47 protein-coding genes, 1 tRNA gene and 1 pseudogene (1 of these 49 only partly in view) are annotated in these 57,671 nt (G+C 67.8%); 24 read left to right on the top strand and 25 right to left on the bottom strand.

Annotated elements, in window-relative coordinates; genetic code table 11:
* Positions 1 to 260 carry the 3' end of a DUF47 family protein gene (locus tag BLS81_RS03505; RefSeq protein WP_256326077.1) on the top strand. It extends 859 nt beyond the left edge of the window, so only the last 260 of its 1,119 coding nucleotides appear in the window; its start codon lies beyond the left edge, outside the window; its stop codon occupies positions 258 to 260.
* Positions 260 to 1,273 carry an inorganic phosphate transporter gene (locus BLS81_RS03500; protein WP_093220752.1) on the top strand — a complete coding sequence of 338 codons (1,014 nt, stop codon included), beginning with the start codon at positions 260 to 262 and terminating at the stop codon, positions 1,271 to 1,273. Before BLS81_RS03505 ends, BLS81_RS03500 begins: the two co-directional genes overlap by 1 nt.
* 6 nt (positions 1,274 to 1,279) lie before the next feature.
* Here the strand turns inward: BLS81_RS03500 and BLS81_RS03495 are convergent, their stop codons facing one another.
* Entirely contained in the window at positions 1,280 to 2,905 is a 1,626-nt protein-coding gene (locus tag BLS81_RS03495; protein ID WP_093220750.1) for a pectate lyase, read from the bottom strand.
* A 159-nt stretch (positions 2,906 to 3,064) separates the two neighbouring features.
* Between BLS81_RS03495 and yghU the strand changes: the two genes are divergently transcribed.
* Together yghU and BLS81_RS03485 are read left to right on the top strand one after the other, a co-directional pair.
* The gene (yghU, locus tag BLS81_RS03490; protein ID WP_093220747.1) at positions 3,065 to 3,934 is read left to right on the top strand and encodes a glutathione-dependent disulfide-bond oxidoreductase; all 870 of its coding nucleotides are present in this window, start codon (positions 3,065 to 3,067) and stop codon (positions 3,932 to 3,934) included.
* 123 nt (positions 3,935 to 4,057) lie between these two features.
* On the top strand, positions 4,058 to 5,863 hold the full coding sequence (locus BLS81_RS03485) for a putative bifunctional diguanylate cyclase/phosphodiesterase (RefSeq protein ID WP_093220744.1): 1,806 nt from the start codon (positions 4,058 to 4,060) through the stop codon (positions 5,861 to 5,863).
* A 111-nt stretch (positions 5,864 to 5,974) separates the two neighbouring features.
* On the opposite strand, the gene BLS81_RS03480 is transcribed toward BLS81_RS03485, so the two are convergent.
* The 4 genes from BLS81_RS03480 to BLS81_RS03465 all read right to left on the bottom strand — a co-directional run bounded on the left by BLS81_RS03480 (position 5,975) and on the right by BLS81_RS03465 (position 14,284).
* Complete coding sequence (locus BLS81_RS03480; protein WP_143023291.1) at positions 5,975 to 8,833, bottom strand: YadA family autotransporter adhesin; 2,859 nt, start codon at positions 8,831 to 8,833, stop codon at positions 5,975 to 5,977.
* A gap of 370 nt (positions 8,834 to 9,203) precedes the next feature.
* Positions 9,204 to 10,418: an SGNH/GDSL hydrolase family protein gene (locus BLS81_RS03475; RefSeq protein WP_093220739.1), complete on the bottom strand. Its 1,215-nt coding sequence runs from the start codon at positions 10,416 to 10,418 to the stop codon at positions 9,204 to 9,206.
* A gap of 28 nt (positions 10,419 to 10,446) precedes the next feature.
* On the bottom strand, positions 10,447 to 11,589 hold the full coding sequence (locus BLS81_RS03470; protein WP_093220737.1) for an SGNH/GDSL hydrolase family protein: 1,143 nt from the start codon (positions 11,587 to 11,589) through the stop codon (positions 10,447 to 10,449).
* A 22-nt stretch (positions 11,590 to 11,611) separates the two neighbouring features.
* Complete coding sequence (locus BLS81_RS03465; protein WP_093220734.1) at positions 11,612 to 14,284, bottom strand: TonB-dependent receptor; 2,673 nt, start codon at positions 14,282 to 14,284, stop codon at positions 11,612 to 11,614.
* Between the two features lie 411 nt (positions 14,285 to 14,695).
* Here BLS81_RS03465 and BLS81_RS03460 point away from each other — a divergent pair, with 411 nt between their 5' ends.
* The 3 genes from BLS81_RS03460 to BLS81_RS03450 all read left to right on the top strand — a co-directional run bounded on the left by BLS81_RS03460 (position 14,696) and on the right by BLS81_RS03450 (position 17,380).
* Entirely contained in the window at positions 14,696 to 15,280 is a 585-nt protein-coding gene (locus tag BLS81_RS03460) for an SRPBCC family protein (protein WP_093220732.1), read from the top strand.
* A complete protein-coding gene (locus BLS81_RS03455; RefSeq protein ID WP_093220729.1) occupies positions 15,280 to 16,464 on the top strand; it encodes a zinc-dependent alcohol dehydrogenase in 1,185 nt (394 codons plus the stop codon). The genes BLS81_RS03460 and BLS81_RS03455 overlap by 1 nt, the downstream gene beginning before the upstream one ends.
* Before the next feature lie 127 nt (positions 16,465 to 16,591).
* Positions 16,592 to 17,380, top strand: coding sequence for an SDR family NAD(P)-dependent oxidoreductase (locus BLS81_RS03450; protein WP_093220727.1), 789 nt, complete (start codon positions 16,592 to 16,594; stop codon positions 17,378 to 17,380).
* A gap of 46 nt (positions 17,381 to 17,426) precedes the next feature.
* On the opposite strand, the gene BLS81_RS03445 is transcribed toward BLS81_RS03450, so the two are convergent.
* The gene (locus BLS81_RS03445) at positions 17,427 to 18,359 is read right to left on the bottom strand and encodes an SDR family NAD(P)-dependent oxidoreductase (protein ID WP_371128245.1); all 933 of its coding nucleotides are present in this window, start codon (positions 18,357 to 18,359) and stop codon (positions 17,427 to 17,429) included.
* An 11-nt stretch (positions 18,360 to 18,370) separates the two neighbouring features.
* Here BLS81_RS03445 and BLS81_RS21255 point away from each other — a divergent pair.
* Positions 18,371 to 18,424, top strand: a pseudogene (locus BLS81_RS21255) (hypothetical protein); the annotation flags it as partial.
* 94 nt (positions 18,425 to 18,518) lie between these two features.
* Positions 18,519 to 19,112, top strand: a complete 594-nt coding sequence (locus BLS81_RS03440; protein ID WP_256326046.1) for a TetR/AcrR family transcriptional regulator — start codon at positions 18,519 to 18,521, stop codon at positions 19,110 to 19,112.
* On the opposite strand, the gene dinB is transcribed toward BLS81_RS03440, so the two are convergent.
* Entirely contained in the window at positions 19,109 to 20,206 is a 1,098-nt protein-coding gene (gene dinB, locus BLS81_RS03435; RefSeq protein WP_093220719.1) for a DNA polymerase IV, read from the bottom strand. The two genes, BLS81_RS03440 and dinB, sit on opposite strands and share 4 nt — an antisense overlap.
* A gap of 58 nt (positions 20,207 to 20,264) precedes the next feature.
* The gene (locus tag BLS81_RS03430) at positions 20,265 to 21,515 is read right to left on the bottom strand and encodes an aminotransferase class V-fold PLP-dependent enzyme (RefSeq protein ID WP_093220717.1); all 1,251 of its coding nucleotides are present in this window, start codon (positions 21,513 to 21,515) and stop codon (positions 20,265 to 20,267) included.
* Positions 21,516 to 21,692: 177 nt separating this feature from the next.
* On the opposite strand from BLS81_RS03430, the gene BLS81_RS03425 reads away from it, so the two are divergent.
* Positions 21,693 to 22,352: a peptidylprolyl isomerase gene (locus BLS81_RS03425; protein ID WP_093220714.1), complete on the top strand. Its 660-nt coding sequence runs from the start codon at positions 21,693 to 21,695 to the stop codon at positions 22,350 to 22,352.
* 81 nt (positions 22,353 to 22,433) lie between these two features.
* On the opposite strand, the gene BLS81_RS03420 is transcribed toward BLS81_RS03425, so the two are convergent.
* Both BLS81_RS03420 and BLS81_RS03415 read right to left on the bottom strand, forming a co-directional pair.
* Positions 22,434 to 23,582 (bottom strand): aminotransferase class I/II-fold pyridoxal phosphate-dependent enzyme, encoded by a 1,149-nt coding sequence (locus tag BLS81_RS03420; protein ID WP_093220712.1) that lies wholly within the window; start codon positions 23,580 to 23,582, stop codon positions 22,434 to 22,436.
* Positions 23,583 to 23,680: 98 nt separating this feature from the next.
* The gene (locus tag BLS81_RS03415; protein ID WP_093220710.1) at positions 23,681 to 24,991 is read right to left on the bottom strand and encodes a replication-associated recombination protein A; all 1,311 of its coding nucleotides are present in this window, start codon (positions 24,989 to 24,991) and stop codon (positions 23,681 to 23,683) included.
* 165 nt (positions 24,992 to 25,156) lie between these two features.
* On the opposite strand from BLS81_RS03415, the gene BLS81_RS03410 reads away from it, so the two are divergent.
* From BLS81_RS03410 to msrB, 3 genes are all read left to right on the top strand, one after another.
* Positions 25,157 to 25,690, top strand: coding sequence for a PadR family transcriptional regulator (locus BLS81_RS03410; protein WP_176787009.1), 534 nt, complete (start codon positions 25,157 to 25,159; stop codon positions 25,688 to 25,690).
* Between the two features lie 82 nt (positions 25,691 to 25,772).
* Complete coding sequence (locus BLS81_RS03405) at positions 25,773 to 26,093, top strand: DUF2218 domain-containing protein (protein ID WP_093221773.1); 321 nt, start codon at positions 25,773 to 25,775, stop codon at positions 26,091 to 26,093.
* 36 nt (positions 26,094 to 26,129) lie between these two features.
* The gene (gene msrB, locus BLS81_RS03400) at positions 26,130 to 26,579 is read left to right on the top strand and encodes a peptide-methionine (R)-S-oxide reductase MsrB (protein ID WP_093220708.1); all 450 of its coding nucleotides are present in this window, start codon (positions 26,130 to 26,132) and stop codon (positions 26,577 to 26,579) included.
* Between the two features lie 161 nt (positions 26,580 to 26,740).
* Here msrB and BLS81_RS03395 read toward each other — a convergent pair whose 3' ends face one another.
* The 4 genes from BLS81_RS03395 to BLS81_RS03380 are packed head-to-tail and all read right to left on the bottom strand — an operon-like array spanning position 26,741 to position 34,347.
* Entirely contained in the window at positions 26,741 to 27,394 is a 654-nt protein-coding gene (locus tag BLS81_RS03395) for a 4'-phosphopantetheinyl transferase family protein (RefSeq protein ID WP_176787008.1), read from the bottom strand.
* A gap of 4 nt (positions 27,395 to 27,398) precedes the next feature.
* A complete protein-coding gene (locus BLS81_RS03390; protein WP_176787007.1) occupies positions 27,399 to 31,388 on the bottom strand; it encodes a non-ribosomal peptide synthetase in 3,990 nt (1,329 codons plus the stop codon).
* The gene (locus BLS81_RS03385; RefSeq protein ID WP_093220700.1) at positions 31,385 to 32,605 is read right to left on the bottom strand and encodes a cytochrome P450; all 1,221 of its coding nucleotides are present in this window, start codon (positions 32,603 to 32,605) and stop codon (positions 31,385 to 31,387) included. Before BLS81_RS03385 ends, BLS81_RS03390 begins: the two co-directional genes overlap by 4 nt.
* Positions 32,605 to 34,347, bottom strand: coding sequence for a non-ribosomal peptide synthetase (locus tag BLS81_RS03380; RefSeq protein ID WP_093220697.1), 1,743 nt, complete (start codon positions 34,345 to 34,347; stop codon positions 32,605 to 32,607). The genes BLS81_RS03385 and BLS81_RS03380 overlap by 1 nt, the downstream gene beginning before the upstream one ends.
* A gap of 241 nt (positions 34,348 to 34,588) precedes the next feature.
* On the opposite strand from BLS81_RS03380, the gene BLS81_RS03375 reads away from it, so the two are divergent.
* The gene (locus BLS81_RS03375; protein WP_256326045.1) at positions 34,589 to 35,050 is read left to right on the top strand and encodes a DUF2141 domain-containing protein; all 462 of its coding nucleotides are present in this window, start codon (positions 34,589 to 34,591) and stop codon (positions 35,048 to 35,050) included.
* Positions 35,047 to 37,644, top strand: coding sequence for a hopanoid transporter HpnN (locus BLS81_RS03370; protein WP_093220695.1), 2,598 nt, complete (start codon positions 35,047 to 35,049; stop codon positions 37,642 to 37,644). The genes BLS81_RS03375 and BLS81_RS03370 overlap by 4 nt, the downstream gene beginning before the upstream one ends.
* A gap of 41 nt (positions 37,645 to 37,685) precedes the next feature.
* Here BLS81_RS03370 and BLS81_RS03365 read toward each other — a convergent pair whose 3' ends face one another.
* Together BLS81_RS03365 and BLS81_RS03360 are read right to left on the bottom strand one after the other, a co-directional pair.
* The gene (locus BLS81_RS03365; protein ID WP_093220691.1) at positions 37,686 to 38,735 is read right to left on the bottom strand and encodes an MlaA family lipoprotein; all 1,050 of its coding nucleotides are present in this window, start codon (positions 38,733 to 38,735) and stop codon (positions 37,686 to 37,688) included.
* A gap of 5 nt (positions 38,736 to 38,740) precedes the next feature.
* On the bottom strand, positions 38,741 to 39,340 hold the full coding sequence (locus BLS81_RS03360; RefSeq protein ID WP_256326044.1) for an ABC transporter substrate-binding protein: 600 nt from the start codon (positions 39,338 to 39,340) through the stop codon (positions 38,741 to 38,743).
* Positions 39,341 to 39,559: 219 nt separating this feature from the next.
* Here BLS81_RS03360 and ispH point away from each other — a divergent pair, with 219 nt between their 5' ends.
* Both ispH and hpnH read left to right on the top strand, forming a co-directional pair.
* Positions 39,560 to 40,552 (top strand): 4-hydroxy-3-methylbut-2-enyl diphosphate reductase, encoded by a 993-nt coding sequence (gene ispH / locus BLS81_RS03355; protein WP_176787006.1) that lies wholly within the window; start codon positions 39,560 to 39,562, stop codon positions 40,550 to 40,552.
* Positions 40,553 to 40,564: 12 nt separating this feature from the next.
* Positions 40,565 to 41,710, top strand: coding sequence for an adenosyl-hopene transferase HpnH (gene hpnH / locus BLS81_RS03350; protein ID WP_093220686.1), 1,146 nt, complete (start codon positions 40,565 to 40,567; stop codon positions 41,708 to 41,710).
* A gap of 12 nt (positions 41,711 to 41,722) precedes the next feature.
* Here the strand turns inward: hpnH and BLS81_RS03345 are convergent, their stop codons facing one another.
* Genes BLS81_RS03345 through hpnA form a run of 7 tightly spaced genes read right to left on the bottom strand, consistent with a single transcriptional unit; the run spans position 41,723 to position 49,498 of the window.
* The gene (locus tag BLS81_RS03345; protein ID WP_093220683.1) at positions 41,723 to 42,394 is read right to left on the bottom strand and encodes a phosphorylase family protein; all 672 of its coding nucleotides are present in this window, start codon (positions 42,392 to 42,394) and stop codon (positions 41,723 to 41,725) included.
* Complete coding sequence (gene shc, locus BLS81_RS03340; RefSeq protein WP_093220681.1) at positions 42,391 to 44,337, bottom strand: squalene--hopene cyclase; 1,947 nt, start codon at positions 44,335 to 44,337, stop codon at positions 42,391 to 42,393. The genes BLS81_RS03345 and shc overlap by 4 nt, the downstream gene beginning before the upstream one ends.
* An 8-nt stretch (positions 44,338 to 44,345) precedes the next feature.
* Complete coding sequence (gene hpnE, locus BLS81_RS03335; RefSeq protein WP_256326043.1) at positions 44,346 to 45,599, bottom strand: hydroxysqualene dehydroxylase HpnE; 1,254 nt, start codon at positions 45,597 to 45,599, stop codon at positions 44,346 to 44,348.
* Positions 45,596 to 46,435 carry a presqualene diphosphate synthase HpnD gene (hpnD, locus tag BLS81_RS03330; protein ID WP_093220678.1) on the bottom strand — a complete coding sequence of 280 codons (840 nt, stop codon included), beginning with the start codon at positions 46,433 to 46,435 and terminating at the stop codon, positions 45,596 to 45,598. The genes hpnE and hpnD overlap by 4 nt, the downstream gene beginning before the upstream one ends.
* The gene (gene hpnC / locus BLS81_RS03325) at positions 46,432 to 47,268 is read right to left on the bottom strand and encodes a squalene synthase HpnC (RefSeq protein ID WP_093220674.1); all 837 of its coding nucleotides are present in this window, start codon (positions 47,266 to 47,268) and stop codon (positions 46,432 to 46,434) included. Before hpnC ends, hpnD begins: the two co-directional genes overlap by 4 nt.
* Positions 47,265 to 48,533: a glycosyltransferase gene (locus BLS81_RS03320; RefSeq protein ID WP_371128238.1), complete on the bottom strand. Its 1,269-nt coding sequence runs from the start codon at positions 48,531 to 48,533 to the stop codon at positions 47,265 to 47,267. The genes hpnC and BLS81_RS03320 overlap by 4 nt, the downstream gene beginning before the upstream one ends.
* On the bottom strand, positions 48,503 to 49,498 hold the full coding sequence (gene hpnA / locus BLS81_RS03315; RefSeq protein WP_093220671.1) for a hopanoid-associated sugar epimerase: 996 nt from the start codon (positions 49,496 to 49,498) through the stop codon (positions 48,503 to 48,505). Before hpnA ends, BLS81_RS03320 begins: the two co-directional genes overlap by 31 nt.
* Before the next feature lie 129 nt (positions 49,499 to 49,627).
* Here hpnA and hpnI point away from each other — a divergent pair, with 129 nt between their 5' ends.
* From hpnI to BLS81_RS03280, 7 genes are read left to right on the top strand one after another with little or no spacing between them, the layout of a single operon-like run.
* Positions 49,628 to 50,860 (top strand): bacteriohopanetetrol glucosamine biosynthesis glycosyltransferase HpnI, encoded by a 1,233-nt coding sequence (gene hpnI / locus BLS81_RS03310; RefSeq protein ID WP_093220669.1) that lies wholly within the window; start codon positions 49,628 to 49,630, stop codon positions 50,858 to 50,860.
* Positions 50,857 to 52,302, top strand: a complete 1,446-nt coding sequence (gene hpnJ, locus BLS81_RS03305) for a hopanoid biosynthesis associated radical SAM protein HpnJ (RefSeq protein WP_093220666.1) — start codon at positions 50,857 to 50,859, stop codon at positions 52,300 to 52,302. The genes hpnI and hpnJ overlap by 4 nt, the downstream gene beginning before the upstream one ends.
* A 23-nt stretch (positions 52,303 to 52,325) precedes the next feature.
* Positions 52,326 to 52,523, top strand: a complete 198-nt coding sequence (locus tag BLS81_RS03300) for a hypothetical protein (protein WP_093220664.1) — start codon at positions 52,326 to 52,328, stop codon at positions 52,521 to 52,523.
* Between the two features lie 9 nt (positions 52,524 to 52,532).
* A complete protein-coding gene (gene hpnK / locus BLS81_RS03295; protein ID WP_093220661.1) occupies positions 52,533 to 53,357 on the top strand; it encodes a hopanoid biosynthesis-associated protein HpnK in 825 nt (274 codons plus the stop codon).
* Positions 53,358 to 53,370: 13 nt separating this feature from the next.
* A complete protein-coding gene (locus BLS81_RS03290; protein ID WP_093220659.1) occupies positions 53,371 to 54,267 on the top strand; it encodes an aminomethyltransferase in 897 nt (298 codons plus the stop codon).
* Positions 54,264 to 55,256, top strand: coding sequence for a lysylphosphatidylglycerol synthase domain-containing protein (locus BLS81_RS03285; protein WP_093220656.1), 993 nt, complete (start codon positions 54,264 to 54,266; stop codon positions 55,254 to 55,256). The genes BLS81_RS03290 and BLS81_RS03285 overlap by 4 nt, the downstream gene beginning before the upstream one ends.
* Before the next feature lie 35 nt (positions 55,257 to 55,291).
* A complete protein-coding gene (locus tag BLS81_RS03280) occupies positions 55,292 to 56,599 on the top strand; it encodes a hypothetical protein (protein WP_256326040.1) in 1,308 nt (435 codons plus the stop codon).
* Positions 56,600 to 56,606: 7 nt separating this feature from the next.
* On the opposite strand, the gene BLS81_RS03275 is transcribed toward BLS81_RS03280, so the two are convergent.
* Positions 56,607 to 57,437: an MOSC domain-containing protein gene (locus BLS81_RS03275; RefSeq protein ID WP_093220654.1), complete on the bottom strand. Its 831-nt coding sequence runs from the start codon at positions 57,435 to 57,437 to the stop codon at positions 56,607 to 56,609.
* A gap of 102 nt (positions 57,438 to 57,539) precedes the next feature.
* Positions 57,540 to 57,613, bottom strand: a tRNA-Cys gene (locus tag BLS81_RS03270).
* Positions 57,614 to 57,671: the final 58 nt, after the last annotated feature.

Below are 57,671 nucleotides of genomic sequence, written 5' to 3'. Positions count from 1 at the left end.
CGGAGGCGATGCCGCTGCTGCGCGACGTCGCGCGCAACGGGGTGCGGCTCCACGAACTGACCGAGCGGCTGGTGCGGATGGAGAGCCACGGCGACGACATCCATACCGCCGGGCTGAAGCGCGCGTTCAAGGAACTGGGGCCGATCGACGCGCTGCGTTTCTCGGTTCAGCGCGAGGTCTATAAGCATCTCGAACGGATCATCGACGCGTTCGAGCATGTCGCGATCGAGATCGACGGCCTGGTCATCGACCACGCCTGATGTACGAGCTCGCGTTTCCGCTGCTCGTCGGACTGGTTCTGGTCGCGCTGGCGTTCGATTTCCTCAACGGGCTGCACGATGCCGCCAATGCGATCGCCACCGTAGTCGCGACGCGTTTGCTCAAGCCGGTGCATGCGGTGCTGTTCGCGGCGGCCTTCAACGGCGCCGCCTATTTCCTGACGATCACCTTCCCGGCCCTGCACAAGGTTGCCGACACGATCGGGCAGGGGTTGATCGAGAAGGATCTGATCACGCCGGGCGTGGTGTTCGGCGCGCTGGTCGGGGCGATGTTCTGGAACGTGGTGACGTGGATCAAGGGCATCCCCTCATCGAGCAGCCACGCGCTGGTCGGCGGCATGATCGGCGCCGGCGTCGCCCATGCCGGCGTCGGCGGGGTGCAGTGGATCGGCCTCAACAAGACGCTCATCGCGATCGTGCTGTCGCCGACGCTCGGCATGATCCTCGCGATGCTGGTGATGCTGGTCACGAGCTGGCTGTTCCGGCGCGCGAGCGCGACCGGCGCGGAGCGCAGCTTCCGCATCCTGCACCTGATCTCCTCGGGCGCCTATTCACTCTCGCACGGGCTCAACGACGCGCAGAAGACGATGGGGATCATCACCGTGCTGTTGTATTCGACCGGCTATCTGCACGGCCGCTTCGCGGTGCCGCATTGGGTGGCGGTGAGCTGCTATATCGCGATCGCGCTGGGGACGCTGAGCGGCGGCTGGAAGATCATCGAGACGATGGGGTCGCGGATCACCAAATTGTCGCAGCATCAGGGGTTCAGCGCGTCGCTGAGCGGTTCGATCATCCTGTTCAGCGCCTCGTGGCTCGGCATCCCGGTATCGACCACGCACACCATCACCGGCGCGGTGATCGGCGCGGGAACGGCGCGGCGCGCCTCGGCGGTGCGCTGGGGGATCGCGGGCAACGTCATGATCGCATGGGTCATCACCATTCCCGCCTCGGCGGCGGTCGGCGCGCTCTTCTACCTGCTGACGACGCTGTTCTAAGCGCGATCAGGCCGTGGCCCGCGCACGGATCAGCACGCCCATGTTCTTTGCGAAGACGGCGGTGCTGATTCCGGGCACAGGGCGCGGATCGGGGAAGGGCGAGGTGTCGGTATCGTCGCCGACATAGGTGTGCGAAAAGTCTCCCGGCACCGGCGTCGCATAGCCGTCGCGGGTATAGGCGTGGCTGGTGGTATGCAGCGGCGTGACCCAGCGATGCTCGGCATCGAGCGCGGCCAGGATCGCGGCGGCCTCGCCCGGTGCGCTCGGCGCAATGGTGTGGGTGGCGGTGGTCTTGAGATCGCCGATCGCGATATCGCCCAGCGTGAAATAGCGCGGCAGCGGCCGGCGGCCCCCCTTCAGCGCGGAGCCGGCGGTGACCTCGGCGACCGGGCGCGCGGACAGCGCGGAAAGGCGCGCGCGCAGAGCGGCGACATCGGGCGAGCGGAACGAGCTGTAATGCGCGATCGTGTTGTGCGGATCGCCGTCATGATAATATTCGCCGTTGACGACATCCGAACCGCGCCGGTGGATGTACATCGGCGTGTTGGCGCCGACCTTGATGAAGGTCGGATAGCGGCGCTGCGGGTCAATCGTGGCGGGCAGGCGGATCGAATCGAGCCAGTCGAGCGCCTCGGGCAGACGATCGAGGAACTTCCGCTCGCCGGTCAGTTCATAGAAATCCATCATCAACGCGACGTTCGTCGCGGTGGTGTGCGAGACGAGCGCCTCGGGTTCGTAGGTGCGCGCGCTCGCCGGCTTGAGATCGGCGACGCTGTGTTGGAGGCCCCAGCCGGGTTGCGGCTGCGGTTGCTGCGCGCGCACGAAGCAGTCCATCGCCCGTGCGATCGGATCGAGCACGCGCGCGTCACCGAGCGTCTGCCAGACCATCAGCAGGAAGACGATGTTCTCCGCCGCGACATCGTCGTTGAAGGTGATGAACGACGTGTAATCGGGCAGGCCGTGATCGTGGAACTCGTCCCGCAGCGGAAAGCGCTGCGGCCAGCCGCCGACCGGATATTGGCTCGCCAGCACGAAGCCCAGCACCTTGTCGAGCGCGGCGCGATAGCGCGGCTCGCGCTTTTCCAGATACATGCGCAGCATGAACTTGGCGCAATCGGCGGTGCAACTGTCGTCGTAGGTCGCGTTGCCGTAATAATGCTGGAATTCCTCCAGCCGCCAGCCGTTCTTGCCAATCGTGTCGTACCAGCGGCGGATCGATCGTTCGCCGGCGAGATCGAAGTGATAGTTCCAGCCGCCGCTTTCGTGCTGGCCGCGGATCAGCACGTCGGCCGCCTTGGCCGCCGCCTGGTAGAAATAGGCGTCGCCGGTGGCGTGATAGGCATCGAGGAAGACCTGGCCCATCAGCGGCGTGCCGGGGTTCTGAATCCACACGCTCGTCGGATATGCCTGCATCTCGCCCCATTCGCGCGAGCGATCGAGCAGCACCTGCCAGACGTAACCGCCCTGATGGCTGACCTTTTCGACCATGTACCGGGCCGCGCCGAGCATCGCGGCGTCGATCGCGGCGGACGCCGGCGCCGCTTGCGCCGCGCGCGGCGCGATGGCTGCGGTGACGCCGAGCGCGGCGGTTCCCGCGAGCAGATCGCGGCGGGTGAGGGCGGCGTCTTGCATCCAAGTCTCTCCTGGTCGGGCCGGATGAACTCCGGCTTTGGTTACCGGTGTCAATCATAGGGTTTCGGCGCCGCATCGCAACTATGAGAATGACGCGATGGATCACGCCGCGCGCTGTGATACGGGAGAAACGACCTGGTTTGACCGTGGAGAACGCAAGTGGCCGACACCGACGAGAGCGCGAACAACCAACCCGCGGGCTATGTTCCTCCCGAGGTCTGGACCTGGGACCAGACTAATGGCGGGCAGTTCGCCAACATCAATCGCCCGATTTCCGGCGCGACGCACGAACGCGAGTTGCCGGTGGGTGAGCATCCGCTCCAGCTCTATTCGCTGGGCACGCCCAATGGCCAGAAGGTCACGATCCTGCTCGAAGAGTTGCTCGCGGCGGGCCATGCCGACGCCGAATATGACGCCTGGCTGATCGAGATCGGCAAGGGCGACCAGTTCGGCAGCGGGTTCGTCACGATCAATCCCAATTCCAAGATCCCGGCGCTGGCGGATCACACGCTCGATCCGCCGCTGCGGCTGTTCGAGAGCGGCTCGATCCTCGTCTATCTCGCCGAGAAATTCGGCGCGTTCCTGCCGACCGAGCCGCGCGCGCGGGCCGAGACGTTCAACTGGCTGATGTGGCAGATGGGATCGGCGCCGTTCGTCGGCGGCGGCTTCGGCCACTTCTACGCCTATGCGCCGTTCAAGATCCAATATGCGATCGACCGCTATGCGATGGAAACCAAGCGCCAGTTGCATGTGCTCGACACGCATCTCGCCGATCGCACCTATCTCGCCGGCGACACCTACACGATCGCCGACATCGCGGTGTGGCCGTGGTACGGCGGCATCCTGACCGGCGCCTATGGCGCGCAGACGTTCCTTTCCGTGGCGGACTATCCCAATCTCGCGCGCTGGACCGATCTGATCGGCGCACGCCCGCCGGTGAAACGCGGGCGGATCGTGAACCGCATCATGGGCGAGACGCAGTTGCGCGAGCGCCATGACGCGCACGATTTCGACGTTTTCGATCTTTGATCTGAATGGGTTTCCTTTCCCGATGATGTGGCGCATCTTCCTGATCCGCCATCAATTGTTAATGTTCCCCCGATACGGTGAAAACAGAATAGAATGAGGCGCTTAGCCGGCCGGGGTTAGAGGATGGAGCGACTGGAGGCGCACGATGACTGGAAGCGGGAGGGGCTCGGCGAGGGGCTCCTCGAACGTTCGGAATCCCGCGTGAACCAGCCGGGCGACGCCGACCACGACCGCGCGCTCTGGCTGGAGCAGACCTCGCGCGAATTGGAGCAGCGGTACCAGTACACGATCGCGCTCAGCCCGCTCGTCGTCTGGACCGCCTGGCCGAACGGCGACATCCTCGACATCGACGAGGCCGGGCTGGCGCGGACCGGGCTGAGCATGGGCGAAGTGCGCGGTCAGGGCTTCTTCGCGGCGGTGCATCCCGATGACCGGCAGAGCGTCGCGACGATGTGGCGCCGCAACGCATCGCTGGGTCACCCGATCGACAACGAGGTGCGCATGCGGATGCGCGACGGCAGCTATCGCTGGCATCGCTCGCGCGCGGCGCCGCTGAAAGACGCATCGGGCAAGATCCTGCGCTGGTACGGCACGATCGAGGACATCCACGACCGCAAGCTGGCCGCCGACGCGGTCCGCTGGGCGGCCGATCACGATAGCCTGACCGGCATCTGGGCGCGCGCCGCGTTCCTCACCGGTCTGGAACGCGCGGTCGAGCGCGCCGCCGAGGCCGGTTCGGTGGTGGCGCTGATGCTGTTCGATCTCGACAATTTCAAACAGGTCAACGATCGGTTCGGCCACGACACGGGTGACGCGTTGCTCAAGGATGTCGCCGTGCGCCTGAGCGGCGCGGCGGAGGAACCGGCGATGGTCGGCCGGCTCGGCGGCGACGAATTCGCCCTGTTCCTCGCGCGGCCCGATTCGGCGCGGCTCGCCGCCGCGATCGACCGCGCGGTCGCCGCGCTCGACACGCCGTTCCGCTATGGGGCGATTACCTATCATTGCCGCAGCAGCATCGGCGTCGCCTTCTACCCCGCCGATGGCGCCGATGGCGACACGCTGCGCAAGAACGCCGATCTCGCGCTATACGACGCCAAGGCCGAGGGCGGAGGGACGCTGTGCTATTTTCGCGGGGAACTGCGCCTGCAAATGCAGCAGCGGCTCTCCATGCTGTCGATCGCCCGCGATGCGCTCGATCGCGATCTGATCCTGCCGTACTACCAGCCGAAGATCGAACTGGGTACCGGGCGGATCGCGGGGTTCGAAGCCCTGTTGCGCTGGAGCCATCCCGGACGCGGCGTGCAACTGCCCGCGACGATCGCGGTCGCGTTCGACGACCCGGAACTGGCGATCGCGCTGGGCGAGCGGATGCAGGAGAAGGTGTTCGCCGACATTCGCGGCTGGCGCGAGCGCGGTTTGGACACCGGTCGCATCGCGATCAACGCGTCGGCGATGGAATTTCGCGGTGCCGATTTCGCCGCCAAGCTGATCGCGCGGCTCGCCGCCTTCGACGTGCCGGCGACCTGCATCGAGCTCGAGATCACCGAGGGCGTGTTTTTCGACAATAGCGACGCGCATGTGCGGCGTACCATTTCGACGCTGCACGACGCGGGTATCACCATCGCGCTCGACGATTTCGGAACCGGTTATGCGTCGCTGGCGCATCTCCGGCAGTTCCCGGTCGATGTCCTCAAGATCGACCGGTCGTTCGTGCAGGCGCCAACCGCCTGCGACTGGACGATCGTTCGGGCGATCATCGGGCTCGGCAAGGGCCTCGGCATCAAGACGGTGGCCGAGGGGGTCGAGACGAACGAGCGGCGCGACGCGCTTCTGAACGACGGCTGCGATTTCGCGCAGGGCTATCTGTTCAGCCCGCCGGTGGCGAGCACGGGTGTGGTGGGCCTGCTCGAAGCCGAACGCGCGCGATAGCCGTTCAACGCGCGCGAAAAAGCGGGGCCGATCGGCCCCGCTTTCGTGTCGATATTGGGTGGATCGACGGTGGTGCTCCGGCCCGCCGGGTGCGGCGGGCCGGGCTTCGCATCAGAACTGATAGCCGATGCCGGTGCTGGCGCCCGCGCGGCTGCGCGAGTCCCAGGTGCCGCCCATCTTCACCACGGTATGCCCATCGCCGAACGCCTTGGAGAAGCCGACCGCGACCGCGGTCTCGCTTTGATAAACGCCCATCGACACCGCGATCATGCCCTTGCCGGCCTCATAGGCTTGCGGCAGCCCCGCCGCCGCCAGTGCGCCGGCCGTGCCCGCCGCCGCATCGCGCCGGGTGTTGCGCAGATCGAAGTTGAGCGACGAGATCCGCGCGTCGGTATATTGGTTGGCGGCGTTGATCGCGGTGTTGATGCCGTTGTTCAACTGCGCGACGTTGACCGCGTCGGTCGGGCTGGTGCCGGCGGCGACATTGTGGATCGCCGTCGCCGCGCCGCCCGCGTTGAGCGTCACGCTCGTGCGGGTCTCGTCATATTGCACCGAGTTCTGGCCGAGCGTCAGCGCGGTGTTGGCGGTGGTCGTCACCGCGGCGACGTTCTGGTTGGTGGCATAGAGCTGGCTGCCGTTGACCGCGTCGTTCGAGGTGGCGGCGACCGCGCCCGCCGCCACGTTCGACACCGTCACCGGCGCGGCGGCGTTGCCGCCCACCAGCGCGACCGTGTTGGTGCGGTTGCCCTGCGCATCGGTGGTATAGGTGACGGCATTGGCGACCGTGGTGGTGAGGCCGTAGATCTGGCCGCCGTTGACCGCATCGGTCGATCCCGCCGCGATCGCGCCGTCGCCGACATTGTGCAGCGCCACCGCGCCGGGCGCCGCGCCGACCAAGGTGAGATCGTTGGTGCGCACGCCGCCGTTCGGCGTGGTCGGCGTGTCGGGGTTCGAATATTGCACCGGCCCGATCGCGCCGTTGGCGACCTGATCGCCGAGGTTGGTGACGCTGTTCGAGATGGTGTTCACCACGCCCGTGAGATTGTTGATCGCGGTGGTGTTGTTGGCGACATTGACGTTGGTCGCGTTCAATTGCGCGCCGTTGACCGCGTCGGTCGAGGTGGCGCTGATTTCACCCGCCGCGACGTTGGTGAGGGTGGTGCCGTTCGCGCCGCCGAACGTGACGCGGTCGCGCGCGGCAGTGTCATATTGCACGGCATTGGCGCCGACCGCGGTGATCTGGTCTTGCAGGGCGGCGACCTGGCCGCCGTTGACCGCGTCGGTCGATCCGGCAGCGATGCTGCCGGCGGCGACGTTGTGGAGCCCGACCGGGCCGGCGGCGGCGCCGGTCAGCGTCACGTCGTTGGTCGGCACGCCGCCGTTGGGGACGGTCGGGGTGCCCGCGTTCGAATAGCGCACCGGGCCGACGCCGCCATTGTTCACGTTGGTGGTGAGATTGGTGATGAGCGTCGTGTTGTTCGCGACGTTCTGATTGGTCGCGTAGAGCTGGCTGCCGTTGACCGCCTCGGTCGAGGTGTCGGTGAGCAGGCCCGGGCGGAGGTTCGCGATGGTCGTGCCGCCGGCGCCGCCCAGCGTGATGCGGTCGCGTGTGGCGGTATCATATCGCACCGCATCGGCGTCGAGCGCGGCGAGCTGATCCTGCAACGTGGAGACCTGCCCGCCGTTGACCGCGTCGGTCGATCCGGCGGCGATCGTGCCGTCGGCGACGTTGTGCAGACCGACCGGGCCGGCGGCCGCGCCGGCGAGCGTCACGTCATTGGTGGGCACCCCGCCGTTGGGGACGGTCGGCGTGCCGGCGTTCGAATAGCGCACCGGGCCGACCGCGCCGTTGTTGATGTTGTTGGTGAGGTTCGTGACGAGCGTCGTGTTGTTCGCGACATTCTGGTTGGTGGCGTAAAGCTGACTGCCGTTGACCGCGTCGGTCGAGGTGTCGGTGAGCGCGCCGGGCGCGAGGTTGGCGATCGTGGTGCCGCCCGCGCCGGCGAGCGTGACGCGGTCGCGCGTCGTCGTGTCATACTGCACGGCAGCGCCGGCGAGCGCATCGACGGCGGCGGCGACACCCGCGACCTGCCCGGTGTTGGCGGCGTCGGTGGGCGCGGTGCCGGCGGCGACGTTGGTCAACTGACGCGGCGCGCCGGGGGCGCCGATCGAGACTTCGCCGGCCGAATTCTGCAAGCCGGAGAGGCCGACCGCGGTATAGCCGGCCAGAGCCCCGCGCGTCGCCGTGCTGCCCGCGCCGAGCGCGACGCTGTTCGCGGCGGTGACGGTGGCCCCCGAGCCGAGCGCGACCGAGCCGCCCGCGCCCGCGAGCACCGCGGCGTTCGGGCCGATCGCGATCGCGCGGTCGGCGGTGGCGTCGGTCGTCGCGAGATTGCCGAACGCGACCGAATTGAGTTCGCCCGCCGATGCCTCGAGGCCGTTCGCGCCGAGGCCGGTGATGCGATTGCCGCCGATCGAGATGCCCCGTGGGTTGGCGAGCGTGAACGAATCCGCCTGCGTGTCGCAGCGATCGTCCGGGCCGACCACGGTGCCGTTGAGGTTGACCGCCTGTAGGGAAATCGGCTGTCCGGCGGCGGCGTCGGCGAGCAATCCGGCGGCGTCGATGCCGAGCGGCGGCACGAGCGGAATGACCGCGCCGACCACGCCGAGGATCGGGTTGACGGTGTTCTGCACGGGCGTGACGATGCCGTTCACCACCGGGGTCAGAATGCCCGTCACCACCGAGCGGGGCAGGCTGACGCCCGAGCACGCGCTGACGAGATTGGGCGGCGGCGCGGCCTGCGCCTGAGCTTGCGAGGTCGCCGCGAACCCCGCTCCAGCGAGCGCGACGATCGATATGCCGGCGCGTAGCGCGCGTCTGGATGCGAAAGTTGCCGGGCAAGACTTCGACCCGGTCTCGTCGGCCCGATAGGGGTCCGACATCTGATTTGGGGTATGAGGATCGATCACGTCAAACACCTCCCTGAATGGTTCCCCCCACTCTGGTTGGCAATTTGTCTCAGCCGTCGTTCCCGTTGATGCGAATCAAGGGATAGACTTGAGAGGTTTGGAGAATTGGCATGGTTTTATTGGCGTAAGAACAGGAATATAGCCGATTAGACCAAAGTCTAATGCCATGTGCGCGACGCGGCGCCGCACATCTCGAGATCAGCGGCCCATCTTTTCAAGCATCGGACACAGGCGTGGTGTTGCCGGCCCGGTTCGTGACCATCGACCGGCTGCGAACGGTGGCGACACGACTATGGAAAGGGGCGGCGGCACTTGGCCGCATGCACCGTTTGTTAACCGAATATGCTTTCGTTGCGCGGCGGCGCGAGCGTCATGCGCCGGGGCAGGGATCCCGCGCCAGCGCGGCGGCGGCCGCCTTCGCCATGATGGCATAGCCGGCGTCGCGGGGATGCAGATTGTCGGTGGAGTCGGCGGCTGGCGCCATGTGCGCGGGGTGCGCGGGATCGCGCATCGCCGCGTCGAAGTCGATCACCGCGTCGAACGCGCCCGGGCTTCGAATCCAGGCGTTGACCGCTTGGCGCTTCGCCTCGCCCTCGGCGGTGAAATAGACCGCGCCCTTGAACGGAAGCAGCGTGCCGCCGATCACGCGGATATGGTGCGCCCGCGCCCGCGCGACGATCTCGCGATAGGCCTGGATGATGGCCTCGGCGCCGACCGCCTGATCGCGATGTTCGGCTTGCGCGCTCGCGCCGATATCGTTGATGCCTTCGAGCAGCACCAGCGTGCGGACGCCCGGCACCGCGAGTACATCGCGGTCGAAGCGGGCCACCGCGTTGGGGCCGCGCCCGTCGTGCAGCAGGCGGTTGCCGCTGACCCCGGCGTTGACCACCGACCAGCACCGCCCCCGCCGGTCGGTGGCGAGCAGCCGGGCAAGCTGGTCGGGCCAGCTCTGGTAGGCGCCCGGTGTCGAGGCGGCGCCTTCGGTGATCGAATCGCCGAATGCCAGTAGGACGCGCGCGTCGCGGCGCGCCGCCACGTCGATGCGCGACACGATCGCGGGAACGCGCTTGCGAACGCTGCCGCTCAGCGTGGCGCGGGCGGTCTGATCGCCCGGCGCGACATCCGCCATCTGCGCGTGCGCGGGCGGTGTGCTGGTCTCGGGGAAGTAGATGGAGACCGCGTAATCGGTGCCGGGCGTGACCGGCGCGGCGAGCGCATCGGCGAGCACGGGCGCGCCGGCGGGAATGACCGTACCCGGCGCGCCGTTGAAGGTCAGCGGGCGGATCGAGGCGGGGATCGCCGTGCCCGAGGCGTCGAGCCGCGCGAAGGTCGCCGCGCCGATGCGCAGCGGGGTGGCGCCGAGTTCGTTGGTGAGGCGGATCCGCAAACGGTCGCTCGCCGCCCCCACGCGCACGACCTGCCGCACCGTCTGATCGCGCAGCGGCCCGCCGAGCGCGTCGCGGATCGCCGGTTCGTAACCGATCGGCGCGTTGCCATAGGCGCCGATCCACGCCGGCGGCGCGGCGGCCGCCGCCACGGCCAACCCGGCGGCGCCGAGCGCCAGCAGCGACTTGATACGGTTCATGCGTCCAGACCTTGTTCTGCGGATTGCGTCATAGCGTGGCGGGATCGATCGCTGCCGCCATCGCGGCATAGCCTGCGTCGCTCGGGTGAAGATGGTCGCCCGAATCCTTGGCGGGATCGAGCCGCGAGGGGTCTGCGGGGTCGGCCATCGCCCGGTCGAAATCGACGACCGCGTCGAACGCGCCGGCGCCGCGAACCCATTGGTTGACCGCCTGGCGAACCGCCTCGCCGGCGGGGGTGTGATAGATCGAGCCGCGAAACGGCGGCAGCGTGGCGCCGATGACTCGCAGGCCGGCAGCGTGTGCGCGGGCGATGATCTGGCGATACGCCGCGATCACGTCCTCGGCGCGTACGGGTCCGTCGCTGGCGGGTTTGGCATTGCCCCAGCCGATGTCGTTGATGCCTTCGAGCAGCAGCACGTCGGTAACGCCGGCAACGGCGAGCACATCGCGGTCGAAGCGCGCGAGCGCATTTGGGCCGGCGCCGTCGCGCAGCAGCCGGTTGCCGTGGATGCCGGCGTTGACGACGCTCCAGTCGCGATGGCGCGGCAGCGCCGCCAGCCGGGCGGCGAGCATCTCGGGCCAGCCGGTGAAGCTCTGCGGCGCGGCGCGGGCACCTTCTGTGACCGAATCGCCCAGCGCGACGAGAACGCGGCCCGTTCCCCGCCGATCGACCTCAATGCAGGCGGCGAGCGCGGGTCCGCGCCCGGTGCGGCGATGGCCGTCGGGATAGCGCACCGTGACCGTCAACAGATGTGCGGCGGGTCTGGCGTCCGGCCCATAGCTGACGGTCACCGCGATCCGCTGGAAGCGGCGGACCGGAGCGCGAACCGGATTGCTCGCCAGCGACGCGCCGGCGGGCAGGGCCGCGCCGGCGTGGCCACCGAAGGAGAGCGGAAGGCTGCGGCCGTCGATCTCCACCGTCGCCGCTTCGAACGCGAGCGGCGCGGTGCCGAGCGCGTTGGTCATCCGCACGCGCAGGCGCGCGCCGGCGGCATCGACGGTCATCTCCTGCCGCACGGTGGCGCCGCCGTAATCACGCACGTCCCGATCGGTGAGGACGGGCGTGGCGGGAAAGGCGGCGGCGGTCCAGCCCGCCACCCACGCCGCCGCGGCGGGCGCGGGGGCGAGCAGTACGACCGCGGAGCAGAGCGCGAGGGGCCACCGCCACATGCCCCTTACGCCCCGCACCCGATCAGAACTTCACGCGGACGCCGGCCATGAACTGGCGATCGTCGATCGTATATTGTCCGGGCCGGGTCGCGACCTGGTAATATTGCTGGATCTGGGTGCGCAGCAGGTTCTGCCCGTCGATCGTCAGCGTGACGTGCTTGCCGATATCGTAGCTGAGCGACGCGTCGAGCCAGCCATAGCCCTTGGTCATCACCGGGAAGACATAGGAGGTCGTCGTGCCGCCCGGCGGGGTATAGGCGCCGGCGAGGATCGAGGACAGGAAGCTCGACCGGTAATTGTACGCGACGCGGGCGGAAATGCCGTATTTCTCGTAGATGCCGGCGATGTTGTAGCTGTACTTCGAAAGCTGCGGCAGCGGCGCGGTGAACCCGACCAGCGAGGTCGGCGCGGCGCTTTCGGTATAGGTGCCATTGGCCTGAATGCCGAGGCCGGAGAGCGCGCCGGGCAGGAAATCGAAGAACTGCTGATAGCCGACCTCGGCGCCCTTGACGGTGCCCGTGCCCGAATTGAGCGGCTGCGACAGCGTGTAGCCATCGACCCCGCCGATCGTCACGCCCGGCGTGGAGCGGGTGAAGATGAAGCCTTTGACCCGCTTGTAGAAGCCCGCGACATAGAGCGAGGTCGATTTGTTGACGTACCATTCGAGCGACACGTCGGCGTTCTTCGAGGTGATCGGCTGAAGGTTCGGGTTGCCCTGGCTCGCGGCGAGCTGGCCCGGAACGACGGTGAGCGCGGGCGACAACTGGCTGAAATCGGGACGGGTGAGCGTTTCCGAAGCGGCGAGGCGGAGCTGGAGGTTGTGCGTCAGGTGAACGCGCGCGTTCACGCTCGGCAGCCAGTTTCCGTAGCTGTTCTTGATCGAGACGGGATCGATGATCGTCGGCGTCACGGGAACGAACACGCCGTTCACCAGTGCGGTCCGGCGCTGGTTGCCAGTGATGAGATCGTCGGTTTGAACATAGCGCACGCCGATATTGCCGTCGATCGGCAGTCCAGCGACGAAATCGAACTTCGCCATCACATAGCCGGCGGTGGTCTTTTCGTCGGCGTTGAACGCCGCGAGCAGGCTGTTGACCGATGTCGTCGACGGGGCCAGCGCGCCGGTCAGCCCGAGTTGCGACAACACGCCCGAGAAATCGGAGCGCAGCCGCGAGACGTTGGCGTAGGGGAAGTTGCGCTGGAAATCGACCTTCGCACCGTTCGCCGTGTAGAAATCACCATAGCTGTTCGCCTGGAACAGGCCCGAATAGGAGGCGGGATCGGTGGAGGCCGTCTGCCCGGTGTAGCGAAGCGGATTCTGCTGTGCGATCGAACGATCCGAGAAGCGGAAGCCGCCCTGGATCGATTTCAGGAAGCTGCTGTCCTCGAATGCATATTCGAGGTCCACGCGCGCTGCCACTTCGTCGCCGACATAATGGTTCTCGTTCCGCGTCAGCCCGCCGACCCTGTAATTGGCGAGATTGGCGAGGTTGTACGAGCCGGTCGACGAGGAGGGCGGATTGGTGCCGAGATTTTGCGTGAAGCCCGGCGCGGTCGTGATGAGATCGAGCTCGGTGTAATACAGGTCGTTCCGCGATTTGGTGTAGGTCAGGTCGCCGTTGACCGTGACGCCCTTCACGTTCCACTTCGCGGCGAGGCTGATCGACTTGTTCTCGTCGAGCGTGTCGCGCGCGGTGCCGCCGGCGGTGAGGCGCTGGTTCGCGTAGCTGACCTGCGACACGTCCTGCGTGCCGGAGAAGAGCGTGGTGCTGCCGGCGACCGGGGTGGAACCCGCCGTCGCCACGAGCATGTTATATTGCTGCTGCGTCGTCTTGAAGCGCTGGTACTGACCTTCGAGCGTGAACTCGAGATCGGGCGAGGGGCGCCATTGCAGCGCGACGTTGCCGCCGATGCGCTGGCGCTCGCCGATCACCAGCACCTGATTGTTGCCGTTCGGCGCGAACACGCTCTGGCCGGGGACCAGGTCGCTGCGCGGCGTCGGCGCGCCGGTGCTGTCGATGTCCTGCCGATATTTGCGGTCCTGATACGAGAAGCTGCCAAGCAGGCCGACCTCGCCGATGCCGGTGTCCCACTTGTCCGAGGCGAACACCGATCCGCTCGGCGTCGCCTTCTTGACCGAATCCGAGTACATGCCGCGCAGCGACGCGCCGAGGGTGAAGCCCGGGAGATCGAGCGGGCGGCGCGTGCGCAGATCGACGAGGCCGCCGAGGCCGCCTTCGATCAGGTCGGCGGTGGATGCCTTGTAGACGTCGATGCGGGCGACCAGCTCGGCGGGGAAATCCTGGAGGTTGAAGGTCCGGCCACCGCCCGCGGTGAAGGTCTCGCGGCCGTTGAGCGTCGTTTCGACCTGCGGCAGACCGCGGATCGCGATCGACCCGCCCTCGCCGAGATCGCGCGACACCTGCACGCCGGTGATGCGCTGAAGCGCTTCGGTCGCGTTGTTGTCGGGGAGCTTGCCGATATCTTCGGCGACGATCGAGTCGACGATCGTGCCTGCGTTGCGCTTCACGTTCGCGGCGGACTGGAGGCTGGCGCGAACGCCGGTGACGACGATGTCCTGCTCCGCGCGCTCTACGGCCGCGTCGTCGGAGGCGGCGGCGGGCTGTTGCGCGAAGGCGGGAACGGCAACCAGCGACGCGAGCGCGGTGCTCGCCAGAAAGGTGAACGAACGCATCAAATTTCCCTCCAAATTATTTTATCGTTGTTGAAATGAACTCGAACGCACTGGCACCGTGCGGCGGGAACCGCAGGCGAAACTTCATGGAAACCGGAAAAAGGGCCGGCGGTCGATCGGATCGCGCGGGGCGGCGCGGGTACATTGGTCCGATGGTTATGCTGCACCAAAGCGCATGCAGCACGCGACGCAACCGAATCGCTCTCCTTGTTTCTTGTTGTCCATATACGAATAACTTGTCCCTCTATAAATATCAATGCGGTATTTTCGCGTTTGGCGGAGGGGCGGCGACGGCGCAGCGAACAGCGCGATCGGCTTGATCTCGATCAGTAAGGTATTTGATTTCGCTCGGGAAACGACGGGAACGGACCTGCGCGCCATGCGATCTCCCCCTGCAACACGGAGGACGCCATGGCAGAAACCGACTTTCAGACCGACGACGCGCCGCTCGCCACTTCCAAACGATCCGGCGCGGTCGACGAGGCGACGAACGCGCTGCTCGAACCCAATGGCGACAGCCTGGTCGCGCGCGCGGTGACGATCAACCGCCCCGTCGCCGAACTCTACGCCTATTGGCGCGATTTCCGGAACCTCGCGAGCTTCATGGACAATGTCGTCGCGGTCGCGCCGATCGACGACCGGCGTTCGCACTGGACGGTCAAGGCACCCGGCGGCCGCACCGTCGAATGGACCGCCATCGTCACCGAGGAACGCGAAAACGAACTGATCGCCTGGGCTTCGGAGGACGGGGCGGACGTGCCCAACAGCGGCCGCATCGACTTTCGCGATGCCGGTGCGCGCGGCACTGTCGTCACCGCGACGGTGCTGTACGACCCGCCCGGCGGCACGATCGGCAAGCTGGTCGCCAAGATGTTCCAGCGCGAACCTGCCATCCAGGCACGGCGCGACCTGCGCCGTTTCAAGCAGCTCATGGAAACGGGCGAGATCGCCACGTCGGCGCGAACCCGCGAGCAATTCGAAGAGGAGAAGGCCTGATGCGCGCACTCGCCTGGCATGGCCGTCACGACGTTCGCGTCGATACGGTCGATGATCCCGAAATCCTCAACCCGCGCGACGCGATCATCAAGGTCACCTCGACCGCGATCTGCGGCTCGGACCTGCATCTGTACGACGGCTATATCCCGACGATGCAGGCGGGCGACATCCTCGGCCACGAGTTCATGGGCGAGGTGGTGGAGATCGGCGCCAAATCGACGCTCAAGAAGGGGCAGCGCGTCGTCGTGCCGTTCACGATATCGTGCGGAAGCTGTTATCATTGCGGCAAGCACCAATATTCGGCGTGCGACAACGGCCTGCCCGCCGACAACCAGGACATCGCGCAGGAACTTTACGGCCAGCCGATGAGCGGCCTGTTCGGCTACAGCCACATGACCGGCGGCTATGCGGGTGGCCAGGCGGAATATGTCCGCGTGCCGTTCAGCGACGTCGGCCCGATCGTCATTCCCGACGGCGTCGCGGACGACAAGGTGCTGTTCCTCTCGGACATTCTGCCGACCGGCTGGATGGCGGCGGAGAATGCCGAGATCGAACCGGGCGATACCGTCGCGGTCTGGGGATGCGGGCCGGTGGGGCTGTTCGCGGTGCAATCGGCCTTCCTGATGGGGGCCGAGCGTGTGATTGCGATCGATCATTTCCCGCGCCGGCTCGAACTCGCGAAGCGATTTGGTGCCGAGACGATCAACTTCGGCGAGACCGAGACCTACGAGGCGCTGATGCAGATGACCGGCGGGATCGGCCCCGACGCGGTGATCGACAGCGTCGGGCTGGAAGCGCACGGCTTCTTCGCCGACAATGTCGTCGATCAGATCAAGGCGTCGCTGATGCTCGGCACCGACCGCCCGCACGCGATCCGACAGGCGATCCTCGCCTGCCGCAAGGGCGGCCGCGTCTCCATGCCCGGCGTCTATGGCGGGTTCGTCGACAAATTCCCGCTCGGCGCCGTGATGGAGAAGGGGCTCACGCTCAAGACCGGGCAGACCCACGTCCAGCATTATCTGCCCGGGCTGCTCAACGCGATCATGGAAGACAAGATCGATACCGAATTCCTGATCTCGCACCGGATGGCGCTCGAGGATGCGCCCAAGGGCTACAAGATGTTCCACGACGATCAGGACGTGGTGACGAAGGTCGTGCTCAAGCCCGATTTCGCCGCCGCGTGACCTTGCTCCCCTCCCTGGAAGGGAGGGGCTGGGGGAGGGTGGGCTAATGGTGGTCGCCGCGCTTCCTCGTAAACCGACCCACCCCCGACCCCTCCCTGACCAGGGAGGGGAGAAGAAGGACGAGATCATGGCTGACACATTCGCGATCATCACCGGCGCCTCGACCGGCATCGGTTTCGAACTGGCCACGCTCGCGGCGAAGGACGGGTATGACATCCTCGTCGTCGCCGACGAACCGCTGATCGAGGCGGCGGCGACCGACTTCGAGCAGTTCGGCACGCAGGTGCAATGGGTCGAGGCCGATCTCTCGACGATCGAGGGCGTCGATCAGTTGCTGGCGGCGACCGGCGGCCGGCAGATCGATCTGCTGTGCGCCAACGCCGGGCGCGGGCTGGGCCACGCGTTTCTCGATCAGGATCTTGCCGATTGGCGGCGGGTGGTCGACACCAACATCGTGGGCACCGCCTATCTGCTCCAGAAGGTGCTCAAGCCGATGGTCGCGCGCGACGCCGGCAAGGTGCTCGTCACCGGCTCGATCGCGGGGTTCATCCCCGGCGCGTTCCAGGCGGTGTACAACGGCACCAAGGCGTTCGTCGACAGCTTCACCGATGCGCTGCGCAACGAGATCAAGGAGTCGAAGGGCGTCACGCTGACCACGTTGATGCCGGGGCCGGTCGAGACCGAATTCTTCGAGCGCGGCGGCATGATGGATACGTCGGTCGGTACGAGCGACAGCAAGAGCGATCCGGCCGACGTGGCGAAGGATGGCTGGGACGCGCTGATGGCGGGCAAGGCCAGCATCGTATCGGGCTGGAAGAACAAGCTCCAGGTCGCCGCCGCGCATGTAACGCCCGCGTCGGTGCTCGCCGAGCAGCACCGCAAGATGGCCGAGCCGGGCACCGCGCCGGACGCTTGAGGCAAATGAGAGGCCGCGACCTGATGGTCGCGGCCTCTTCGGTTCGTCAGAACACTTCGCCGACCATCTCCTCGCTCTTCGCCCACAGCGCCCTGGCGTTGTCGGGGTCGAGCGCATAGGAGCGCACGCCCTCGCTCGCGACGCTGAGCGGGCCGTCGGTGACGTTGGTGGCGACGTGGCAATCCTCGCAATAGCGCCCGCCGATCTCGTCGGCCTCGCCGACGACGGCGGCCCATACCGATGTCGCCGCGCCCTGCGGGATCGTCTTCAGTTCAAAGGGGGGCTTGCCCTCGGCGGCGAGATCGGCGTTGATCTGTGCGATCATCGCCTCGATCGCGCCGTCTTCGAGGTGGCGGCTAAGTTCGGTCTGGATGCCGCCGGGATGCACCGCCGCGGCGCGTACGCCACGCGCGCGGTGGCGCCGGTCGAACTCGACCGCGAACAGGATGTTGGCGGTCTTGGAACGGCCATAGGCGACCCACGGATCATAATCGCCGCGCGTGAAATTGGGGTCGTCGAGATCGACATTGGCGAAGCGATGACCGGCCGAGGCCAGGCTCACCACCCGCCCGCCCGGCCGCAGCAGCGACGCAATGCGGTTGATGAAGACGAAATGGCCGAGGTGATTGGTGCCGAACTGGGTTTCGAAGCCATCGGTGGTGTGGCCGAACGGCGCCGCCATCACGCCGGCATTGGCGATCACCACATCGAACGGTTCGCCCTTCGCGACCAGCGCGTCGGCGGCGGCGCGCACGCTGGCCAGGCTGGCGAGATCGAGTTCGATCAACTCCAGACCGCCGCCGTTCGCGGCGGCCGCACGCACCACCTCGGTCGCGGCCTCGGCCTTGGCGAGATCGCGCGCGGCACCCACCACCTGCGCGCCATGCGCGGCGAGAGCGCGCGCGGTCTCGACACCGAGCCCGGCCGAAACACCGGTGACGAGGATGCGCCTGCCCGACAGATCGACGCCGGCGAGCACTTCGTCGGTGGTGGAGGTCGCGCCAAATTGCTGAACCATGTGCTGTTCCTTTAGAAGAAGGCTGACGACGCGATCGGCATTCCCGTGTTAGGGTGCCACAATAACGTCGCCGCTTATATGCGGAGGCATCCTCCGCTTTCAAGGGGCTGGCGTAACAGAGTGGCGGATTCGGCGAAAACTCCCGTTCGAAAACCGCGTGCCGATGCCGAGCGCAACCGGCTCAAGCTGCTCGCCACCGCCAAGAGCGTGTTCGCCAGCAAGGGAATGGACGCGGGTCTGGAAGAGATCGCGCGCGCGGCGGGGGTGGGGATCGGCACACTCTACCGCCATTTCCCAACGCGTGAGGCGCTGATCGTACAGGTCTATCGCAACGAGGCGAACCAGCTTGCCGCCGCCGCCGAGCGGCTCGCCGCCGAACGGCCGCCGATCGAGGCGCTGCGCGCGTGGATGCTGCTGTTCGTCGAGTATTTCGCGACCAAGCAGATTATCGCCGGCGCGCTCGCGACGATGGTTTGCGACAGCGCGGAAATCTATGCGGCGTCGGGCGCGCAGATGAGTGACGCGATGACGTTGCTCACCGCGCGCGCGGTCGAGAGCGGCGAGATCACCCTGACCGTACCGCCGCTCGATCTGCTTCGCGCGGTGATCGGCGTCGCCAATGTCAGCGCCGAGCCAGGCTGGGAGGCGAGCGCGCGCGCGATGGTGGATATCCTGATCGCGGGGCTGCGCGTGCCGGCGCCGGCACGCGACTAAACCCGGCCGGGCAATCCCTCGAACAGCGGCAGCGCCTCGGTATCGGCGCCGTCGAAGTTGGAGACGGTCACACCGACCAGCCGGATACCTTTGGGCGTCGGCAGCACCGAGCGGATCAGCGCCAGGCTGGCATCGTGCAGGCCGGCGCGGCTGCGGATCGGGCGGGCGGCGCTGCGGCTGCGGGTGATCTGCTGGAAATCCTGATATTTGACCTTCACCGTCACGGTGCGGCCGAACGCCTGCGCGCCTTCGCACCAGCGCCAGACGTCCTCGGCCATTTCCAGCACGCCGGCTTCGATATCGGCCGGCTCGGTGAGATCGTCGCGGAAGGTCGTTTCCGAGCCGGAGGATTTGCGGACGCGGTTGGGGTTGACCGGGCGATCGTCGATGCCGCGCGCGATGGCGAAATACCAGTCCGCCGAACTGCCGAAATGCTCGGCGAGGAACCCGCGCGACTTGGCGCGCAGGTCGGCGCCGGTCTCGATGCCGAGCGACGCCATTTTCCGCGCGGTGACGGGGCCGACGCCGTGGAAGCGCGACACCGGCAGCGTCTCGACCCAGGCCGCGCCCATTTCGGGCGTCACCGCGAACTGGCCGTTGGGTTTGCGATGATCCGAGGCGAGCTTGGCGAGGAACTTGTTGTACGAAATCCCCGCCGAGGCGGTGAGGCCGGTCTCCTCGAGGATGCGCGCGCGGATCGCCTTGGCCGTGGCCCAGGCGGTCGGCAGGTCGCGAAGGTTCGCGGTGACGTCGAGATAGGCCTCGTCGAGCGACAGCGGCTGGATGATCGGCGTGAATTCGGCGAAGATCGCGTGGATCTGACGCGAGACCGATTTGTACACGTCGAAGCGCGGCCGCACGAACACCAAGTCCGGGCACCGGCGCAGCGCCGTTACCGACGGCAAAGCGGACTTCACCCCGAACGCGCGCGACTCATAGCTCGCCGCCGCAACCACGCCGCGCGCCGACGCCGATCCGACCGCGACGGGCTTGCCCCGCAGCGTCGGATCGTCGCGCTGCTCGACCGACGCGTAGAAGGCGTCCATGTCGATATGGATGATCTTGCGCACGTCCATGCGCCGAGGATAGCGCATATCGAACGGAAGGGGAACGCGAACCGCGAAGAGGTCGCGTCCGCAGCTGCGTGGCCGGCTAAGCCGCCCGCCCGGCGATCTTCGTCAGCGCCGCTACCAGCGCGTCGAGTTCCGCCGGCGATGTATAGATTTGCGGCGTCACGCGCACGCCCTTCACCTCGCCGCGGTCGATCGCGACGGTGTAGATATTGTGGTCCTTCAGCAGCGTCTCCGCCAGCATCGCCGGGGCGAGCCCGTTCAGCCCGACGTTGGCGATCGCACAGGTCCGCGCCGGATCGCGCGGCGTGTTGAGGTACACGCCCCGGATCGCGCGCGCGCGGCTGGTCCAGCTCTGCTGGAGGAAGCGCAGCCGCGCCATCTTGCGTTCAGCACCGATCGCCTCGTGGAAGGCGATCGCACGCGGTAGCGTCAGGTCGCTGTGGACCGGGTGGGTGCCACGGTGGTTGAGCTTGCGGATATCGTCGTCGGCCATGCTGGCATCGCCGAACATCGGCCACAGCCCGGCGATGCGATCGCGCCGCACCCACAGCACGCCGAGGCCGAGCGGCGCCGACAGCCATTTGTGTAGCGACGCGCCGAAATAGTCGCAGCGCAGATCGGCGATCTTGAAATCGAGATGTGCGAAGCTGTGCGCGCCATCGACCATCACCGGCACGCCGAGGCCATGCGCCATGTCGCAGATCGCCGCGACCGGCAGCACCTGACCCGTACCGCCGACGATGTGCGACACCATCAGCAATTTGGTCCTGGGGGTGATCGCCTTGCGGTACGTTTCGACGATCTCGGCGTCGCTCGCCGGATCGAGCGGCAATCGCACGATGCGGTTGACGATGCCGTGGCGCCGCGCCTGAAGCGCGAACATATCCATCATCGAGCCATAGTCCTGCGTCGCCATCACCGCTTCGTCGCCGGCTTGCCAGGGGATGCCGTTGATGACGGTATCGAGCGATTCGGTGGTGTTGCGCGTGACCACCAGTTCCTCGACCGGCACGGCCGCCAGCGCGGCGACGGCGGTGCGTATCTTCACCACGTCGGTATCGAGGCGGGTGCGCATGTAATGCGATGCCTCGCCGTTGACCGCCCGCGCGTTGGCGACGAAGGCGTCGAACACGTCGCTGGGCTGGAAACAGTAGAAGCCGTTTTCGAGATTGATGAAGCGGTTGTCGGTCGGGAAATGGCTGCGGATCTCGGCCCAGAACGCTTCGTCCCGCGCGAGGTCTTCCGGCGCGCGCGCGGCCAGACCCGGTGTATCGAGCAAGGCGGCGAGCGACGCGGCGCCGGCGGCCTTCAGGAAATCCCGTTTGTTCATTACGACGCCCCCCGACTATGGTTTTCCCCAAGCCCTCCGCCTCTCCCCGCTGACGATGCTTCGCCCGTCTCGGCGACAGTCTTGCCTGAACCGCGCCGGTCGGCAAGACGGCTTGATCGGATCGCGCGTCCCTCAGCCAGCGTTCAGGTGTGAACGTGGAACCGGTCCTGGTCCGATATGCTGACGAAAAGGGAGACGTGCGTGCGGTTTCTGGGTCTTGCCTGTGGTGCGGCGTTGTTGATCGGGGCGGCGCCGGTCGAGCCGCCGGTGGTGCGCGTGCGGCTCGATACCTCGGCCGGGCCGATCACGCTGGCCATCGATTACCGCCACGCGCCGAAGACGGCGGTCAATTTCCTGCAATATGTCGATGACGGGCGGCTCGACGGGACGAGTTTCTACCGTGCCTCGCGTAAGGCCGGGCACCCCGACCTCGGCTTCGTACAGGGCGGGATCGGCACCGACGCGCGGCGCAAGCTCGATATGCTGCCGCTCGAGCCGACCAGCCAGACCGGGCTGCGCCATGTCAGCGGCGCGATCTCGATGGCGCGCTACGCCAACCCCGCGTCCGGTTCGGCCAATTTCTCGCTGCTGGTCGGCCCGAGCCCCAATCTCGACGCCAAGCCGGGCTCTCCCGGTTATGCGGTGTTCGGCCATGTCCTGAGCGGGATGGACGTGGTCAAGCGCATGCTGGCGATGCCGACCGCGCCGGGTGGCGACGAGGAGATGAAGGGGCAGATGCTGGTCCACCCGATCAAGATCGTCCATGCGGTGCGGCTGGACGGAACGCCGAAGCCGACCGGCCGCCCCAAGGTGTGGCTGATGTTCAAGGGGCTGTGAGACCGCACCAACCCGTTCGTGCTGAGCTTGTCGAAGCACGTGCCTCTAACGCTGAACTGCGGGACACGTCCTTCGACAAGCTCAGGACGAACGGGGTAGAAGTGACCGCCCCGCGAACCACGGCGTCATCCGCCGCAGCGCGTCCTCGATCCGATCGGTCGAGACCGCGAAGCTGAAGCGCATGAAGCGGTGCCCATCGACCGGATCGAAGTCGATTCCTGGGGCGGTCGTCACGCCGGTGTCCATCAGCAGATCCATGCAGAACGCCATGCTGTCATCGGTCAGATGGCGGATATCGGCGTAGATGTAGAACGCGCCATCGGGCGGCGCGATGCGGCGCAGGCCGAGTGCGGGGAGCGCATCGAGCAGCAGTGCGCGGTTGGTCGCATAGGTGCGGATATGCCCTTCCAGCTCCTCGCGGCAATCGAACGCGACCAGCCCGGCATGCTGCGCGAGCGAGGGCGGGGTGAGGAACAGATTGCCCATCCGCGCCCGCGCGGCGTCGATCAGCGCGGGCGGCACCACCAGCCAGCCGAGCCGCCAGCCGGCCATGCTGAAATATTTGGAGAAGCTGTTGACGATCAGCGCTTGCGGCTCGTCCTGCAACACCGATCGCGCCGCGTCGCCATAGCTGAGGCCGTGGTAGATCTCGTCCGAGATGATGCGGATGCCGCGCCGGCGGCACACCGCCACGATTGCGCTCAGCTCGTCGGGCGCGATGATCGTGCCGGTCGGGTTGGCGGGGCTGGCGAGGATCAGCCCCTGCGGCGCGGGATCGAGCGCCTCGATCGCGGCGGCGGTGATCTGGAAGCGCTCCGCCGCGCCGCAGCCGATCTCGACCGGTTCGAGGAACAGCGCCTTCACCGTGTTGCGGTAGGAGACATAGCCCGGCCGTGCGAACGCCACGCGGTCGCCGGGCGCGAACAGGCAGGAGAGCGCGAGCACGAAGGCGGGGGAGGCGCCACAGGTGAGGATCACCTGTTCGGGATCGACCGACACACCGTAGCTGTCGGCATAATGTTGCGCGATCCGGCGCTTGAGCGGGCTGCTCTCCCAATAGCCCATGCCGTCGCTGTCGAGGATGCGGTGCGCCTCGGCGATCGCCGCAGCCGGCGCCCCGGTCGAGGGCTGGCCGAACTCCATGTGGATCACCGATCGCCCCTCGGCGGCGAGTTGGTGCGCGGCGCGGCTGATGGCGATGGCGTGGAACGGGTCGATCGTCGCGGTCATCCCGCGTGCTTAGCGCGCGCCGCGCCGGAGACAAAGGCCGCTGCGAAAGGTCTTCAGGCGTCTCGGCGCCATCATGTCGGCGTGCGATCTCGCGGCGCTCACGACTTGCCCTTCAGCTCCGCCCACCACGCCATCCGCTCCGCGATGCGCTTTTCGAGGCCGCGGTCGGTCGGCGTGTAGAAGGTCTGCGGCGCCATCTCCTCGGGCCAGTAGTTCGCGCCCGAATAGCCCGCTTCGGTATCATGGTCGTAGGCGTAATCCTTGCCATAGCCGATGTCCTTCATCAGCTTGGTCGGCGCGTTGAGGATGTTCTGCGGCGGCATCAGCGAGCCGGTCTCCTTCGCGACCCGCCACGCCGCCTTTTGCGCGGTGTAGGCCGCGTTCGATTTGGGCGCGGTCGCGCAGTACAGGCACGCTTGCGCGATCGCGAGTTCGCCTTCGGGGCTGCCGAGGAACTCGTACGACTCCTTGGCCGCGAGGCACACGACCAGCGCGTTCGAATCGGCGAGGCCGATATCTTCCGACGCGAAGCGCACGATCCGCCGCAGCACGTAGAGCGGCTCCTCCCCGGCGGTGAGCATTCGCGCGAGATAATAGAGCGCGGCCTGGGGGTCGCTGCCGCGCAGCGATTTGTGGAGCGCGGAGATGAGGTTGTAGTGGCCTTCGCGATCCTTGTCATACACCGCGACGCGGCGTTGCAGGAACGCCGACAGCCCGGCGGGATCGAGCGGCTCGGGCAGCTCGACCGAAAACAACGTCTCGGCCTGGTTGAGCAGGAAGCGGCCGTCGCCGTCGGCGCTGGCGACGATCGCCTCGCGCGCCTCGGGCGTGAGGGGCAGGGGGCGGCGCTCCAGAGCTTCCCCGCGCGATAGAAGCAGTTCGAGCGCGGCGGCATCGAGCCGGCGCAGGATCAGCACCTGCGCGCGGCTGAGCAAGGCGGCGTTGAGTTCGAACGACGGATTTTCGGTGGTCGCGCCGACCAGGGTGACGGTGCCGTCCTCGACATAGGGCAGGAAGCCGTCCTGCTGCGCGCGGTTGAAGCGGTGGATCTCGTCCACGAACAGCAGCGTGCGCTTCCCGATCCGGGCATGGTCGCGCGCCTCGGCGAACGCCTTCTTGAGATCGGCCACGCCCGAGAACACCGCCGAGATCGCGACGAAGCGCAACCCGACCGCATCGGCGAGCAGTCGCGCGATCGTGGTCTTGCCGGTGCCGGGCGGCCCCCACAGGATCATCGACGAAAGCCGTCCCGCCGCGACCATTCGCCCGATCGCGCCTTCGGGGCCGGTGAGGTGATCCTGGCCGACGACGTCCGCGAGCCGCTGCGGGCGCAGCCGGTCGGCGAGCGGTGCAGTGTCGGGCACGTCGGGCGTGGCGGGGGGATCATATGCGGCGAAGAGGTCGGCCATGCGCCCAAGATAGGGTGCGCGGAAAAAAATGCACAGCCGGAGTTGCGCGAAACGACTCAAGATATATCGTAGAGGCATCGTGTTATGGAAAGGAACGATATGTTTGGTTTCAACAAACGGGCCGGTGGCTTTGGCCACGGCCATCATGGTCACCATCATCACGGCATGGGCCGGGGCGGATTCGGCGGCGGCTTCGGCGGTGGCTGGGGCGAGGGGCGTGGAATGGGCGGCGGGCGTGCGCGCCGGATGTTCGACGGCGGCGAACTGAAGCTCGTGCTCTTGAAGCTGATCGCGGACACGCCGCGCCACGGCTATGATCTGATCCGCCAGATCGAGGAACTGACCGGCGGCGCCTATGCGCCGAGCCCCGGCGTGGTCTATCCCACGCTGACCCTGCTCGACGACATGGGGCTGATCGAGGCGGGCAAGAGCGAGGGCGCGAAGAAGCTGTTCACCGCGACGGAAGCGGGCGCCGCCCATCTCGCGGAGAATGCCGAGCTGGTCGAGGCGCTGTTTGCGCGGCTGGCGGAGGTCGGCAAGCACAGCGCCCGTACCGACGGCGCGCCGATCCGCCGGGCGATGGGCAATCTGCGCATGGCGCTGCAGAACCGGCTGACGGCGGAGGACGTCGATACCGAGACGCTCCACCGTATCACCGCGCTGCTCGACGAGGCCGCGCAGAAGATCGAACGCCTCTGAGATGACGCGCTTGCAGATGCTCCGCAAGCGCCTCGCGATCGTTACGCCGGGGCCAAGCGCCCCGGCGAGAAAGGATGTGACCATGACCATCAGCGCCGCCGCCACCGTGCCGACCGACAGTGCGAGCAAATACCTCCAGCAACTGTGCAAGCACTGGCAGCAAAACCTCGCGGTTGAATTCACCCCCGATCACGGCACGATCGTTTTCCCCAAGGATGCGCGTGGGGCCGACTGGCCCGCCGACGCGCTGGTGACGTTCGACGCGCGCGATGCGGGCCTGGACGTGCGAATCGATGCCAGCTCTGACGAACAGCTCGAAGGATTGAAGGGCGCCGTCGCGCGCCACCTCGATCGCTTCGCCTTCCGCGAGGCGCCACTGGCGTTCGACTGGAAGCGGGGCTGAGCGCGCCCTATATCCGGCGGCGAACGGAGACCCATCATGGCACAGTATGAGAAGACCGACGCCGCCGTCGCGGCGCTGACCCCCGAACAATATCGCGTGACGCAGCAATCGGGCACCGAACGCCCCGGCACCGGGCCTTTGCTCTACAACAAGGAGCCGGGCATCTATGTCGATATCGTCTCGGGCGAGCCGCTGTTCGCGTCCTCGGACAAGTTCGAATCCGGCTGCGGCTGGCCGAGCTTCACCAAGCCGATCGAGCCCGCCAACGTCGCCGAGTTGCGTGATGCCTCTCACGGGATGATCCGCACCGAAGTCCGCTCAACGCATGGCGACAGCCACCTCGGCCACGTCTTCGACGATGGTCCGCGTGATCGCGGTGGCCTGCGCTACTGCATCAACTCGGCGTCGCTCCGCTTCGTCCACCGCGACGACATGGTCGCGCAAGGGTATGGCGACTATCTGCCGCAGGTCGAAGAGGTGGCGTAAGTTGCGGTTGATCCGTTCGTCCCGAGCGTAGTCGAGGGACTGGGCGGAGCGCAGGTGTCTCGACTTCGCTCGACACGAACGGTTGGTGGTGTGACCGTGCCAATCCGTTCGTGTTGAGCTCGTCGAAGCACGTGAGCCCGAGCGCGGCGCCTGTGTGACGCTCAGCGCGAGGGGTGAGAGATGATCCGGGGTGGTGCGTCGTCCTCGATCACCAGCGCGCCGGAATAGCCGTCCGCCAGCGCCACGCTGGCGATGGCCCATCCGTCGGCCCCCGAAAGCAACCGCGCCTCGGGCGTGACCGACACCGCGAACGCATCGAGGGGATACGACAGCCCGATGCCGATCGCCTTGACGAACGCTTCCTTGCGCGCCCAGCAATCGAAGAAGCCGCGCGCCGCGTCGTCCTCCGCAAGCGCGGCGAGCGCGGTGCGTTCGCCCGCGCCGAACAGTCCCGCCGCCAGATCGCGCCAGTCTATGCCGGGCTGACGATATTCCACGTCGAGGCCGAGTTCGCGATCGGATACCGCGACCGCCCATAGTTCGTGCGAGTGCGAGGCGCTGAACTTGGGTCCATCCACCAGCGCCGGCTTGCCATAGGCATTCTCGGTGTAAACGAGACGCTCCGCCGCCACCCCGGTCGCATCCGCCAGCACTGCGCGCAGCCGGGCGCGGCGCACGATGAAGCGGCGCCGGTCGCGCGCGAAAGCAAAGCGCGCCGCACGTGCCCGCTCGGCCGGATCGAGCATCGCCAGCACCCGCCCGACCTCGTCCTCCGCGACATCAAGGCTGCCGAAGTGGAGCTCTGCCGCGGCCAATCGCTCAGGCGCGACGCTGGCGCGCCGCCTCGGCGTTCGCGCGCGCCAGCCGGGCGCGCAGGAGATCGGCGAAGATATCGACATTGGGCGGTTCGAGCATCGTGCGATGGCCACCGGGAATGATGTGCGCGTCGAACTGGCCACGCACCTGCGCGCGCCAATCCTCGACGAAATCGAGCACGCCGGGATGGTCGTCGGGCTGGAACAGGATCACGTCGCCATGGTACGCGGGGGGCGTATAGTGGCTCGCGGCATAATCGAGCCGTGACTGGATCTTGGGCTGCAACACCGCCTCGCGCCCGCCCGCCAGCGCCGCCGCGTCGGAGAGGCCACGCAAGCGATCGACGAAATAATGCCAGCGCTTGCCCTTGGGTTGCGCGAAGGTCTTGTCGAGATGATATTTGAACTTGCTGAGGAAGAACCGCGCCGCGCCGATCTGTCGCGCGCGTACCGGATGGAAGGGGTGCGCGAGCATCAGCAGCCGTACCTCGTCACCCGCCGCCTCGAGTTGGGTCGCGACCGCATAGGCGAGGATGCCCGACGTACACCAGCCGCCGATCCGGTACGGCCCGTTCGGCTGGATCTGGCGCAGCGCGGCGATGATGAGATCGGCGGTCTTGCGGAAATCCCTGCTCGGCGTGCCGCCCGCCGCCTCGATGATCGCGGCGGTGGAGACGCCGTAGAACGGCTGATCCGGTCCGAGCCGCTCGGCGAGCGGGCGGAAGGTCGAACCGCCGTCCAGCCAGATGATCGGCGGTTGCGATCCGTTCGGCTGGATCGGCGCGACGGCGGGGTTCTCGATGCCTTTGCCGCCCGCGATGATCTCGGCCATGTCGGCGAGGCGCGGCGCCTGGAACAGCGCGGCCATCGGCAGCTTGACGCCGTAATCCTTGGCGATCCGCCGGATCAGCCGCGCGATCAGCAGCGAATGGCCGCCGAGATCGAAGAAATCGGCGTTGTGCGATGTCACATCCGCCTTGAGCACGTCGCGCCAGATCGCCGCGAGCTTCACCTGTTCGGGCGTCTCCAGCGGCGCATCGTCGGTGATCGAAGCCTTGCCCGGTTCGGGCAGCGCGTTGCGGTCGATCTTGCCGTTGGGAGTCTGCGGCAGCGTGTCGAGCACGACGAAGCGCGTCGGGATCATGTAATCGGGCAGGGTCGCGCCCAGCGACTCGCGCCAGTCCGCTATCTCGCCGGTGCCGACCAGATAGCCGACCAGGGCGCGCTCGCCGCTCGGATCGGGCCACGCCTTCACCACCGCCGCCGAGACGCCGGGCAGCGCCGCCAGCGCGCCTTCGACTTCCTCGATCGCGACGCGGAAGCCGCGAATCTTCTCCTCATGATCGGTACGGCCGAGGCATTCGAGCATTCCGTCGGGACGCCAGCGCGCGAGATCGCCGGTCTTGTACAGCCGCTCGCCGCCATGCTCGATGAATTTGGCCTCGGTCAGATCGGGGCGTCCGCGATAGCCGGTGGCGACACCGCGCCCGCCGATGCACAATTCGCCGACGGCGCCGACCGGACGATCATTGCCATGTTCGTCGAGGATGCGGATCGTCGTATTGGCGATGGGCCGGCCGATCGTGATCGGGCCGATCGGCTCGACCCTGGCGACGGTCGACCAGATCGTCGTCTCGGTCGGGCCGTACATATTCCACAATGCGCCGACGCGGGGCAGCAACTGGTCCGCCAGCGCACGCGGCAGTTTCTCGCCGCCGCACAGCGCGGTGAGGGCCGGCGAACCCGCCCACCCGGCCTCGATGAGTCCGCGCCACGTCGCCGGGGTCGCCTGCAGGATATCGGGCTTGAGCCGCTCGACATCCTCGGCGAGCGCGATCATGTCGGTGGCGGTCTCGCGCGTGGCGAGATGGACCTTGCCGCCCGTCACCAGCGGCAGCCAGATCTCCAGTTCGGCGATGTCGAACGACAAAGTCGTGATCGCGAGGATCGACTGGCGGGGCGCGAGGTCGAGGCTGCCCTCCATCCCGACCAGGAAGTTGACGAGCGCCGCGTGCGGGATCTCGACGCCCTTGGGCTTGCCGGTCGAACCCGATGTGTAGAGCACGTATGCGGGCGCCTCCGGGTCGATCGCCGGCGCGTTGAAGGCGCGGTGCGGCCAGTGGCGATCGAGCCGCACCAGCGGCGCGGCGCCCTGCGGCGGCGCGTGTTCAGTGGTGGGCTCGACGAGGATCAGCGCCGGGCGCGCGCTCTCGACGATCATCGCGAGCCGCGCGCGCGGGAATCCAGGGTCGAGCGGCAGATAGGCGGCGCCCGTCTTCGCCACGCCGAGCATCGCCGCGATCATATACGGCGTGCGTTCGAGCGACAGGCCGACCAACGCGCCCGGCCCGACCCCCCGCGACGCCAGCTCCGCCGCGATCGCATCGGCGGAGTGCGCGAGTTCGGCGTAGGTCCAGCCTTCGCCAGCCTGTTCTATCACGACCGTGTCCGGCTCGGCGGCGGCCTTTGCCGCCACCCAGTCGACCACGCTCGCATAGGGCAGGGCGCGCGCCGTCCGGTTCCATTCGGCGGCGAGACGATCCCGCTCGTCCGCCGCCAGCATCGGCAGCTTCGCCAGCGGCGTTCCCGGATCGGCGGCGACGCCCTCCAGCAGCCGCACCCAATGGCCGGCCATGCGGCGGATCGTGCTCGCGTCGAACAGTTCGCTCGAATAGAGGAAGCGCCCGGCCATGCCGCCCTCGGGCCGCTCGTCGAGTTCGAGGTACAGATCATATTTGGCCGCGCCGACGGTCACGTCCATCTGCGTCAGATCCCAGCCCGACGGGAACGGATCGACCGGCGGCTCGATCGAGAACAGCGTGTTGAACAAGGGGTGCGTGCCCGTGCCGCGCTTGATGTCGAGCGCACGGACCAATTTGTCGAACGGCACGTCGCTCGCCCCCAGCGCGCCGATCACGCTGCGCTTCACCTCCGCGAGATAATCGCGGAACGGCGTCGTGCCCGTCGGACGGCTGCGGATCGCCATGGTGTTGAGAAAATAGCCCATCAGCGGCTGCAACTCGGGCCGACGCCGCGTGTCGGTGACGCCACCGACGATGATGTCCTCGTCCCCGGTGTAGCGGAACAGCATCGCCTTATACCCGGCGAGCAGCACCGAATAGAGCGTCGCGTTCTCCGCGCGCGCGATCGCCTTCAGGCGCTCGACCAGCGGCGTGTCGAGGTCGAACACTTCCATCGAACCGGCATGGGTCGGCAGCGCCGCGCGCGGCCGGTCACCCACCACGTCGAGGCGCGGGATCGGTTCGGCGAGTTGCGCGCGCCAGAAATCGAGCTGGCGGCGATAGTCGTCGCCGGGGTCGCGGTCCGCCTGCCAGACCGCGTAGTCGGCATATTGCAGCACCGGCTCGGGCAGCGGCGAGGGCCTGCCCGCCTCATAGGCATCGACCAGCGCGGCCAGTTCGGGCAAGAGCGTCTTGTAGATCGAAACCCCGTCGAAGATGACGTGGTGCAGCGTCAGATACAGCCGATGCTCCCCGTCGTTCAGCTTGACGACGCGAGCACGGAACAATGGGGCTTTATCGGGCGCGATCGGCGCGCGGGCGTCTTCGGTGGCGAGGCGTACCGCCTCCGCCTCGCGCTCGGCCTCGGGCACATGGCTGATGTCTATGGTCGCCAGGACGATCGGCGTCGAGGGCGCAACCTCCATCACGTAATCGCCATCGACCTCGACGATCGCCGAACGCCAGATCGCATGGCGGCGCACCACCTCGGTCAGCGCGCGCTCCATCGCCGCGTGATCGTAGCGGCCGAGCCGATGGATCGTGATCGACTCGTTGTAGAGCGGCATTTCCGGCGCCATCTGCGCGTGCAGCCAGAGCTGGTTCTGCTCGGCGGTGAGCGGGATGACGCGCTCAGGATCACGTGGGCGGATCGGCTCGGGGGCGGACGCCACCGTCGCGGCATTGCCCGCGAGCATCCTGGCGAGCAGGTCGCGGCGCGCCTGCGCGGCGTCGATCTTGGCGGGCATGTTCATCCGAATGTCACCTGTAAAGCCTTGAGGCCGCGCAGGCCGAGGTTCTCGCGCCATTCGAACGTCTGCTCGGACAGCGAGAGATTCTTGAGCCGGTCGAGCAGCAGGCGGAACGCGATACGCCCCTCCATCCGCGCGAGCGGCGCGCCGAAGCAGAAATGCGCCGCCCAGCCGAACGCCATGTGGCGATTGTCCTTGCGCTCGAAATCGAGCGCGTCGGGATCGGCGAAGCGCTCGGGGTCGCGGTTGGCGGCGGCCATGACCGCCATCACCGGCGTGCCCTTCTTGATGAGCTTGCCGCCCATCACGGTGTCCTCGGTCGCGATCCGCGACGTGTGCTGCGACGGGCTTTCGTAGCGCAGCAGTTCCTCGATCGCGGTTTCGATGATGTCGGGCCGGTCGCGCAACTCGGCGAACTTTTCGGGCTGGCGCAACAGCGTCAGCAGCCCGCTGCCGATCAGGTTGGTGGTGGTTTCCTGTCCGCCCACCATCGTCACGATGGCATTGGCGATCACCTCTTCCTCGGTCAGTTTTTGGCCGTCGATCTCGGCTTCGACCAGCGATTTGACGAGGCCGTCCTTGAGCGAGCCGCTGTGGATAGCGTGCTGGAAATAGGCGATCATGTCGGCGGTGCTCTTCAGCACCCTCGCGATGCCGTCCGGGTTGTGCGAGAAATTGCCGAGCATCTGCGCGTAATCGGCCGACCAGGATTTGAGCTGCGCGTGATCCGCCTCTGGCACCCCCATCAGATGCGCGAAGACGATCGAGGGGAAGGGCTCGGCGAAATCGGCCATCACGTCCATCTCACCGCGCGCGAGCGCCGCGTCGATCAGCCGGTTGGCGACCGACACGACGCGATCCTCCAGCGCCTCCACGCGGCGCGGGGTGAATGCGGTCGAGCAGAGCTTGCGCAGGATCGTGTGGTTGGGCGGATCGAGGAACAGCATCTGCTTGACCATCACCGCCGCGATCGGCTCGATCGAACCGAGGCCGAGCGACCGCATCAGATCGGGCGAGGGGGTACGATCCGCCGAGAATTTGTGCAGCACCGCGTGCACGTCGCGGTAGCGTGTCACCACCCAGCTATGCAGATACGGATCCCAATAGACCGGGTCTTCGCTCCGCAGCCGCGCGTACAGCGGATAGGGATCGGCAAGGACCGTGGGGTCGAGCAGCCGGAACAGGCTGAGCGACGGATCGGAAACCGGGCGCGTCGCCATTATGCCGACAGCCTCTCGATGTCCTCGTCGCTCATCGCCGCGATCTTCGCGAAGATAAGCGTCTCGACGACGTCGGCCAGCTTGGCGACGGTCGCCGCCTCGAACAGATGGAATAGGGACAGATCGATGCCGAAGGCGTCGCGCGCGCGGATGATGACCTGCGTGCCGAGCAGCGAGTGCCCGCCGAGCAGGAAGAAGTCGTCATCGACGCCGAAGTCGCGGTGCCCGAGCACGTCGCCGACGATTTCGAACAGCCGAAGCTCGGTCGGCGTTTGGGGCGCGCGCGCGCCGGTGCTTTCGGTCAGGGCGGCGCTGGCCGGGTCCGGTAGCGCGCGCACGTCGATCTTGCCGTTCGCGGTGAGCGGCATCGTGTCGAGCCGGGCGAAATGCGTCGGCACCATATAGTCCGGCAATGCCTCGCCGAGCGCGGCGCGCAGCGCGCCCGCCGTCACCTCGCCGTTCAACGTGACATAGGCGACCAGTTCGCCGTCGCGAACGAGGACGTGGCTGGCAGCGATCTCGGGGAGGCGATGGAGGGCGGCGGCGATTTCGGCGGGTTCGATGCGGTGGCCGCGCACCTTCACCTGTCCGTCGACGCGACCGAGGAATGCGTAGTCGCCGTCCTCCAGCCGCAGCGCGAGATCGCCGGTGCGATACAGCCGGCCGTACCGCGGATGCGTGACGAAGCGCGCCGCGGTCAGTGCCGGATCGCCGCGGTAACCGCGCGCGACCTGCGCGCCGCCGATGTGGATTTCGCCGGGCGCGCCGGGCGTCACCGCGTCGCCGGCGGGATCGAGCAGATGGATCGTCGTGCCGGGGATCGCCGCGCCGATCGAGGGCAGGCCGATCCCTTCCGCCGCGACCGCGCCCGAGGTGGCGACCACGGTGCATTCGGTCGGGCCGTAATTGTTGACGAACGTGAACGGCTGGCCGGGTTTCGGCCGCACCGTCAACTTGTCCGCGCCCGTCAGTAGCACGCGAAGCGCTGCGTCCGCCGGCCAGTCCATCGTCGCGAGCGGTTCGGCGAGGGCGGTCGGCGCGAAGGCGACCTCGACACGTTCGCGCACCAGCCAGTCGAGGAGCGCGCGCGGATCGAGCCGTACCGCGTCATCGGGAAGGCAGAGCGTGCCACCCGCCGCGAGCGTCGGCCATATTTCCCACGCCGCCGCGTCGAACCCCAGCCCGGCGAGGTGCGCGCTGCGCGTGCCTGCCCCGACCGCGAAGGCTCCCAGATGCCAATCGACCAGCGCGGCGAGATTGTCGTGCCCGACCTCGACCGCCTTCGGTTCGCCGCTCGAACCCGAGGTGAAGATGACATAGGCGAGATCGCTCGCTTCAGTCGAAACGGCGTCGCCGGTATTGTCAGGCGTGACGGTGCCGATCGCGGCGCCGCGCGGCGCGATCACCGCCGCACAGCCGGCGCGCGCCACGAACGCGGCGAGCCGCGCTTCGGGCCAGGCCGGATCGAGCGGCAGATACGCGGCGCCCGCATACCACACCGCGAGCAAGGCGACGATCTGCTCGGCCGAGCGCGGCAGGCACACCGCGACGGTCGCGCCGGGCGTCACGCCGCGCGACGCGAGCGCACCGGCGAGCGCGGCGGCGCGCGCATCGAGCGCCGCATAGCTCAGCGATCCGCCCGGCGACTCGATCGCCACGGCGGCACCAGCGCCACGCGCGATCTCTCCGATTCGGAGGCGGATAGGGCGCGACAGGGTCTCCGTCGCCGGCAGGTCGAGCATTGGTATCTCCCCAAGTTGCGTCCACCCAACCAAAAAAAAGTGAGGTAACCCTTAATCCGCCGCAGCTTTTTGCTGGCCGGGGGCGTGTCGAGCGTCCGACCTTCCGCGCGAATAGCCGGTGCGTTCTCGTCAGAACGGACCGAAAATGCTGGACCTCCGCCAGCCGCGCGATACACGCCGCATTCATCGCGCGGGGGCGAAAGGCGTGCGCTTAATCGCGGACGATGGAACAGGATTGAACGTGACGTTGGGTTTCGGGAAGGTCGCTCTGGCGGCCTTGGGGATGATCGCCGCACCCGCGCTGGCGGGTGGATCGACCGGCACGGGCACATTGCATGTCGAGATCGGCAATGTCCGCTCCGCCAAGGGCCGCGTGCATATCGACGTCTGTACGCAGGCGCAGTTCCTCAAGGATTGCCCGATTTCCGCCGATGCGCCCGCGCGCGTCGGCATCACGACGGTGTCGCTCGCCGGACTGCCGCCGGGGCGTTACGCGGTGCAGGCTTTTCTGGATGAGAATGGCAACGGCAAGGTCGATCAGGCGTTGTTCGGCATCCCGAAGGAAGGCGTCGGCTTTTCGAACGATGCGCGGATCAAGCTCGGTCCGCCGAAATGGAGCGATGCGATGTTCGATACGACCGGCGGCGAGCAGACGATCAGGTTGAACCTGCGCTATTTCCTCGGCGGCGACGCGAAGCGTTGATCGCCGCCCTGATCCTGCGGCTGGTCGCGGCCAGCGTACGTCGGCCTGTGTTCGCCGCGCTGGCGTGCCTGGTGCTCGCCGGTATCGCGCTCGCTTACGCGGCGACGGGCTTCTCGATGACCACCGACACGGCGGCGCTGATCTCGCCCAAGGTGGCGTGGCGGCAGAACGAGAAGGCGGTCGAGACGGCCTTCCCGAACCTGACCGACGTGCTGCTCGTCATCGTCGATGGCAAGACGCCCGAACTCGCCGAGGCGGCCGCCGCCAAGCTGACCGACGCGCTCGCCGCCGACAGCAAGCATTTCCGCCGCGCCGAACGCCCCGACGGCGGCGCATATTTCGCCAAGCAGGGGCTGATGTTCGGCTCGCTCGCCGACGTGAAGGCCGCGACCGACGCGCTCATCAAGGCGCAGCCGTTGCTCGGGCCGCTCGCGCGCGATCCGTCCTTGCGCGGCGTCGCCGGCGCCTTCGGCACCGCGTTGACCGGGGTGGAGCAGGGCTCCGCCAAGCTCGCCGACCTCGACCGGCCGATGCGGTCGCTCGGTAATGCGCTCGACGCCACGCTCGCTGGCAGACCCGCCTTTTTCTCGTGGCAGGAACTCATGGCGTCGTCCGGCGGCGATCAGGCGCCGCCGCGCCGCCGCCTGATCCTCGCGCAGCCCCGGCTGGATTACGGCGCGCTTCAGCCGGGTGAGGACGCCGTCGCGGCGATCCAGCAGCAGGCGACGAAACTCGGGCTCGACGGGGCGCACGGCGTCTCGGTGCGGACCACAGGCGAGGTTCCGCTCGCCGACGAGGAGTTCGCCACGCTCGAAGAGAATATCGGCATCGTCGGGCTCATCATGGCGCTGGCGATGCTGGTGACGCTGTGGCTGGCGACGCGATCGGCCAAGATCGTCGCGGCAATCGTCGTCACCATCATCGCGGGCCTTGTCATCACCACCGCCGCCGGTCTGCTCGCGGTTCACACGCTCAACCTGATCTCGGTCGCGTTCATTCCGCTGTTCGTCGGGCTGGGTGTGGATTTCGGTATCCAGATCAGCGTGCGCTTCAACGCCGAGCGCCTCGACGGCCATGCCACGCCCGAGGCGCTGCGCCGTGCCGCGACCGCCTTGTCCGCGCCGCTGGCGCTCGCGGCGGGGGCGGTGTTCCTCGGGTTCGGCGCGTTCCTGCCGACCGATTACATCGGCATCTCCGAATTGGGCATCATCGCCGGCATCGGCATGGTGATCGCGCTGCTGTTGTCGATCACGCTGCTGCCGGCGCTGCTCACCTTGCTCAAGCCGGGTGCGCCGCGCCGCGAGGTGGGTTTCCGCGAGGCAGCGCCGGTCGATCGCTGGCTGCACACGCATCGCAAGGCGGTGCTCTGGGCGTTCGCGCTGTCGATGCTGGTCAGCATCGCGCTGCTGCCGTTCGTGCGCTTCGACTTCAACCCGCTGCATCTGCGCAACCCCGACGGCCCGGCGATGCGCGCGCTCGCCGATCTGATGCACGATCCGCTGCGCACACCCAACACGATCAACCTGCTCGCGCCCAACGCCGATGCCGCGAAAACACTCGCGGCGCGGTTGGCGAAACTCCCCGAGGTCGACGAGGCGGTGACGGTCGACGGTTTCGTGCCCGAGGATCAGCCGGGGAAGCTCGCGCTGCTCCAGGATGCGTCGCTGCTGCTGGACGCCACGATCAACCCGTTCGACATGGCGCCGGCGCCATCGGATGCGGAGGATGCCGCCGCGCTCAACGCGACTGCCGGGCAACTCCGCACGGTCGCCGGCGCGTCGGCGGACACGTCCGCGCAGGACGCGCGCCGGCTCGCCGGCCTGTTCGCGCGGCTCGCGTCGGCACCGCCGACGATCCGCGCCCGCGCGCGCGAGGTGCTGGTGACGCCGCTCGGCGTGATGCTCGATCAGGTCCGCGCGACGCTGCAGGCCGAGCCGGTCACACGCGCGACCCTGCCGCCCGAGATCGCGAACGACTGGGTCGCGAAGGACGGACGCGCGCTCATCCAGGTCTTCCCGCGCGGCGACAGCAACGACAATGCGGTGTTGCGCCGCTTCACCAGCGCGGTGCGCGCGGTCGCGCCCGACGCCTCCGGCCTGCCGGTGGCGACCCAGGAGGCGGCGGGAACGATCGCCTGGGCGTTCATCGAGGCGGGGGTGCTCGCGCTGGTGCTCATCAGCGGGCTGCTGTTCCTCGTGCTGCGGGATGTTCGTGAAGTCGGGTTCACGCTCGCGCCGGTCGTGCTGTCCGGGTTCCTCACGCTCGGCAGTTGCGTGCTGATCGGCCAGCCGATCAACTTCGCCAACATCATCGCGTTTCCGCTGCTGTTCGGGGTCGGCGTCGCCTTCCACATCTATTTCGTGATGGCGTGGCGCGGCGGCGCGACCGACCTGCTGCAATCCAGCCTCGCGCGCGCGGTGCTGTTCAGCGCGCTCGCCACCGGCAGCGCGTTCGGCAGCCTGTGGTTGTCGCACCACCCCGGCACCGCCAGCATGGGCAAGATCCTGATGATCTCGCTCGCGTGGACCCTGGTCTGCGCGTTGATCTTCGAGCCGGCCTTGCTCGGGCCGCCAAGGAAGGGGCGGAAGGCCTGACGGTCAGCGGAGTAATCCGCTGACCGGAGAGGGCGGTCTGCTCAGGGTTTGGCCGCTGGGTCCGCCAGCGGATCGCCGAGTTCCGGGGAGGTCGGCTTGGTGTCCGGAGCGGTCGGTGGCGCGGCGGGATCGATCAAGGGATCGCTCAACGCCGGCGAGGGTGGGGCGGTCTGCTCGCTCGGCGCGGGCTGCCCGGCGGGTGCCGCCGGATCGATGAGGGGATCGCGCAACTCCGACGACGTCACCCCGCCGCCGGCCGGATCGTTCAGCGGCTCATCGAGCGGATTGGCGTTCGTGTCACGGCCGTGGCGCAAGGCATATACCTCTGCCGCGCGCGTCTGTAAAAAGGCCGACCGCAGCGTCGCGTAGGGATCAACCGCGCCGCCGAGCAGCGCCTTGAGGTCCGCGTCCGACTCGGCGCGCAGATCGAGTCCGACCAGCGCCCCCTGCGGGGCCTGATATTCGATCCGATCGAACGGTGCGCCGATCACGAGCGGCAACATCGCGCCATCGACCGGCGCGCCGCCGAGATCGCGGAAATCGGTCGGCCCGATGAACGGCAGGAACAGATACGGCCCCGGCCCGACGCCGTAGCGCCCGAGCGTATTGCCGAAGCCGTTCCAATGGTGCGGCAGCTTGAACTTCTTGGTCTTGGCGACGTCGATCAGCCCGCCGATGCCGATCGTCGAATTGATCGCGAAGCGCGCCGCCGTTCGCACCGCGCGCTTGGGCTTCAACTGGAGCATGTCGTTCACGAACACCACCGGCTCGCCGATGTTCGAGAAGACATGGCGTATGCCGCCGCGGATCACCTTGGGAACCACCGCCTTGTACGCCATCGCGACCGGGCGGAAGAGAAGGCGGTCGAAAAACGTGTGGATCGAGAACAGCCCGCGGTTGAGGCCCTCGAGCGGATCGCCCTTGTAATGCGGCGACCGCACCGCCTTCGCCGCCGGCGACACGGCGGACGGCGAGAGCGGCTTGGGCGCCATCACCCCGGCCGGCGCGGACTGTTGCCTGGCGCTCGCCGCGAGCGGCGTCATGATCGTTACCGCGAGCGCCAGTCCGCTCGCCCCCCCGAAAAACCCCATGCGGATCAGTTCGCCGCCTTGGCGGAAAGCTGGTCGAGGTGCGTCACCAGCGCCTTCGCGCCGCCCTTGGCGAGCACGCCCGCGAAATCCGACCGGCGCGTCGCGAGCTGGCTGACCGAATTCTGGTAGAAGACGTCGATGATCTTCCACTGTCCGCCGCTCTGGCGCAGGCGATAGGCGATCGCGGTCGAATCGCCCTTCGGCGCGACCAGGGTGGTGCGGACCAGCTTGTCGGTTCCGCGCGTTTCCACCTGCGGGGCGATCTTGAAGCTCTCGCCCGACCAGCCATCGAAATTGCTGGCATATTGCGCGATCGTCAGCTTGCGGATCGCGGCGACCAGGGCGGACTGGTCGCCCGGCGCGGTCGTCGTCCACGCGGGGCCGACCGATAGCCGCGTCATCAGCGGGATGTCGAACGCGCGATCGACCACCGGCGCGATCTTCGCCGAACGGCCCGATACGCCGGCGGCCTTGCCGCCCTTCATAATCGCGAGCAGTCCGTCATTGAGCGCCTGGACCGGGGCGCCGGCGGGATCGGCGGTTTGCGCTGCGGCGGCGACCGGCGCCACGAGTAGCAGGGCGGCCAGGCCGGAAAGGCGGATCATGTAACACTCCATCACGTTGAGCCATCAGGTAGGGACGCAACGGCCCGATACCAACCGGATTCGATTAGCACAAAGCCCTGACGCGCGGCTGAACAGGACCGGCTTTCAGTACCGACCGGTATAGCTTGCCCTTTTTCCGCTTCATTTTTCGGCCAAGCCTTCGCATATGCAGCGGGACAGGGGCAGCGATGCGGGGTTTGGAACCGCCCGTCTCGCGGTATGAGAGTGGTTGAATTCGGAAAGGACGGCGCCTTGCGCGTGATCTTGGCGAACCCGCGCGGATTTTGTGCGGGTGTGGTGCGGGCGATCGAGATCGTCGAGCGGGCGATCGAGCGTTATGGCGCGCCTGTCTACGTGCGGCATGAGATCGTCCACAACAAACATGTCGTCGATACGTTGCGCCGCAAGGGCGCGGTGTTCGTGGAGGAATTGTCGGAAGTGCCCGCTGGTGCGATGACGGTGTTCAGCGCGCACGGCGTCGCGCGCACCGTGGAGGAGGAAGCGGCGGCGCGCGGCCTGCCCGTGCTCGACGCGACGTGCCCGCTCGTCACCAAGGTGCATCTGCAAGGGCGCCGCTATGCCAGCGCCGGCCGTACCCTGGTGCTGATCGGGCATGAGGGACATGCCGAGGTGGTCGGCACCGTTGGCCAGGTCGATGCGCCGGTGCATCTCGTATCCTCGGCGGCAGCGGTGGCCGATCTCGATCTGCCCGACGATGGCGAGATCGCGTACATCACCCAGACCACGCTCAGCGTCGACGATACGCGCTCGATCATCGCGGCCTTGAAGGCGCGCTTCCGCAATCTGATCGGCCCCGACGTCTCGGAAATCTGCTATGCCACGCAAAACCGCCAGACCGCGGTGCGCGATCTGTGCCGCGTCGCCGATCTGCTGCTCGTGGTCGGGGCCGCCAACAGCTCCAATTCGAGCCGGCTTCGCGATCTCGGCGCCGACGAAGGGTTGCCGAGCTATCTCGTCGCCGATGGCAGCGAGATCGATCCCGCCTGGTTCGACGGGGTCGAGACGGTCGGCCTCACCGCCGGCGCTTCCGCACCCGACGCGCTGGTCGATGACGTCATCGCCGCGCTGCGCCGGATCGGTCCGGTCGAGGTCAGCCAGCTCGACGGGATTGAAGAGACACTGGAATTCGCCCTCCCGCGTGAGCTAAGAGGACCGATGACCGCCGCCAGCCACGCTGCAATGGCGAACTAGGACGAACAGACCATGAGCCTTCCGCTTCCCGCGCTCGCCCGCATCGGCAGCTATACGCTGCGCAAGCATATCGGCGGGGGCAAATATCCGCTCGTGCTGATGCTCGAACCGCTGCTGCGCTGCAATCTCGCCTGCCCCGGTTGCGGCAAGATCGACTATCCCGATCCGATCCTCAACCAGCGCCTGTCGTATGAACAATGCATGGAGGCGATCGACGAATGCGGCGCGCCCGCCGTGTCGATCGCCGGCGGCGAGCCGCTCCTCCACCGCGACATGCCCAGGATCGTCGAGGGCTATATCGCGAAGAAGAAGTTCGTGATCCTCTGCACCAACGCTTTGCTGCTCAAGAAGAAGATCGACCAGTACAAGCCGTCGAACTTCTTCACCTGGTCGATCCATCTCGATGGCGACAAGGGCATGCACGATCACGCGGTCGATCAGGACGGCACCTATGAGGTTGCGGTCGAGGCGATCGAACTGGCCAAGTCGCGCGGCTTCCGCGTGCAGGTCAATTGCACCGTGTTCGACGGCGCCGATCCGGCACGCCTCGCATCGTTCTTCGACGAAATGGAGAAGCGCGGCGTCGAGATCACGCTGTCGCCCGGCTATTCATACGAGCGCGCCGCCGATCAGGAGCATTTCCTAACGCGCGAGCGCACCAAGACGTTCTTCCGCGACGTGTTCCGCCGCGGCAACGGCGGCAAGGCGTGGACCTTTACCAACTCGCCGCTGTTCCTCGATTTCCTGGCCGGCAATCGTTCTTATGAATGCACGCCGTGGTCGATGCCGCTGCGCACCGTCTTCGGCTGGCAGAAGCCCTGCTACCTCATCGGCGAAGGCTATGTGCAGACCTTCGCCGAGCTGATGGAAGGCACCGACTGGGACCAGTACGGCGTCGGCAAGTACGAGAAATGCTCGAACTGCATGGTCCATTGCGGTTTCGAAGGGACGGCGGCGAGCGAATCGATCCGCAATCCGCTCGCGATGTTCAACGTCGGTCGCAAGGGCATCCGCACCGAAGGCCCGATGGCGCCCGATATCGACCTCTCGCGCGCCCGCCCGGCCGAGGATGTCCACTCGACTCACGTCGAGCGCGAGCTGGCGAAGATCAAGGCGGCGGACCCGGAAGGGTTCCGGCGGACACAGCGGGCGGCGTAACGAACGGGCGGGTCAGATCTCGAAGGAGGTCCAGGCCCGCTCCAGCGCCCTGAACGCGCGCGCCGCGTCGCGGCCGGTGCGAATAAGCGCGGGTAACTGCGACGGCTGCCGCGCGAGCGAGGCGAGGACCGCGCCGAGCGCCATGCCGCCATCGGGTTTCATACCGACCAGCGCAGCGGGCGGCAGGACGTGGTTCGCCGCGTCGGAGATCGTGCGCAGGGTTGCGAAGGGCAGGGCGTGGCGCGCGGCGACGCGCGCGGCGATGTGCGATTCCATGTCCACCGCGAGCGCGCCGGTCGCTTCGTAGAGCGCGCGCTTGCTGGCGAGCGTCGCGACGATCGTGTCGCTGCCGACGATGTGGCCGAACCGCGCCTTCGGGAACATCTCCGCCGTTCTCCCGCGAAAGCGGGAGTCCAGCGCCGCAAACGCTTCGTTCGGTTGCTCTGGACTCCCGCTTTCGCGGGAGAACAGGATGCCGATCACCACGTCGCCGGGCTTGAGCGAAGGATCGAGCGCGCCGGCGATGCCGCCCGACAGGATCGCACGCACGCCGCCCCTGGCAACCGCGGCCTCCAGCCCGCCCTCGAGCCGCGCCGCGTCACCGCCGCCGGCGACCGCCACCACATCATCCCGCGCGAAGATCCGCGCTTCGCGCGTCAGCCCGCAGGCGACGAGCAAGGTCACATCCCGACCGCCACCCGCCGGTCATTCGAGCGCTTGAGATTGCGGTAGCGCGCCAGCGCCCACAGCGGGAAATATTTGGGATAGCCGTGGTAGCGTAGGTAGAACACGCGCGGGAAACCGCCGCCGGTGTACATCTCCTGCCCCCACAACCCGTCCTCGGCTTGCGTTTCGGCGAGATGGCGCACGCCGCGTTCCACCGCCGGATGATCGACCTCGCCAGCCGCCATCAGCGCGAGCAGCGCCCAGCCGGTCTGCGAGGCGGTCGACGGGGCAGGGGTGTGGCCGGTGTAGGCGAGATCATAGCTGTCGCAATCCTCGCCCCAGCCGCCATCGGCGTTCTGGATCGCGACCAGCCACGCGACCGCCTTGCGCACCATCGGCGACTGTGGATCGACCCCGGCCGCGTTGAGCGCGCACAGCACCGACCATGTGCCGTAGATGTAATTCACTCCCCAGCGCCCGAACCAGCTTCCATCCGCCATCTGCTCGCGTTCGAGGAAGCCGAGCGCCTCGCGCATCCGGGGGCTGTCGAGCGGCTCGCCCAACTGGCCGAGCATCGACACCGCCCGCGCCGACACGTCGCTGGTCGGCGGGTCGAGCAGCGCGCCGTGATCGGCGAAGGGGATGTTGTTGAGGTAATGATGGTGGTTGTCGGCGTCGAACGCGCCCCAGCCGCCGCCCTTGCTTTGCAAGCCCACCGTCCACTCGACCGCGCGATCGATCGCCATGCGGTAATCCGCGCCCGATCGCGGCGCGGCGCGGTCCATCGCCATCACCACCACGGCGGTGTCGTCGAGATCGGGATAATGCGCGTTGTTGTACTGGAACGCCCAGCCGCCCGGTCGCACGTCCGGCCGCTGATCGGCCCAGTCGCCCTTGACGTCGAGCACCTGCAACGGGCGTAGCCATTCGAGCGCGGCATCGGCGCGCGCCTCGTTCTCCGCGCCGCCCGCCTCGAGCATCGCGTGCGCGGCGAGCGCGGTGTCCCACACCGGCGAGACGCAGGGCTGGCAGTACGCCTCGTCGTCCTTGACGACCAACAGCTTCTCGACCGACTGGCGGGCGATCGCGCGGTGCGGATGATCCTCGGCATAGCCGAGGCAATCGAACATCATCACGCTGTTCGCCATCGCCGGATAAATCGCGCCAAGGCCATCCTCACCGTTCAGCCGCTCGACGGTGAAATCGACGCACGCCTGGATCGCGCGTTCGCGGGTGCGCTTGGGCCACAGCCCCTCAACGCCTTTCAGCACCACGTCGAGCCCGTTGAAGAACAACGTCCAGCCGCGCTTGGTATCGGCGGCCTTGCTCTCGGGCGGCTTGGCCTTGCCGGTGTACAGTTCGTCGACCTTGATCCCGAGCGGGTTGCGCGCGACCGGTCGCTTCACCGCGAGCACCAGCAGCGGCACGATGACGGTGCGCGCCCAATAGGACATTTTCGACAGATGCACCGGGAACCAGCGCGGCAGCAGGATCAGTTCGACCGGCAGCGTCGGCACTGCTTTCCACGGCCCGGCGCCGAACAGCGCGAGCTGGATCCGCGTAAAGACGTTCGCCGCCTCGGCACCACCCGCCGCTAGGATGGCGCGCCGCGCCGCTGCCATGTGCGGCGCATCGACATCGTCGCCGATCATCTTGAGCGCATAATAGGCCTTCACGCTCGCGCTGACGTCGAACGCGCCGCCGTGGAACAGCGGCCAGCCGTGGTGCGCGCCCTGGATGCGGCGCAGATAGCGGCCGATCTTCGCCTCCAGTTCAACCGCACGCGGCTCGCCGAGGTAATGGCGCAGCAGCACATATTCGGCCGGGATGGTGGCGTCGGCCTCAAGCTCGAAAACCCAATGTCCATCGGGCTTCTGCGCGGCGGCGAGTGCGGCGGCGGCGCGGGTGGTGGCGGCATCGGCGATCGCGACGAGATCGGGGGTTTCCAGCAGAGTGGCCATCGCAGCGCCTATAGCAGCCGGGCGTCGCGCGCCAAGCGCGCGGCGGTCGCGCCCGAGCGGAGCGCACCCTCGATCGTGGCGGGCAGCCCGGTTTGCGTCCAGTCGCCGGCGAGGAACAGGTTGCGCCAGCGCGTGGCGGCAGGTGGGCGGCGGCGTTCCTGCGCGGGCGTGGCGGCGAAGGTCGCGCGCTTCTCCTTGACGATCTGCCAGCGCGGCAGCTCGGGCGGCAGTTGGTGGATCGCGGCGATATCGGCCCAGAAGGCGGCGGCGAGCTCGGAGCGATCGGTGTCGATCAGCCGGTCGGCGCCGCTGACCGTCACGGACAAGCGATCCGGAAAGGCGAAAATCCACTCGGCGGTGCCGCCGATCACGCCCACCATCGGCGGCGTGCCGGGCGGCGGCGTGAAGGCGAAATGCGCGTTGATGATCGCGCGGTGATCGTCGGGCACGGTCAGATCGGGGACGAGGCTCTCGGCGATCCACGCCGGCACCGCCAGGATGATCGCTTCGTCGGGCGCGACCGGCTCGGCGCCGTTGCCGAAGTCCAGCGTGATCACGCGGTCGCCATCGAAGCCGATCGCGCGCAATCGCTCGCCGAGCGCAAGGCTGGCGCCGCGCGCCGCGAGCCACTCGGTCGCCGGATCGACGAACGCGGCGGCGAGCGTCGGCTCTGCGATCCGCGGCTTCATCGCCTTGCCGCCGCGCCCGAGCGTCTGATTGACGATCGCGGCGGTCAGCGTGACGTCGCCATCCGCAGGCGCGGTGTTGAGCGCGGCGAGCAGCACCGGCTCGAGCAGACGCTCCCACAGCACGCCGCGCGTTTCGATTCGGTCGGCGACGGTCTGGCCGCGCTTGCCCGAAGTCAGCGCGGCGAGCCGCAGATAGTCGCGCGCGGTGGTCCCGGGGACACGCCGCGTTTTGGAGAAGATCCACCACGGGAGCCGGCCGTCATTGGGTCGGAAGCTCCAGCGTTCGCCGGTGCGGCGATCGGCGAAGTCGAACTCCGCGCTGTCCGGACCAGCGAGCCGATCGGACGCGCCGATCGTGGCGAGGAACTGCGCCACACCGTCATTGCCCGAGAGGACGAGATGGTTGCCATTGTCGATCACGCGGCCGAGTTGCGGATCGTGGTAGCTGCGGCAGCGACCGCCCGCTTGCGCCGCGCCTTCCGAGATCGACACCGCGAACCCGCCGCGCGCGAGTTCCACCGCCGCAGACAGTCCCGCCATACCGGCGCCGATCACGCGCGCGCGCCGGCTCACCGGAACAGCCAGAGCCGCAGGGCGGTGAGGATCAGCGCGGGCTTGTTGGTGCGGATGCGGGTGCGGGGCGGCGCCCACCCGGCTTTTTCCATTCGCGACAGGATCGGCGCATAGACCGCCGCCATCAGCCGCGGCGCGATCAGATGGCCGTGCGGGCGTCTGGCGAGGATCGCGTTCGCTTCGGCATAGTGGCGGTGCGCGATCGCGGCGAGCGGGCGGCAGGCGGCGTCGATGCGCGGATCGTTCACCACCTCGATCGGCGTGGTGAAGGGAATGCCGGCGGCGGTGAGATGCTCGCCCGCCAGATAGACCCGGCCGATCGCGGCATCCTCGTCGATATCGCGCAGGATGTTGGTGAATTGCAGCGCGCGGCCGAGGTGGTGCGACAGCGTCACGCCGGTCGCGCGGTCCATCCCGAAGATGTTGACCGACAGCCGCCCCACCGCCGACGCCACCCGATCGCAATAGAGATCGAGCGTTTCGAACGGCACCCAGCGCACTTCGCCGGCCACATCCGTCGCCATGCCGTCGATGACGGCGAGGAAATCATCCTTCTGCAGATCGAACCGCCGCACCGCGTCCGCCACCAGCGCGGCCTGGCCGGGATCGCCGCCCGCATACAGCGCCTCGATATCGTTGCGCCACGCATCGAGCGCCACCGCGCGGCTGGCGCGGTCGCCCTGCTGGTCGTCGGCGATGTCGTCGACCGCGCGGCAGAACGCATAGACCGCGTACATCGCCTCGCGCTCGGCCTTGGGCAGCACGCGCATGCCGGCGTAGAAGCTGCTGCCGGAGACCTGCGCCTGGAGCGAAGCGGGAGTCGCCTTGGGGTTCATGCCTGGCCCACCAAATAGGCCAGCACCGCGCCGCCGGCGATGCGTGCCATTTCGAGCTTGGTGTGGTGGACGCGTTCGGACAGGGGATCGCGCGTCTTGACGCGGCGGGTGAGATCCTCGGCGAGCCGCTGGATGATCGCCACCTCCATACCGAGCCGCCGATCGCGGATGCCGCGCGCGAACCGCTTCGAGTCGGCGAGCAGGGCGAGGGTCTGGTTGCCGAGGTCGATGATCGTGCCGTGCAAGGCCGGCGTCGCGGCGTCCAGCCCCAGGTCGCTGACCTGCGCGCCACGCCGCGCCAGCGCCGCGAGCGGAATGTAGACCCGGTCGATCGCGCGATAGTCCTTTCCGCAATCCTGCAGATGGTTGATGACCTGCAACGCCGCGCACAAGGCGTCATTGGCCGGCCACAGCGCGCGATCCTCACCGTGAACGTCGAGGACGTAGCGCCCGACTGGCATAGCCGAATAGCGGCAATAGTCGATCAGATCGTCCCAGGTCTGATAACGGTTGATCGTGCAATCGCGCTCGAACGCGGTGAGCAGGTCGAGCGCGTGGACGGGATCGAGCCGATGTGCGGCCATCACGCCGCGCAGCGCGACCGATACGGGGTCGGCGTCACGGGTGCCGGCGATGCTCGCGCGCATCGCGCGGAGCAGCGCGAGCTTCTCGTCCGCGCTGGCCCCGGCATTGTCGGCGACGTCGTCGGCGGCGCGCGCGAAGCGGTAGAAAGCGAGGATCGGCGCACGGTGTTGCGGCTTGAGCAGCGACGCGACCGGGAAGTTCTCGTCCTTATGCCCCTTGCCGGAGGCGAGATCGTCGGCTGTGCTCATGCTTGGAGATCCGCTTGCGCGCGGCCCTTCCACATGCCGCCGCGTCCGCGCGCATGTTGCCATGCCGACAGCAAGGTGCAGCCGGCGTAGAAGCTCGCGATGGCGGGCAGGGCGGCGCCCCACAGCGGCGAGCGGTGGTAGAATCGCAACATCGGCTGAAACAAAAGCCCCATCAAAACCCAAGCCATGATCCCGAGCGCCTGCGCATAGCCCCGTGCGAACAGCGCAAGCAATGGCGGCGCGAGATAGGTGAGCGCGAGCCCGATCGTGGTGCCGGCGAGCAACCACGGCGAATAGCGCAGTTGCGCATAAGCCGAGCGCGAGATCATCGCCGCGACCGACTCGGCGGTGTCGTATATGCGGATGCTGCGCGCGCGGTCGGTCAGCCCGAGCCAGATCGCGCCGTGGCGCTTCATCAGCGCGCCGAACGTGCAATCGTCGATCAGCGCGCCGCGCACCGCGCCGATCCCGCCCGCCGCCTCGAGCGCGGTGCGCCGCACCAGCATCACGCCGCCGGCCGCGCCGCCGAGGCCGCGCCGGCGCGCATTCACGGTGCGGAACGGGTAGAGCATCTGGAAGAACCACACGAACGCCGGGATCAGCGCGCGTTCGGCGAGACTCTCGCAGCGCAGCCGCGCCATCAGCGATACCAGCACGCGGTCATCGCCCTCGGCGCGCGCGACGAGGCTGGCAAGCGTATCGGGCGCATGCGCGATATCGGCGTCGGTGAGCAGCAGATAGTCCACGTCGCCCGCCGCCGCGATCCCCTGCGAAACCGCCCAGAGCTTGCCGGTCCACCCGCGCGCGAGCGGCGCGCCGGGGAGGATCGTCAGTCGCTCCGATCCGCGCGCGGCGGCGCGGGCGATCTCGGCGGTGCCGTCAGTGCTGCCGTCATCGACGAGGAGGATGCGGAACGCGCCCGGATACGCCTGCGCGACGAGGCTGCCGATCGACTCGGCGATCACCTCGGCCTCGTCGCGCGCGGGCACGACCGCGACGACGGAGGGCCAGCCTTCTTCTCCCCTCCCTGGAAGGGAGGGGACGGGGGTGGGTGGGTGCGGGGCGAGCGCGGCATTCCCACGAGAGGAACCCACCCCCAGCCCCTCCCTTTCAGGGAGGGGAGTCATGTCGCGGGCCGGGGTAGGTTGCGTGTCCCGCTCGCGGGCCAGCCAGAAGCCGTCACGGCCGAGCGCGATGCCAAGCCAGATCGCGACGGTGAGCGCGCCCAGCCAGATCACCGAATCTTCCCTGCGCCGCGGAACCATTCAATCGCATCGCGGAGCGCCTCGACATGCGGGCGCGCGCGATAGCCGAGTTCGGCTTCCGCGCGGGCACTCGAATAATACATCGCGTGTCCCGCCATCTTGAGCGAATCGATCGTCAGGAACGGCTCCTTGCCCGTCACCCGCGCGAGCAGTTCGTTCGCCCATGCCAGCGGATAGAGCGGCCCACGCGGCAGCGCGAGTGTCGGCGGCTTGCGCCCGACCAGCGCGGCGATCTCGCCGAGCATCGTCCCGAGCGACACGTCCTGCCCACCGAGGATGTAGCGCTCGCCGATCCGCCCTTTCGTGAGCGCGAGCAGATGCCCCTCGGCCACGTCATCGACATGGACGAGGTTGAGCCCGCTATCGACGAACGCCGGCATCTTGCCCGACGCGGCCTCGACGATGATCCGTCCGGTCGGGGTCGGGCGCACGTCGCGCGGGCCGATCGGGGTAGAGGGGTTGACGATCACCACCGGCAGCCCCTCCGCCGCCATCGTCTCGACCAGCCGTTCGGCCACGACCTTGCTGCGTTTGTACGCGCCGACCGCCTGTTCGGGCGTGGCGGGGCGGGTCTCGTCGGCGGGGCCGGCGGGGTCTGGGAGCAGCGTGGCGACGCTGCTGGTATAGACGATGCGCTCGACTCGCGCCTCGCGCGCCGCTTCCATCGCCGCGCGCGTGCTGGCGAGATTGTTGCGGACGATCTCCTCGGGGTCCGGCGCCCAGATCCGATAGTCGGCGGCGACGTGGAAAAGGTGCCGCACCCCCGCCATCGCACGTGCCATCGCCGCCGGATCGCGCGCGTCACCCTCGACCAGGTCTCCCGGAAAATCGACGAGATTGGCGCGCGCGCTGCTCGCGCGGGCGAGACCGCGCACGCTTCGCCCCTCCGCCGCCAGCCGCCGCGCCACGGCGGAGCCGACGAACCCGGAGACGCCGGTGACGAGAACCAGATCGCTGCTGTCCATCCGCGCCCCTTTACCCAAAGTCATGGCGGAAGGAAGGCGCTGACATTCGGGCGCGAGGCGGGTAGGGGCGCGGCAGGAATCGAACGCTCCCCAGCCGTTCGTGCCGAGCGAAGTCGAGGCACATGATGAATGGTAGCCGCGTGTCCCTCGACGTCGCTCGGGACGAACGGTGAGGGCGTTTGCGGCGCGGGGCGAGTGGGACGTTCGGACGTGGGTTACATCACCGCCATCTTCGGCGCGCTGGCGCTGGCGCTCGCCGCGATCGGCATCGGCTGGATGCTCGCGGCGACGATCGTGCTGCGTCGCTTCTTCGCGCGACCCGCGCCGACGATCGACACAGCCACTGGCGTCACCATCCTCAAGCCGCTCCACGGCGCCGAGCCGCGCATCCTCGACAATCTCGCGAGCTTCCTTGCCCAATCGCACGCCGGCCCGGTGCAACTGCTGTGCGGCGTGCAGCGCGCCGACGACCCCGCGATTCGCGCGATCGACGCGCTGCGGCGCCGCCACCCCAATGCGACGATCGACCTCGTCATCAATTCGACGCGCCACGGATCGAGCGGGAAGATCTCCAACCTCGCCAATATGGAAGGCGCGATCTCGCATCCGGTGGTGATGCTCAGCGACAGCGACATCGCGGTCGGCCGCGACTATGTTCGCCAGGTGCTCGCCGCGCTCGATGCGCCGGGCGTCGGCATCGTCACCTGCGCCTATCACGGGCGTGGTGATGCCGGCTTCTGGTCGCGGCTCGGCGCGGGGGGGATCGACTGGCAGTTCCTGTTGGGGCTGATCTTCGGCGTGGCGAATCGGCTCGCGGCACCCTGCATGGGATCGACCATCGCGATGCGCCGCGAGACGCTGACGCGGATCGGTGGCTTCGCGCGTTTCGCCGACGTGCTCGCCGACGATTATGCGATCGGCGCGGCGGTGCGCGGGCTCGGCCTGTCCGTGGTGGTGCCGCCGCTGCTGGTGACGCACGCCTTCGACGAGCGCTCCGCCCGTGCCTTGTGGCGGCACGAACTGCGCTGGGGCGTGACGGTGCGCGATCTCGCTCTCGCGCCATATGCGGGGCTGATCGTGACCTTCCCGCTGCCGATGGCGCTGCTCGCGGCGCTGTGGTGGCCGGTCGCGGGGATGACACTTGCGTCATGCGCGCTCGCCGTCCGTCTTTTCGCCGTATTTTCGGTCAATCGGGTCACGCGCGGGCGCGCCGCCGCGTCCTGGGTGTTGCCGATACGCGACATCTTCGGATTCGCGGTCTATTGCGCCAGCTTCTTCGTCCGCTCGGTTGATTGGCGCGGCGCGACGCTTAGAATAGAACCACACGGCCGCATCGCTGCGGCCCCGGAGACTTTACCATGATGCGTTCGCTTTTCCTGCAAGGCCCCTCGTTCGACGGATATGACGGCGGGGCCGGTGCGCGCTATCAGATGAAGCGCGAGGTCAAGTCGTTCTGGTATCCGACCTGGCTCGCGCAGCCCGCGGCGATGGTGCCCGGCTCCAAACTGATCGACGCGCCGGCGCACGACCAGTCGTGGGACGACATCAAGCACGAGGTCGATGGCATGGAGCTGATCGTGCTCCACACATCGACTCCCAGTTTCGCGCAGGACGTGAAATGCGCCGAGTTGATCCGCGCGCGCAACCCCACCGCGCTGATCGGTTTCGTCGGTGCCAAGGTCGCGGTCGAGCCGGACAAGAGCCTCGCCGCCACCGCCTCGGTCGATTTCGTCGCGCGCGAGGAATATGATTTCACGATCCTCGAAATCGCCGAGGGCAAGCCGCTCGCGGAAGTCGATGGCATCACCTGGCGCGCGCCGGACGGATCGTTCGTCCGCAACAAAGACCGCGCGATGATCGAGAACATGGACGACTTGCCGATGGTCTCGCCGATCTACAAGCGCGACCTCCAGATCGAGAAATATTTCGGCGGCTATCTCAAGCACCCGTATGTCAGCTTCTATACCGGTCGTGGCTGCAAGAGCCGCTGCACCTTCTGCCTGTGGCCGCAGACGATCGGCGGCCACAACTACCGCGGCCGCTCGGTCGCCAAGGTGGTCGAGGAAGTGAAGTACATCATGGAGAACATCCCCGAGACCAAGGAGATCTTCTTCGACGACGATACGCTGACCGACATCCATTCGCGCGTCGAGGAAATCGCCATCGCGCTCGGCGAACTGGGCTTCGGCAAGCCCGGTTTCCCGATGACGTGGAGCTGCAACGCCAAGGCGAATGTGCCGCGTAAGACATTGGAAATCCTCAAGGCGAACGGCCTGCGTCTGTTGCTGGTCGGCTATGAGAGCGGCAACCAGCAGATCCTCCACAACATCAAGAAGGGCCTGCGCGTCGACGTGGCCAAGCAGTTCACCAAGGACTGTCACGAGCTTGGCATCGTGATCCACGGCACCTTCATCCTCGGCCTGCCCGGCGAGACGGAGGAGACGATCGAAGAAACGATCAACTACGCCAAGGAGATCAACCCGCACACGATCCAGGTGTCGCTGGCGGCGCCCTATCCCGGCACCTTCCTCTACAAGCAGGCGACCGAAAACGGCTGGTTCGACAACAGCAACAGCTTGCTCACCGACGACGGCAATCAGATCGCGCAGCTTTCCTACCCGCATCTCAACGCGACGGTGATCTTCGACAAGGTCGAGGAGTTCTACAAGCGCTTCTACTTCCGTCCTTCCAAGATCGGTTCGATCGTGTGGGAGATGCTGCGCGACTGGGACATGATGAAGCGCCGTCTGCGCGAGGGCGTCGAGTTCTTCGACTTCCTGCGCCGCCGCAAAGAGGCCGTGTAATCCCGGACGACGAGGAGTCTATCGTGACGGCGGCGTCGGACATGACGGTGAACGAACGACTCGCCGCGCGCGGGCTGTTCGAGGATTGGGAACTTGCGGTGCGCGGGAGCGACCGCGCGACGATGGTGCTGCTGTTGCGCCGCATCGGCATCCCCAACGCGCCGCGCGTCGCCGATATCGTGCTCGCCGATCCCGCCTTCTACGGCTTCGGCGAGGCGTAAGGCGGGCAGGTGAAGACGGTCATTCTCAACGCCGATGATTTCGGCGTGTCGGTTCCGGTCAACGACGCGATCGAGCAGGCGCACCGCGACGGCATCCTCACCACCACCAGCCTGATGGTGACGGGCGCGGCCTGTGCCGATGCGGTGGCGCGGGCGCGAACGATGCCGCGCCTCGGCGTCGGCCTGCACGTCGCGCTCGCCGAGGTGCCGCCCGCGCTTCCGCCCGAACGGATTCCCGATCTCGTCGATGCGAACGGCATGTTCCGTATCGAGGCGCTTGGCACCAGCCTCGCGATCCTGTTGCGCCCGGCGGTGCGGCGCCAGCTCACCGCCGAGATCGAGGCGCAATTCCGCCTGTTCGTCGCGACCGGGCTGCCGCTCGATCACGTCGATTCGCACAAGCACATGCACATGCATCCGGCGATCGCGTCGGTCGTGATCGCGGTCGGGCAGCGCTTCGGAATGCGCGCCGGGCGCGCGCCGATCGAGCCGCGCGCGGTGATCCGCAAGGTCGAGCCGGTCAAGGGCGTGGACATCGCCGCGCCGTTCGCGCGCCGCGTGCGCACCAAGCTCAGGCGCGCGGGCATGAAAGCGCCCGATCACGTCTTCGGGCTCGCATGGTCGGGCGGGATGACGCCCGATCGGCTGCGCGGCATCCTGCGGCATCTGCCCGAGGGGACCAGCGAAATCTATCTCCACCCCGCCACCGGCGACTATCCGCTCGCCGCACCGGGGTATAAATATCAGGAAGAGCTGGCGGCGCTGCTCGATCCGGCAGCGCGGGAGATCATCGCGCGGGGCGGCATCCGGCTGGCGCGGTTCTCCGATCTGTGAACGGAACACGCATATGAACTATATCCCCGGCAAGATCGAAGCCGACGGCCCCGCGCCGGGCGAGCGCGTCAAACTCGGCAGCCAGGCGCACAAGGTGCTGTTCTGTCGTACGTTGCTCGACACGCATGATCCCTACACGCCCGCGTTGATCGACTGGCCCGTGCTGGAAGACGATGTCCGCGCGAAGATCGTGTCGCTGCCGATCTGGGACATGGCGGTACAGACCGAGGGCCGCACCGGCCTGTTCGTCCAGACCTTCGCGGATTTCGTGCGCGATCCCGAACTCAAGACCGCGCTCGAAATGGACGCGTTCGAGGAGAAGCGCCACAAGATCGTGCTCGCCGACATGGTCCAGCACTATGGCATCGTGCTCGAACCCGAGCCGCCCTACATCAAGCCGAGGGATGCCGAATGGGCGTTCATGCGCTCGGGCTTCTCGGAATGTATCGACAGCTTCTTCGGGTTTGGGCTGTTCAAGATCGCCAAGGACACCGGCTTCTTCCCGCCCGAGCTGATCGACACGTTCGAGCCGGTGATGCGCGAGGAGGGGCGGCACATCCTGTTCTTCGTGAACTGGGTCGCCTGGTGGCGGCGCAACATGCCGTGGTGGCGTCGCCCGTATTTCGAACTCAAGGTGTGGGCCGTGTGGTGCTTCCTGTTCTGGGAGCGGATCGACATGGCGAAGGGCATGGGCAACAACACCAAGGCACAGGAAAACAACTTCACGCTGAACGGATCGAAGGAGTTGGGCGTGGAGATCGAATTTCCCGAACTCGCCGCGATCTGCCTCGCCGAGAACGACCGCCGGCTCGCGCCGTATGACGCGCGGCTTATCCGCCCCAAATTCGTGCCGGGCGCGATCCGGCTCGTGCTGCGGCTGATGCGGAAGAAGATCCCGGCCGCCGCATGAACCGTTTCGCGCGCGCCGGCCTGCTCGTCGCAACTCTCATCGGCATCGCGGTCGCCGGCTGGACGGTCGGGGCGGTCGGCGCCCGGCAGGTGTTCACCGCGATGGCGGCGATCGGCTGGCTTGGCATGGGCGCCTTCCTGCTGTGCTCGGCGGGCGTGCTGCTGCTGCTTGGTGGCGCGTGGCTCGTCACCGCGCCGGGCGAGCCGCTGCGCCGGCTGCCCGTGTTCGTCTGGGCGCGCACCACGCGCGAGGCGGCCACCGACGTGCTGCCCTTCTCGCAACTCGGCGGCTTGGTCGTCGGCGCGCGTACGCTCGCGACGCGCGGCGTTCCCGATTCGTTGATCTACGCGTCGATGGTCGCCGACATGACCACCGAAATGGCGGCGCAACTGCTGTTCACGATCGCCGGGGTCTCGACCCTTCTCTTCGTGCTGACCAGCGGGCCGGTTCACGCCGGGCTGGTACCGCTCGCCGTCGGCGGGCTGGGCGTGATGGCGGTGCTGATGCTCGCGTTCGTCGTTGGACAGCGCCCGGTGCTGAAGCTGGTCGGCGCGGTCGCGGCGCGGATGATCCCCGGCTCGGTCGACGCGGTCGGCGCGGTGCGCGCGCGGCTCGATGCGATCTACCGCGAACCCAAGCGCATCCTCGCCGCCTTCGTGCTCAATCTGCTCGCCTGGATCGGCAGCGCGGCGGGGGCGTGGGTGGCATTGTGGTTCATGGGGTCGCACGTGCCGCTGTGGGCGGCGCTGACGATCGAGGCGCTGATCTTCACGCTGCGCAGCGTCGCCTTCGCGGTGCCCGGCGCGATCGGCATCCAGGAAGCCGCCTATGCGCTGATCGGTCCGGTGTTCGGCTTGCCGCCGACGACCGCGCTCGCGCTCTCGCTGCTCAAGCGCGCGCGCGACCTCCTCATCGGCGTGCCGGCGATCCTCGCGTGGCAGGCGGGCGAGGTCGGCGCGCTCGTCGCCAAGCGGGCCGAACCCGCCTGACGGCCCGCGCGCCCCGCGTCGTCGCGGCGCTGCTGGTGGCCGCGGCGGTGTTGCAACTCGCCGCCTATTGGCCCGGCATCATGTATTGGGACGCGGTGCGCCAATACGGCCAGGCGGTCAGCGGCGCCTTCGACGATTGGCATCCGCCCGCGATGGAATGGGTGTGGCGGCGGCTGATCGCGGTGCAGCCCGGCCCCGCGCCGATGCTGCTGTTGCAAGCCGGGCTGTACTGGTCCGGCGTCGCGCTGCTCGCCGCGCGTGCCCGGCGTGGGTGGCTCATCGTGCTGCCGGCGCTGCTGCCGTTCGCGCTGGCGACGCTCGGCTCGGTGCTCAAGGACAGTCTGATGGCGGGTGCCATGCTCGCGGCGGCGGGGCTGGGGGCGTGGGCGGGCCGCGAGGGCCGCTGGGGTCTGCGAGCGGCCGCGATCGCCCTGCTGGTGTTCGCCGCGACATTGCGCTTCAACGCTTTGCTCGCCGCGCTGCCGCTGCTCGTGGCGGTGTTGCCGGCGAATTGGCGGCGCACCCGCGCGCGGCTGGCCGCCTGCACGCTCGCTGGTGGAGTCGCGCTCGCCGTGGCGATGCCGCTTGCCAACCATGCGACCGGGGCCAAGCGCAGCGGCGTCGCGCTCTCGCTGGTGATCTTCGATCTCGGCGGCGTCACCGAACATAGCGGCGTCGATGTCTTCCCGCCGCTGCCGGTGGCGGAACCAGTCGCCGTCAACCATCGGTGCTACGATCCGGCGCGGTGGGACAGCTACGCGTGGTGGGTCGGGGAGCCGTGCCCGATCGGCTTCGCGCTGATTCGCGACACCTTCGCCGCACGGCATCAGAGTCCCTATGTGTTCTGGCTGCGGGCGATCGCAGCGCATCCGCTCGCCTATGCCGAACACCGGCTACGCCATGCCAATGCGAACATGCGCTTCCTGCTTGGCCATGAGTTCGAGCGGCCGGTGCAGCCGCAATCCGCGCCCAACCCCTGGGGCTATCGGATCGCGCGGAACCCGCTCCAGCGCGCGTTCGACTGGCTGGCGGTGCAGACTTGCCGCACTCCGCTCGGCTGGCCGATCTGCTGGATCGCGCTCGCGCTCGGCATGGTGTACGCGGCGTGGGGCGTGCCGGGGGTGACGATGCCGCTGGCGCTGTCGGCCGCGCTCTACGGCGGCGGGTATCTGGTGCTGAGCGTCGCCTCCGACTTGCGATATCATCTGTGGACGATGCTTGCGGCCGGGCTGGCCTTCGCGTTCGCCGTCGATTCCGGGGTGGCGCGGCATCGGCTGGTAATCGGATCGCTGCCGGCGATCGGCGTCGCGCTGATCGGGATCGCGGCCCGGCTGCTGTGGTGACGCCGCGCTAGGCGAGGATCGACTCGCCCCATTCGAGCACCTCGACCCGGTCGCCCGGCGAGATCACCCCGTCATTTTCGGGAATCGCGTTCTGCCCGAACATCACGCCGCCCTTCGCCATCCGGCCGAGCTTGCGCAGCGTGGCGAGCGGCTCGTTCCCCTCCAGCCGCGCCCCGGTCAGCGGCTGCTGCGTGATGATGACGCAGCGCGAGCACAATTTGGGCGTGCGGAAGGTCACGCCGCCAATGCGGATCCGCCGCCAGCGATCCTCGTCCCACGCCGCGCCGCCATCGACCACGAGGTTGGGGCGGAACCGCTCGACCGGGATCGGCACCATCAGCGCGGCGTTGAGCGCGTCGAGCGAGGCGCGCGCGACGATCAGCAGCGGATAGCCGTCCGACAGGCTGACATGATCGCCGGGCAGGGCGTGGCTGGGGCTGACCGGACGCACCCCTTCGTCGCCCTGGAACACCAGCCGAACCGGCCTGCCCAGTGCGCGTGCGAGATAGTCGTTGGTCGCGGCATCCGCCATCCGCACGCTGACCGTGTCGGCCCAGATTAGCGCATCGATCCGCGCCGCGGTGTCTGACGGGCGGGGCGTCCGGTGAGCGCCGGCCTTGGGATGATCGAACACCAGCGCGTCGCCTTCGGGACGGACGTCGAACAGCGCCATCTCGGGCGCTTCGCGGCGGGTGAGGAAACGGCCATTCGCATCGACGATCATCCATCGCCGGTCCCCTTCGATACCGCGCGCGCCGATCGTCGCCATGCCGAGCGCATGGCCGCGCAGGCTCTTCACGGGGTAGCGGTACAAGGCGGTCGTCGTGAGGGGCGTCATCACCACCACGCCTTAAGGCAGGATTATATGCGAAGCGAGCCGCCGGACGCGCCGCGCGAGCGCCCTTGCATCAGGGACGCGCCAAAGCGCAGCGCATTGAAGTGGAGGCCCGACCGGGAATCGAACCCGGGTGCAAGGATTTGCAGTCCTCTGCGTCACCACTCCGCCATCGGGCCTCGATCGCGTGGAGGGCGCGCAAATGCGTGGGTTTCGCTCCGGCGTCAACCCCGCGAA

It is taken from the genome of Sphingomonas sp. NFR15 (genome assembly GCF_900103265.1).
Classification (GTDB): Bacteria; Pseudomonadota; Alphaproteobacteria; order Sphingomonadales; family Sphingomonadaceae; genus Sphingomonas; species Sphingomonas pollutisoli.
This window is presented reverse-complemented; position numbering and strand designations above follow the sequence as displayed.

Excerpts from the sequence above, each read along its gene's own strand:
- BLS81_RS03500 (WP_093220752.1), top strand. The coding sequence starts at position 260 with ATGTACGAGCTCGCGTTTCCGCTGCTCGTCGGACTGGTTCTGGTCGCG.
- BLS81_RS03495 (WP_093220750.1), bottom strand. The coding sequence starts at position 2,905 with ATGCAAGACGCCGCCCTCACCCGCCGCGATCTGCTCGCGGGAACCGCC.
- BLS81_RS03485 (WP_093220744.1), top strand. The coding sequence starts at position 4,058 with ATGGAGCGACTGGAGGCGCACGATGACTGGAAGCGGGAGGGGCTCGGC.
- BLS81_RS03475 (WP_093220739.1), bottom strand. The coding sequence starts at position 10,418 with ATGAACCGTATCAAGTCGCTGCTGGCGCTCGGCGCCGCCGGGTTGGCC.
- BLS81_RS03470 (WP_093220737.1), bottom strand. The coding sequence starts at position 11,589 with ATGTGGCGGTGGCCCCTCGCGCTCTGCTCCGCGGTCGTACTGCTCGCC.
- BLS81_RS03465 (WP_093220734.1), bottom strand. The coding sequence starts at position 14,284 with ATGCGTTCGTTCACCTTTCTGGCGAGCACCGCGCTCGCGTCGCTGGTT.
- BLS81_RS03460 (WP_093220732.1), top strand. The coding sequence starts at position 14,696 with ATGGCAGAAACCGACTTTCAGACCGACGACGCGCCGCTCGCCACTTCC.
- BLS81_RS03455 (WP_093220729.1), top strand. The coding sequence starts at position 15,280 with ATGCGCGCACTCGCCTGGCATGGCCGTCACGACGTTCGCGTCGATACG.
- BLS81_RS03450 (WP_093220727.1), top strand. The coding sequence starts at position 16,592 with ATGGCTGACACATTCGCGATCATCACCGGCGCCTCGACCGGCATCGGT.
- dinB (WP_093220719.1), bottom strand. The coding sequence starts at position 20,206 with ATGCGCTATCCTCGGCGCATGGACGTGCGCAAGATCATCCATATCGAC.
- BLS81_RS03430 (WP_093220717.1), bottom strand. The coding sequence starts at position 21,515 with ATGAACAAACGGGATTTCCTGAAGGCCGCCGGCGCCGCGTCGCTCGCC.
- BLS81_RS03425 (WP_093220714.1), top strand. The coding sequence starts at position 21,693 with ATGCTGACGAAAAGGGAGACGTGCGTGCGGTTTCTGGGTCTTGCCTGT.
- BLS81_RS03420 (WP_093220712.1), bottom strand. The coding sequence starts at position 23,582 with ATGACCGCGACGATCGACCCGTTCCACGCCATCGCCATCAGCCGCGCC.
- BLS81_RS03415 (WP_093220710.1), bottom strand. The coding sequence starts at position 24,991 with ATGGCCGACCTCTTCGCCGCATATGATCCCCCCGCCACGCCCGACGTG.
- BLS81_RS03410 (WP_176787009.1), top strand. The coding sequence starts at position 25,157 with ATGGGCCGGGGCGGATTCGGCGGCGGCTTCGGCGGTGGCTGGGGCGAG.
- BLS81_RS03405 (WP_093221773.1), top strand. The coding sequence starts at position 25,773 with ATGACCATCAGCGCCGCCGCCACCGTGCCGACCGACAGTGCGAGCAAA.
- msrB (WP_093220708.1), top strand. The coding sequence starts at position 26,130 with ATGGCACAGTATGAGAAGACCGACGCCGCCGTCGCGGCGCTGACCCCC.
- BLS81_RS03390 (WP_176787007.1), bottom strand. The coding sequence starts at position 31,388 with ATGAACATGCCCGCCAAGATCGACGCCGCGCAGGCGCGCCGCGACCTG.
- BLS81_RS03385 (WP_093220700.1), bottom strand. The coding sequence starts at position 32,605 with ATGGCGACGCGCCCGGTTTCCGATCCGTCGCTCAGCCTGTTCCGGCTG.
- BLS81_RS03380 (WP_093220697.1), bottom strand. The coding sequence starts at position 34,347 with ATGCTCGACCTGCCGGCGACGGAGACCCTGTCGCGCCCTATCCGCCTC.
- BLS81_RS03365 (WP_093220691.1), bottom strand. The coding sequence starts at position 38,735 with ATGGGGTTTTTCGGGGGGGCGAGCGGACTGGCGCTCGCGGTAACGATC.
- BLS81_RS03360 (WP_256326044.1), bottom strand. The coding sequence starts at position 39,340 with ATGATCCGCCTTTCCGGCCTGGCCGCCCTGCTACTCGTGGCGCCGGTC.
- ispH (WP_176787006.1), top strand. The coding sequence starts at position 39,560 with ATGAGAGTGGTTGAATTCGGAAAGGACGGCGCCTTGCGCGTGATCTTG.
- hpnH (WP_093220686.1), top strand. The coding sequence starts at position 40,565 with ATGAGCCTTCCGCTTCCCGCGCTCGCCCGCATCGGCAGCTATACGCTG.
- shc (WP_093220681.1), bottom strand. The coding sequence starts at position 44,337 with ATGGCCACTCTGCTGGAAACCCCCGATCTCGTCGCGATCGCCGATGCC.
- hpnD (WP_093220678.1), bottom strand. The coding sequence starts at position 46,435 with ATGAACCCCAAGGCGACTCCCGCTTCGCTCCAGGCGCAGGTCTCCGGC.
- hpnC (WP_093220674.1), bottom strand. The coding sequence starts at position 47,268 with ATGAGCACAGCCGACGATCTCGCCTCCGGCAAGGGGCATAAGGACGAG.
- BLS81_RS03320 (WP_371128238.1), bottom strand. The coding sequence starts at position 48,533 with ATGGTTCCGCGGCGCAGGGAAGATTCGGTGATCTGGCTGGGCGCGCTC.
- hpnA (WP_093220671.1), bottom strand. The coding sequence starts at position 49,498 with ATGGACAGCAGCGATCTGGTTCTCGTCACCGGCGTCTCCGGGTTCGTC.
- hpnI (WP_093220669.1), top strand. The coding sequence starts at position 49,628 with ATGGTAGCCGCGTGTCCCTCGACGTCGCTCGGGACGAACGGTGAGGGC.
- hpnJ (WP_093220666.1), top strand. The coding sequence starts at position 50,857 with ATGATGCGTTCGCTTTTCCTGCAAGGCCCCTCGTTCGACGGATATGAC.
- BLS81_RS03290 (WP_093220659.1), top strand. The coding sequence starts at position 53,371 with ATGAACTATATCCCCGGCAAGATCGAAGCCGACGGCCCCGCGCCGGGC.
- BLS81_RS03285 (WP_093220656.1), top strand. The coding sequence starts at position 54,264 with ATGAACCGTTTCGCGCGCGCCGGCCTGCTCGTCGCAACTCTCATCGGC.
- BLS81_RS03275 (WP_093220654.1), bottom strand. The coding sequence starts at position 57,437 with ATGACGCCCCTCACGACGACCGCCTTGTACCGCTACCCCGTGAAGAGC.